This is a genomic window from Comamonas sp. E6, assembly GCF_001010305.1.
GTDB classification, from domain to species: Bacteria; Pseudomonadota; Gammaproteobacteria; order Burkholderiales; family Burkholderiaceae_C; genus Comamonas; species Comamonas thiooxydans.
This window is the reverse complement of record NZ_BBXH01000017.1, coordinates 1-53,424: the sequence shown is the minus strand read 5'-3', so window position 1 is coordinate 53,424 and position 53,424 is coordinate 1. Positions and strand designations below refer to the sequence as shown.

The following is a 53,424-nucleotide window of genomic DNA, read 5'->3' as shown; positions in this document are numbered from 1 at the left end:
TGGCATGCACGGCTGCAGACAGCGCACTCTCGCCCAGATGGCGTCCGATCCAGAAGGCATTGACCGAGGTATTGAGCGACTGCAGCACATAGCCGCCCCACAGAGGCAGGGAAAACCGCAGCAGGGCGCGGCCTATCGGTGCGTGAGTCAGTGGCTGGTGCATGGGGTGAAGGAGGCTGCAGAGCCCCAAGCGGCGGGCTGTGCAAGAAAAAACCCCGCGCGGCACAGGCCGGCGGGGTGGGCACCGGCGGGCCGGTGCGGGGAGAGCCAGGCTTAGAGCGCCTGCATTTCCTTGTTCAGCTGGGTGGGGTTCTGAGGAGCTGCGGCAGGCGCGGGAGCCGCTTCGGCCTTCTTGCCCAGATCGGCAGGGACGTCCACATAGGGCAGCTTCAGGGCCGAGCTGGTCATGCGGCGGATCTCGTTGGTATAGGCGGCATCCTCGTTGATCTTGCGGCCGTAGGAGGGCACGATCTGCTGGATCTGGGCCTTCCACCCGGCGCTGGTCATCTGCTCGGGGAAGGACTTCTTGAGCAGGTTCAGCATGATGTGGGGAGCGGTCGAGGCGCCGGGCGAGGCACCCAGCAGGGCGGCGATGCTGCCGTCTTCCGAGCCAACGATTTCGGTGCCGAACTGCAGCACGGCGCCTTTTTCAGGGTCGCGCTTGATGATCTGCACACGCTGGCCGGCGGTGACCAGCTTCCAGTCCTCGCGCTTGGCTTCGGGGAAGTACTGGGCCAGTACGGCCTGACGGTCTGCGTCGGTCAGCTCGGCCTGCTGCATCAGGTACTGGACCAGGTCCAGGTTGTGGATGCCCACGCGCAGCATGCCCATCAGATTGTCATGGGTGACCGAGGAGAACAGGTCCCACCAGGAGCCGTTCTTGAGGAACTTGGTGGTGGCCAGTGCAAAGGGGCCAAACAGCACCACGGGCTTGCCGTCGAGCTGGCGGGCGTCCAGATGGGGTACGGACATGGGAGGCGAGCCGGTGGAGGCAATGCCGTAGGCCTTGACGTCGTGGCGCTTGGCCAGCTCGGGGTTCTCGATGGCCAGGAACTGGCCGCCCACGGGGAAGCCGGCGTAGTTCTTGGATTCGGGGATGCCCGAGGCCTGCAGCAGCTTGAGTGCGGCACCGCCGGCACCGACGAAGACGAACTTGGCCTTGACGGTCTTTTCCTGGCCGCCCTTGGCCAGATCGGCCACGGTCACGTTCCAGGTCTTGTCGGTGTTCTGGCGCAGGGCCGTGACTTCGCTTTGCAGGTGCAGCTGGAAGTTGGGGCTCTTCTGGAGCGAGGCCATCAGCTGCTCGGTCCAGACGCCATGGTTCACGTCGGTGCCCAGGGGCATATAGGTGGCGGCGATCTTCTGGGCCGGGTCACGGCCTTCGATCATCAGCGGGGCCCACTTCTTGATCTGTGCCTGGTCTTCGGAGTACTCCATGCCGTAGAACAGCGGGTTCTGGACCAGGGCCTGCTGGCGCTTCTTGAGGAAGGCGATGTTGTCGTCACCCCAGACGAAGCTCATATGGGGCGTGGCGTTCACGAAAGTCTCGGGCGACTGCAGGTGGCCGCGGCCGACCTGGTGGGCCCAGAACTGGCGCGTCACCTCGAACTGCTCGGCAATGCTCACGGCACGCTTGGTTTCCACGCTGCCGTCGGGCAGCTGGGGCGTGTAGTTGAGCTCGGCAAAGCCGGAGTGGCCGGTGCCGGCGTTGTTCCAGCCGTTGGAGCTTTCCAGGGCCACGCCGTCCAGGCGTTCGAAGACCTCGATCTTCCAGTCGGGCTGCAGTTCCTGCAGGTAGGTGGCCAGCGTCGTGCTCATCACGCCGGCGCCTACCATCACCACATCGACGGGCTGCTCGTTCTCGGCCTTGGGCACGGAGCGAGGGAATATTGGCCAAAACAAAAATAACAGCGCGGCCAGGACCAGGGCCGCAACGGCTCCCAGTCCTGCTTTGATCGACTTTTTCATGACTTTTTCTAGACTTGACTATCAAAAAAGCCTGCGGGCAGGCGGCAGGCTTTTTGCGAAGATACGGGGCAAGTCCTATAAAAGACATGAGACTCCCCGACCTGGGGATTGTCCTAGGGAAGTCAAAATCTGACGCTAATCAATTCGTATTAGGACGCTTTGTGCTAGGCGTGAGGCGCGTCTGTGGATGCCTTGATGAGGCAGTCTGTCGGGCACAGGCAACAAAAAAACCGCCTTGAGGCGGTTTTGATGTTTTTGCTGACAGCGCACCCGTTACAAACGGCAGACGACCGAAGTCATCCGTGCTTGAGGGAGGCTGGTATTAAGCAGCCAGAGCCAGGGTCTTGACCTTGGCGGACAGGCGGCTCTTGTCGCGAGCTGCCTTGTTCTTGTGGAAGATGCCCTTGTCAGCGATCGCGTCGATCACGGACTGAGCCTTGGCAAACAGTTCGGCTGCCTTGGTCTTGTCGCCGGCCACAACAGCCTTCTCGACATTCTTGACAGCAGTACGGTACTTGGAACGCAGCGAAGTGTTCGCAGCGTTCAGCTTGACGTTCTGGCGGGCGCGCTTGCGGCCAGAAGCCAGGCGGGGGTTCTTTTTGGCTTTAGTTGCCATGATTTATTTCCTTGTGTGTCTGAGGATGATGTCAGCAAAACCCTGGATTGTATCACCCCCTGTGCGGCTTTGCCGCTTCCCCCTTTAAGGGGGACGACATCCTCGCGGCGGGGCGGCCCTTGCTCGATGTCTCTGTGTTGGGCCGTGTCTGGTTTGAGATCGCTGGATTGCTACAGAGTGAAAAGCGCCGCAAATCAGCCTGCAGCGCTTGGCATGAACGCATACACTTCGCTGCGTGTCACTGTTCAAAGCCGCCTCCACCGTATCCCTGATGACGCTGGCCTCCCGTGTTTCGGGGCTGGTTCGCGATCTGCTCATGGCCTCCATGTTTGGAGCCAATGCCCTCACAGACGCGTTCAATGTCGCCTTCAGAATTCCCAACCTGTTCCGGCGCCTGTTCGCCGAAGGGGCTTTTAGCCAGGCCTTTGTGCCGGTGCTGGCCGCGAGCAAGACCCGGGATGGCGAGGAGGCCACGCGCCACCTGATCAGCCATGTCGCGACCATGCTGTTCTGGGCTCTGCTGGTGGTCTGCGTCTTGGGCGTGATCGGCGCACCGCTGCTGGTCTGGCTGCTGGCCAGCGGCATGCGCCAGTCACCCGACGGCTATCACGCAGCCGTGGTGATGACGCGCTGGATGTTCCCCTATATCGGCTTTATGTCGCTGGTGGCTCTGTCGGCAGGCATTCTCAATACCTGGAAGAAGTTCGCGGTGTCGGCAGCCACGCCCGTGCTGCTCAATATCAGCATGATTGTGGCGGCTCTGCTGGGAGCCCCCTGGTTCGAGAAGCAGGGCATAGAACCCATCTATGCCATGGCTGGCGGCGTGATGCTGGGCGGCGTGCTGCAACTGGCGGTGCAGATTCCTGCGTTGCGCTCCATGGGGCTGATGCCACGCATCGGCTTCTCGTACGCAGCCATTCGCGCAGCCTGGGACGAGGCGGGTGTGCGTCGCATCCTGGCACTGATGGGGCCGGCGCTGCTGGGGGTAGGGGTGGCCCAGGTCTCATTGATGATCAACACCCAAATAGCTTCCTATATGGCGCCCGGAAGCGTGACCTGGTTGTTCTATGCCGACCGTCTGATGGAGTTTCCCACGGCCTTGCTGGGCGTGGCTCTGGGAGTGGTGCTGACGCCGCAGCTGGCTTCAGCCAAGGCGGCAGGTGATGGCGAGCGCTATTCCAATATGCTGGACTGGGGTCTGCGCCTGGTCGTGCTGCTGGCCGTGCCCTGCGCCGTGGGCCTGCTGACCTTTGCCACGCCGCTGGTGGCCACGCTATTCCATCGCGGTGCCTTGCATGACAGCGATGTGGGGCAGATTGCCCTGGCGCTGATGGGCTACGGCGCCGGCCTGCTGGGCCTGGTGGCCATCAAGGTGCTGGCGCCCGGCTACTACGCCAGCCAGGACATCCGCACACCGGTGAAGATTGCGATCGTGGTGCTGGTGATTACGCAGTTGCTCAACCTGGTGCTGGTGCCCTGGCTCAAGCACACCGGGCTGGCCCTGTCCATCGGTCTGGCTGCACTGGTCAACGCGAGCTGGCTGCTCACGGGCTTGTTGCGTCGCGGTACCTACAAGCCCAGGCCGGGCTGGTTGAAGTTCATCATGCAGGTGATTGCGGCCAGTGCCTTGCTGGCGGTGCTGCTGCTCTGGGGCAGTCAGCACTTCGACTGGGTGGGCTTGCGCAGCAATGGCTTGCTGCGCGCAGGTCTGCTGGCTGCCATGATGGTTGGTGCCGCCGTGCTTTACTTTGGCGTGCTGATGCTGTCGGGCCTGAATCTGCGTCAATTGCTGCGTCGTTAAAGCTTGAGCTGCTCATGGAAAAGTGAGCGGTCAGTGCAGGTTTTACAGGCGTATCAAGGGGATTTCGCTTGCATGACCTGCCAAGGCGGCTTACAAATCAGCCTATGAGCTGGACGATAGACGAGTACCCCACGGCCCTGCAGTATTTTGCGTCTTTGGTGCAGAGTGATGAAAACTTTGCCTTGATGGAAGCCGCCATCAGCATTGCTCAGGATGCCGAACCTGATCTTGACCTGCAGGCCGTGCTGGCCGAGCTGGACAGGCTGCAAGTGCGTTTGGTGCAGCGTCTGGCCGGCGAGGAGGACGGTTTGCGCAAGCTCGGTGCGCTCAACAAGTTCTTCTATGGCGAGCTGGGCTTTGCCGGCAACCTCAACAACTATTACGACCCTGCCAACAGCTATATCCACCATGTGCTGCAGACAAGGCGCGGCATTCCCATCAGCGTGGCACTGGTCTGGCTGGAGCTGGCTGCCGGCATCGGTCTGACGGTGGAGGGCATAGGCTTTCCAGGGCATTTTCTGGTCAAGGTCATGCTGCCGCAGGGGCAGGTGGTGCAGGATCCGTTGACAGGCGACTCCTACTCCGCAAGTGCCTTGGCGGAGCGCCTGCAGCCGTTTCTCGATCAGGCCGGCATTTCACCCGATGATGCGCCGCCGCTGGGGCTGTATCTGCAGGCCGCTCATCCGCGAGATGTCGTGGCGCGCATGCTGCGCAATCTGCAGGAGATTCATCAGGTCCAGAAAGACTGGCCCATGCTGGTGGCCGTGCTCAATCGCCTGATCCTGCTGCAGCCTGGCCGCGAGGAGCTGTTCCGGGACCGCGGCATGGCGTATGCCCAATGGGGAGTGATTGAAAGAGCGCTATCGGATCTGGAGCGTTATGCGCCTGCCGCACAAGGGCAGGAGGCCGATTACATCGCCAAAACCATTGCCCGGCTGCGCCGCGCGGGTTGAGCGCCTTGGTGGCAAGCAGCTTGCTTACACCAGTTGTGCGGCTTCCAGCTCTTTCTTGAGATAGGCATAGAACAGCGGCGCTGCCACCAGGCCTGCTGGGCCGAAGACGGACTCGGCCACAAACATCACGGCCAGCAGCTCCCATACGCCCATATGCGTGCGTGTTCCCACCACCTTGGCGTTGATCACGTATTCAGCCTTGTGAATCAGGATCAGGAAGCCCAGGCAGGCAGCAGCAGCTATGGGCGATACGGACAGGCCGACCAGCGTCAGCACGGCATTGCACAGCAAGTTGCCGACGATGGGGATCAGCCCGGCGATAAAAGTCAGCGTGATCAGCGCGGGGGTGTAAGGCAGTTGCAGCTTCCAGATCGGCAATATGGCCAACAGGAAGATGGACGTCAGCAGCGTGTTGAAGGCCGCAATCCAGAACTGGGCGGCCACGATCTGCTTGAAGGCCAGGGCAAAGTGACCGATGCGCTGCTGCAGGGCCTGCACCAGCGGCGGGTGACGCGTGGCGATGGGGCGAACGGCTGCCAGCGCGCCGATGATCAGGCCCACATAGGCATAGAGCAAGCCAGTGAGCCAGGCCCTGCCTGCAGTGGCCAGCACACCGGCCTTGGCGGCCAGATAGCCGGCCAGCTTGCTTTGAATTTCCTGGGCACCGTCAGGCAGCTGATCGGCAATGTCCGAGGGCAGTTTCTCTCGCAGCTCCAGCACCGTGGCCGCCAGATAGTCCAGTAGTTCCTTGTACTGGGCGGGGGCTTCGGTGATATAGGTCCGGGTCTGGGAGAGGGCGCCGCTGAGCAGGGCCAGTGGCGCCAGAATCACGATGGTGGTGGCAACCACCTGGGCCCAGCGTGGCAGCTGGTTGCTGGCAAAGGCGCGAGGGTTGGCGCGTGACAGCAGGCGCGAAAGCGAGCGGGTAAGCATGAAGCCTACGCACACACACAGCAGGCCGGGGAGTATTCCCTGATGCATGACGAGCAGCAATGCTGCTCCCATCAATATGTAACTGGCCAGTATGACCTTGGGCGAAGGGCCCGGTTGCGTAGTGATGGGGGCGGGCAAATGCTGCGTCATTCAGGCTCGGGGTAGAGGGGCTGTGATGAAGACCTGCTCAGCGAACTTCAACGGGCTTGCCGGAGCCGATTTCCGTGATGGCGCCGATGCTGTAGACCTTCTCGCCCAGCTCGGCCAGTGTGGCTGCCGTGGCTTCTGCGTCTTCAGCGGCCACCACGACCACCATGCCGATACCGTTGTTGAACGTGCGGTTCATCTCGATATCGTCAATGCCGGCAGTCTTTTGCAGCCAGGCGAACAGCTCGGTCTGGGGCCAGCTGCCGGCCTTCAGATGGGCCGCGGTGCCTTCGGGCAGCACGCGGGGAATGTTCTCCAGCAGGCCGCCGCCGGTGATGTGGGCCAGGGCCTTGATGGGGTGCTTGTCCAGTGCGGCCAGCACATTCTTCACATACAGACGGGTGGGCTCCATGATGGCGGCCTTGAAGGGCTTGCCGTCCAGGGTCTCGGGCACGCTGCCCTGGGCTTCGGCGCGCTCGATGCACTTGCGTACCAGCGAGAAACCGTTGGAGTGCACGCCGTGGGAAGCCAGGCCCAGCACCACATCGCCGGGCTTGACGTTCTGACCGCTGAGGATCTTGGACTTTTCGACCGCGCCGACGGCAAAGCCGGCCAGATCGTATTCGCCATCGGGGTACATGCCGGGCATCTCGGCGGTTTCACCGCCGATCAGCGCGCAGCCGGACAGCTCGCAACCCTTGGCAATACCGCCCACCACGGCAGCTGCCGTGTCCACATGCAGCTTGCCGCAGGCGAAGTAGTCGAGGAAGAACAGAGGCTCGGCACCCTGCACCAGCACATCGTTCACGCTCATGGCCACCAGGTCGATGCCCACGGTGTCGTGCATATTCCACTCGAAGGCCAGCTTGAGCTTGGTGCCCACGCCGTCGGTGCCGGACACCAGAACGGGTTCCTTGTAGCGCTTGGGCACTTCGAACAGGGCGCCGAAGCCGCCGATGCCGGCCATCACGCCTTCGCGCATGGTTTTCTTGGCCAGGGGCTTGATGCGTTCGACCAGGGCGTCGCCTGCGTCGATGTCAACACCGGCGTCTTTGTAGGAAATGGGGGTAGAGGAGGATGCGGAAGAGCTCATCGATGGATCCGGTGCGGGGGCGCCCTGCTGGGCGGAAACCCCGGGATTCTACGGCGCTTGCCCGTGCAGCGGGGGCGCCCGGACATGCGTCAAAGGGTTTTGCTGGAGCATTCATGGCCTGACTACAACAACGGCAGTAGGCAAAATCAGCCCGAAGCCGCTCGGGGGCTGCGAGTGCAGACTAAAATTGGTGCTTTTGTTACCGAGTGATCACGCTAGGGCATATTGCAGGGCCTGATCTAAGTGCGCGTCCGGGCCTTTGTTTCTTCCACCATTGATGCTGATGAATCTCCTGCCAGATTTCGCCGCATGGGCTGTTGAGTGCCCAGGAAAGGGGGCGCTGCGCGTATGTCGCAGATGAAGCAGCTGGCTCTGGATATCAGCATGGCGCCCGGCCCGACGCTCGCGCGTTTCTTTGTCGGCCCCAATGCTGCGTTGATCGATCACCTGCGTCACTGGGTGGGCGATGGCCAGCTGCAGCAGTCGCGCACGCCGGTGCCCACCTATCTCTGGGGAGAGGCCGGGTCCGGCAAGAGTCATTTGCTCAAGGCGGTGCGTGAAGCCCTGCGCGAGCAAGGAGCCATGGTGGGCTGGATGGATGCATCCACGCCGTTCCCGCCCGAGTTCGACGAACGCTGGGCCGCCGTGCTCATGGACGATGTGGACATCTACACCCCGTTCCAGCAGGCGCGTGCCTTCAACTGGTTTGTGAATGCCACCAGCCCTGCCACCGGCCTGCCGCGCTGGGTGCTGGCTGCAGGCCAGCTGCCAGTCGCCGATCTCAAGATGCGCGAGGACTTGCGCACCCGCCTTGGCTGGGGTCATGTCTATCAGCTGCATCTGCTCGACGAGTCGGCACGGCGTGCCGTGCTGCGTCAGGAAGCCGATGCCCGTGGCGTGTTTCTGAGCGACGAAGTGATGGATTACATGCTCAGGCGCTTTTCGCGCGATCTGGGCTCGCTGATGCAGCTGCTGGACATGCTGGACGGTTTTGCCCTGCGCAACAAGCGCGCCATCACCATCCCGCTGCTCAAGACCATGCTGGAAACCGAGTGAGGCCTCTGCTCACGCTTTCTGCTTTGGCCATGCCACAGCACTTTTTGTTGGATTTGCATGTCGACTTCTGAATTGGCTATCAAGCCCAGGCTGGCCCTGTTTGACCTGGACCATACGCTGCTGCCGCTGGACTCCGACCATGGCTGGGGCGAGTTCTCCATTGCCATCGGCTGGTGCGACCGCGAGGAGTTCGGGCGCCAGAACGACGCCTTTTTTGACGACTATCTGGCCGGCCGTCTCAACATTCCCGACTATGTGCGCTTTGCCACGGCTGCCGTGGTCCAGCGCGGCGAGGCTGCAGCCACGGCTGCGCACCAGCGCTTCATGGACGAGGTGATTCGCCCGGCGATCAAGCCTGCCGCCCTGGCCCTGGTGCAGCAGCACCTGGATGCGGGCGACACCGTGGTCATCACCTCGGCCACCAACGAGTTTGTGACGCGCCCCATTGCCCAGGCCTTCGGCGTGCAGCATCTGCTGGCGACCGAGCTGGTGCGTGATGGCAGCGGCTGGTTCACGGGCGAGATTGACGGTATTCCCAATATGCGCGAGGGCAAGGTCGTGCGCATGACCGAATGGCTGACCCAGCGCGGCCTGCGCTGGGAGGATGTGGAAGCGACCTTCTACAGCGACTCCATGAACGATGTGCCCCTGCTTGAAAAAGTGGATCACCCGGTGGCCACCAACCCCGATGCGCGCTTGCGTGCCCTGGCCGAGGAACGCGGCTGGCGCATCGTGGACCTATTTAGCGAAGCACCATGATCAAGACCATTATTGACAAGCTGCTGGGCAAGGCGCCCGCAGCCCCCCGCTCGCGCAAGCCCAAGTTCGGCAAGCGTGAGGAAGTGCCGGTTCAGGTGCATGGCATAGACCCGAATCTGGTGGACCGTCGCGCCATCGATGTGGTGCAGACCCTCAAGCGCTCGGGCTACGAGGCCTATATCGTCGGCGGCGCCGTGCGCGACCTGCTGCTGGGCCTGCGTCCCAAGGACTTCGACGTGGCCACCGATGCCACGCCCGAGCAAGTCAAGAACCTGTTTCGCCGCGCCTTCATCATCGGCAAGCGTTTTCGCATCGTGCATGTGGTCTATGGCCGCGGCCGGGAAAACGAAGTCATCGAGGTTTCCACCTTCCGGGCCTTTCTGGACAACAGTGCGGCCGAGCAGGTCAGCGGCAATGAACGTACCAGCAAGAATCAGCTCGCAGGACTGAAGCATGCCGTGGATGCCAGCGGCCGCGTGCTGCGTGACAACGTCTGGGGCCCGCAGGACCAGGATGCCACGCGCCGCGACTTCACCATCAACGCCATGTACTACGACCCCGAGACACAGATCGTGGTCGACTATCACGGCGGCATTGCGGATGCCAAGAAGAAGGTGCTGCGCATGATCGGCGATCCGGCCACGCGCTACCGCGAAGACCCGGTGCGCATCATTCGTGCCGTGCGCTTTGCCGCCAAGCTCAGTGGCAAGGGCTTCAAGCTCGAAGCCAAGACCGCCAAGCCCCTGGTCGAGTGCGAGCCGCTGCTGCAGGAAGTACCGCAAAGCCGCTTGTTCGACGAAATGCTCAAGCTGCTGCAGACTGGTCACGCGCTGGCCTCGGTGGCTCAGCTCAAGGAACTGGGCCTCTCGCGCGGCATCTATCCGCTGCTGGACGTGGTCATGGAGCGTGCCGACCATCCCTTCGTGCAGGCCGCACTGATGGATACCGACCGCCGTGTGGCCGAAGGCAAGCCCGTGGCGCCCAGCTTCTTGCTGGCCTGCGTGCTGTGGCAGGACGTCAAGCAGGGCTGGGAAAAGCGTCTGGCCAAGAGCTATCACCCATTCCCTGCGCTGCAGGAGTCGATCGACGAGGTGTTCGATCAGCGTATCGGCGATGTCTCGGGTCGGGGCAAGCTGGCTGCCGATATGCGCGAGATCTGGGTCATGCAGCCGCGCTTTGACAAGCGCACCGGAGCCACTCCGCACTCCATGGTGGCGCAGCCGCGCTTCCGAGCCGGTTTTGACTTCATGCGCCTGCGTGCCGATATCGGCGAGGTCGAGGAAAGTCTGGCCAGCTGGTGGCAGGAGTTCCAGCAGGCCGACGATGCCCAGCGAGATGACCTGATTGCCCAGGCTCGCGACGAGCAGCGCGCCCGCCAGCGTGCCCAGCAACAGACGGCGCCCAAGGTGCACCGAGTGGCCAAGAAGAAAGCCGAAGGCGATCAGGAGAGCCCGCTGGATCAGGTGGCTGCAGAAGGCGATGCAGCCGCTCCCAAAAAGCGCCGCCGCCGTCGCCGCAAACCATCCGCTGGCGCTGCTCCTGTAGCCGGTGGTAATGAATAAACCGGCCGCGTTGGCGGCCGACACGGTTGCGGTCGGTCTTGGGGCAAACCTCGGCGATGCACGCCGGACCCTGTCCTGGGCCGTGGCGGCGATGGCCGGGCTGGCCCGGACCGAGCTGCTGGCCGTGTCCTCGCTCTACAGCAGCAAACCCATTGATTCTTCCGGGCCTGACTATCTGAATGCGGTGGCGTTGCTGCGCACCGGGCAGGAGCCGCTGGATCTGCTGCATGCGCTGCAGGCGATCGAGCTGCAGGCCGGACGCGAGCGTCCCTACCGCAATGCACCGCGCACGCTGGATCTGGATATCGAGCTATGGGGTGACCGGCACTCGGATGCTACCGAGCTGACCCTTCCCCACCCGCGCATGTGGCAGCGTGCCTTTGTGCTGCTGCCGCTGGCCGAAATTGCGCCTGGCTGCGTGAGTGCCGAACAGCTGCAGGCAGTGGCAGATCAGGGCATAGAGCGCAGCCTGGCCCGGGGCTGGTGGATAGAGCAGTCAGCGTAGTTCAGATTTGATAGCTTCTCACGCCTGCCTGGCAAGCGATTGAGGCTGAAACTACCTAAAAAAGCCCCGGAGCCGTCAGGCTACCGGGGCTTTTTTATCAGTGCCAGGACTCGTCAGTCGACCTTGGCGCCGGAGGCCTTGACGATGGGCTGGTATTTGGCGCGCTCGGAGGCCATGAACTTGTCGAATTCGGCGGGCGTGGAGCCCACGGGTTCGGCCATCAGTGCGTTGAAGCGGGTCTTGGTTTCCGGTGCTTGCAGGGCATCATTGAAGGCCTTGCTCAGCTTGTCCAGCACGGGCTTGGGGGTGCCGGCCGGGGCAACCAGTCCCCACCAGGTGTCGATGGCAAAACCGGGGTAGCTCTTGGACAGCGCGGGCACGCCGGGCAGCAGCGGCGAGGCATTGAGAGAAGTCACAGCCAGTGCCACCAGCTTGCCGCTCTTGATATTGGGCGCGGCCGCCGCCAGGTTGTCGATATTGAAGTCCACCTCGCCAGACAGCAGGGCCAGCTGGGCGGGGTTGGCGCCACGGTAGGGTACGTGCAGGGCGAAGATGCCGGCCTTTTGCTTGAGCATCTCGCCGGCCAGATGGCCTGCGGAGCCATTGCCGCCGCTGCCGTAGTTGAGCTTGCCGGGATGGCCCTTGGCGTAGGTGATCAGATCGGCCACGCTATGGATCTTGAGTTGCTCGGCCTTGGCAGCATTCATCACCAGCACATTGGGCACGCGCACCATCTGGGTGATGCCGGCAAAGTCCTTGCCCGCGTCATAAGGCATCTTGGTATAGAGCCAGGGGTTGACGGCATGCGTGGCCGTGGCGGCCAGGCCTATGGTCAGGCCGTCGGGCTTGGCCTTGGCAATGGCGTCGGCGCCAATGTTGCCACCGGCACCGGCCTTGTTGTCGATGATGACGACGCCCAGAGAATCACGTACCCGCTCTGCCAGCGCGCGGGAGGTGATGTCCAGCGGACCACCGGGCGCATAGGGCACGATCAGACGGATGGGTTCTTGGGCCTGGGAGAGGGGAGAGGCCAAGGCAGCAACGGCCGCCATGACCGAGAGAAGGCTGTTTCTACGGTTCATAGAGCTCTATTGTGCAAAAAATTGCAGCAGCTCCGGAGCTGGCGGTTACTTGTGCAAGAAAATTGCGCGTAAACCCTTATGCGGCACAGAATGCATCGGGGTTTGCGCAAAACAGCGTTCTTACTTGTCCGCTTCGGAGGTAAAGGCGTCGGCGTAGAACTCTTCGGCAGGCAGCGCGCGTTCGCTGGTATAAGCGGCGCGGGCCGAGTCCACGACGATGGGAGCACCGCAGGCATAGACCTGGTAGCCGGACAGGTCGGCAAAGTCGTCCAGTACGGCCTGGTGGACAAAACCGGTACGGCCCGTCCAGGCGTCCTCGGCCAGGGCATCGGAGATCACGGGCACATACCTGAATTGGGGCATGGCGGCCGTGTGTTCGGCAATCCAGCTGGCGTCATACAGGTCGGTGGGGCGGCGGCCACCCCAGTACAGCGTGACGGGGCGGTTGATGCCCTTGTGGCGCATATGCTCGATCAGTGCCTTGATAGGGGCAAAGCCCGTGCCCGAGGCGAGCAGGATGATGGGCTTGTCCGAGTCCTCGCGCAGGAAGAAGCTGCCGAACGGGCCCTCCACACGCAGGATTTCCTTTTCCTTCATGCCGCCGAAGACATGGTCGGTGAACTTGCCGCCTTCCATGTGACGGATATGCAGCTCGATGCCGGGTGCCGTCTCCTGCACGTGGGGCGCGGTGGCCATGGAGTAGGCTCGGCGGGCACCGTCGCGCAGGATGAACTCCACATACTGACCTGCGTGGTAGCGGAACTTCTCGCTGGCCGGCAGCTGCAGGCGCACCTGCATCACGTCATGCGATTTCTTCTCGAGAGCGGCCACGCGCACGGGCATCTTCTTGATGGGGAAGGAGCTGGCGTCCGTGACCTGGCGCGACTCCAGCACCACATCGCTGTGGGGCGTGGCGCAGCAGGTCAGCACATAGCCGCCGGCTTCCTCTTCGGCTGTCAGAGCCTTGTCCGAGTGCGTGCCGTGGCTGACTTCGCCGCTGAGCTTCTTGCACTTGCAGGAGCCGCAAGCACCGTCCTTGCAGCCATAGGGCAGGCCGACGCCGGTGCGAATGGCCGCGGCCAGAATGGTTTCAGCGCCCTGAGTGGCAAAAGCACGTCCGCTGGGCTGGACGGTAATTTCAAACGAAGCGTGGGCAATCTCGGTCATGACGTTTTGGTTATCCTTGAAGGCGTATCCGGCAGCCTTTTTGTCGGCGCTGCTGCTGTCGCAGCAACGCCAGTGGCTCCTTAGATCTTGTACGCAGCAGGTCCCGATTTTGCCTTCAAACCAAAGCCCATTGGGCGCGCTGCCAGCGCGCTTTCGTCGTGAACGCTTATTGATCGTCGGCCACGGCGATGTGGGTCAGCGCGTGGCCCGATTGCTGGTCGCTTCAGGCCGTGGCAGGCACGGAATTCAGGTACTGGCCGTGAGCCGCAGCCCAGGTCGGGCCGAGCAACTGCATGCCCAGGCTGTGAGGCCCTTGTGGGGGGATCTGGATGATCCGGCCAGCCTGCGCAGGCTGGCAGGCATTGCGACGCGGGTGCTGCACCTGGCGCCGCCTCAGGCACCGGCCGCCGGGGATGAATGCTCGTGGCTCGACTCCCGCACCACGGCTCTCATGCGGGCACTGCGCCTGCGCAGTCTGCCGCGCAGCCTGGTCTATGCATCGACCTCGGGCGTTTATGGCGACTGCGAGGGGCAGTGGGTGGCCGAAACCCGGTCCGTCGCGCCGACGACTGCCAGAGCGCAGCGCCGTGTGAATGCCGAACTCGCCGTGCGCTTTGCCGGTCGCTCGGGCCTGCGGGCCAGCATCTTGCGCATTCCCGGCATCTACGCACCTGATCGTGAGGGCGGTACGCCCCGCGCCCGGCTGCAGCGAGGCACGGCCGTGCTGAAGCCCGAGGACGATGTCTATACCAACCATATTCATGCCGACGATCTGGCGCGTGCCTGCCTGCTTGCGCTGTGGCGCGGCAAGCCGCAGCGCATCTATCATGCCAGCGACGACACGCAGCTGAAGATGGGGGATTACTTCGATCTGGCGGCCGATCTCTACGGCCTGGCCCGCCCGCCGCGCATTTCGCGCGAGCAGGCACAGGCAGAATTGCCGGCGAGTCTGCTGAGTTTCATGAGCGAGTCGCGGCGGCTGTCGAATCAGCGGCTCAAGCGCGAATTGCGGCTCAGGCTGCGCTACCCCACGGTGACCGAGGGCCTGCAAAGCTAGGCAGGGCAAAGAGCACGACCCTCAAAAATTGGCGCGGCCAGGCATTGGGCAGCAAGCAAGCGCCAAGTGCCGCCGCGCAGCGAAACTGTCGCCCCTTGGGGGAAGGCGCACAGCGCCTCAGGGGGATTACGGTATCGGATGCACGCCGCCTCGGTTGTCATAGCAGCGGAATACATTGCAGTTGACGATCTTGGCGGGCGGCTGCGATGGCGTGGGATGTGCCGGCGGGTAGCGGTTGGGATAGCCGTAGCCCCACTGCGGGCGGTTGATGGCATTGGGCTGCAGCGCCCGGCTTTGCTGCAGTTGCTGGTAGGCGGCTGCGCCCAGGCAGTTCATCTCCATCTGGGCCTGGGCCGCCTGGCTGCGCTCTCCCCAGGTGGCCGGGTCGGGGCTGGCTTCGGCCAGTATGGCGTTGTAGCGCTCGCGGGCCTGACGGCAGGCGGCCGTGTTTTCCAGATTGGCTACGGCCCGGGCCTGGGCTCTCTCGGCGGCCTCGCGTTCCTTGCGCTCCTGCTCTTCACGCTGGCGGCGCTGGGCTTCGTCGCGCGCCATCTGGGCCTTGCTGCGTTCCCGTGCCTGGCTGGCATTGGCACGCTCGGACGCAATTTCCTCAGCGCTTTGCGCCGCCTGAATCTGCGTGCTCATTTCGCCCGAGATGCAGCGGCCATTGGTATAGGTCACCTCGCCGGTCTTTGCATCGACACAGCGCATGACCTGAGCCTGGGCCGTGCCTGCGATCAGCGCCCAACCCAGCAGCAAGCCCAGCGGCAGCTTGCGCATGATGACAGTGGGAGATAGGGGCTCTGGCATGACCGCTCCTTCAAAGGCGTTTGAGTGCCTGCAAATTATGAAGTGGCGGCAGGAAAAGCAGAAGCGGTGCCGTGCCACAGTGCCCGGTCAGCGCCAGTCACCGCGAGGAGGAAAGCCTTGCTGCTGGCCTTCGCGCTGGCGTTGCTGCTGGCGCTGATCGCGCTCACGTTCGCGGTCTTGCTGTTGGCGGTCGCGGGCCTGTTGCTGGCGATCGCGTTCGGCCTGCATGCGGTCACGCTCGCGCTGTTGCGATTGCTGTTGCTGCTCGCGCTCCTGCTGGCGGCGCATCTGGTCCTGATCGCGGCGATTCTGGGATTGCTGGCGATCCCATTCGCGGCGCTGCTGGTCCCGGTCGCGCTGCTGCTGAGCGCGGTCGCGCTCCATCTGGCGTTGCCATTGTTCGCGATCGCGCATGTTCTGGGCGCGATCACGTTCCAGCTCGCGCTGGCGCTCCCATTGACGACGCTCACGCTCGCGCCAGGCCCAGTCATTGCGGTCCTGACCCTGGTACACAGGGTAGGCGGGATAGGCCGGATAAGCGGGCTGCGGGCTGTAGATGGTGGTGGAGCCATAGCTGCCACCGTAGCCGCCGCCATAGCCGGAGTCGTACTCGCCGGGAACCGCGCAGGCAGTGCACAGCACGGCCAAAGCCCCCATGCTGGCCCAGCGCGTGGAGGTGGACATCAATGCCTGCAGGGATGGTTTCATGGCGTGTCTGGTGAGGTGTGGGTGGGCGCAATGCCCTGTGCTCTTAACGTCCGGCAATTGTTCCGGGTTGACTTCGCTACGCTGTATGCTCATCAAATGAGAGCTAGTTTCGCTTTGTGGACGAGCGTTAAGGGTGGTTTTTTCTTGATTTTTCAGACTGACGCCATAGTGACCCTTTTATCAAAAGCGCAGCCAAAGCGTCGCTAGAATGACTTCGTCTTGTGGTGAATCCAGGTTCGCCGCAAAGCAGCGTTCTCAGGGCGGGGTGCAATTCCCCACCGGCGGTATCTGTGGCAATGCCTTGCATTGACTGCAGCAGCCCGCGAGCGCCTGCAGTCTCGCCAGAGCCAGCAGGGTCAGCAGATCTGGTGAGATGCCAGAGCCGACGGTCATAGTCCGGATGAAAGAGATCGCGCAGCATCGGTCCGTGATGCAGCTATCGCTGCCGCATGGGCGGGTGTATCAGCGCACGCCCTGATTCATTGGAATTTTCTGGAAATACCACCATGAATCAGACCCCTATCTCCATGAACTTTGCCACTCACGCGACTTCCGAAGGTACGCCCTGGAAGTCCGTCGCCAGCCGCAGCCGCATTGCCATCATCAGCGCCAGCTGGCACACCGAAGTGGTCTATCAGGCCCGCGATGCCGCCCAGGCCGAACTTCTGGCACAGGGCGTGCAGGCCGGCAATATCACGCATTTCAGCGTGCCCGGCGCCTTTGAAATCCCGCTGCTGGCCAAGAAGCTGGCGCAAAGCGGTCGTTTCGATGCAGTAATCGCCACGGCACTGATCGTCAACGGCGGCATCTATCGCCATGAATTCGTGACCACGGCCGTGATCGACGGCCTGATGCGCGTGCAGATGGACTCCGAAGTGCCCGTGTTCTCCGCCGTGCTGACGCCGCGCGATTTTCACGAGCATGGTGATCATGTGGAGTTCTTCCGCCAGCACTTCGTGAAGAAGGGCGTGGAAGTGGCCCATGCCTGCCTGAGCACGCTGGACCAGCATGCCAAGGTGGATGCTCTGCTGCAGGCCAAGGCTGCCTGAGCAGCGGGCCTTGATGAAAAACGCCCCAGTCTGGGGCGTTTTTCTTTGGCGCTGCTGCCATTTCGCGAGCAAGGGCTTGCGGCGGTTTTTTCCAGCACAGCCCGGGGCGCTTGCCGATCCCTGAAAACACTGATTGTTGTGCCGGTGTAGCACTCGCTGCACCTATGTGATTGCCTCATTGCCAATTGCCTGTCGCGGGGCATAAGGTTGCGTCTTGTCTCAACCGAGTGGAGTGCGCAATGAAGAATTTTGGCAAGTTGTGTATCGCGACAGTCGTAGCAGGTATGGCAGGGGGCGTGATGGCCCAGGAGCAGATCATCAAGATCGGCCATATCGGCCCGACCTCCGGCCCTCAGGCTCACTTCGGCAAGGACGATGAAAACGGCGTGCGCATGGCCATCGAGGACCTGAACGCCAAGGGCATGGAAATCGGAGGCAAGAAGGTCAAGTTCGTGCTGGTGGCCGAGGACGATGTGGCCGATCCCAAGCAGGGCACGGCGGCTTCGCAAAAACTGTGCGATGACAAGGTGGCCGGTGCGGTGGCCTTTGTGAACTCCGGCGTGGCGATTCCTTCTTCCAAGGTGTTCCAGGACTGCGGCATTCCCATGATCACGGGCGCTGCGACCAATCCCGATCTGACTAAACCCGGCTGGAACACCACCTACCGCGTGATTGCCAACGACAACGCCCTGGGCGCGGCGCTGGCTAGCTATGCGGCCAAGAATCTCAAGCTCAAGAATGTGGCCGTGATCGACGACCGCACGGCCTATGGCCAGGGCCTGGCCAATGTGTTCAAGAAGGATGCCGCAAAGCATGGCATCAAGATCGTGGCCAACGAGTTCACCAACGACAAGGCCACGGACTTCATGGCCATTCTGACCTCCATCAAGGCCAAGAAACCCGATGCCATCTTCTACGGCGGCATGTATGGTCAGGCCGGCCCCATGCTGCGTCAGATGGCCCAGCTGGGCATGAACGACGTCAAGATGTTTGGCGGTGACGGCATTTGCGTGACCGAGCTGGCCAAGGTGGCTGCCGGAGCCAAGCCGCTGGAGAACGTGGTCTGCGCCGATGGCGGAGCCTCCATTGCCAAGATGCCTGGCGGCACGGAGTGGAAGAAGCGCTATGACGCCAAGTATCCGGGCCAGTTCCAGGTCTACAGCCCCTACTTCTATGACGGCACCATGCTGCTGGCCGACGCCATGAAGCGTGCCAATTCATGGGACCCCAAGGTCTATATCCCCTTCCTGCAGAAGTCCGACTATTCGGGTGTGACCTCCAAGATCCAGTTCGAGAAGAATGGCGAGATGAAGAACCCCAGCTATACGCTGAGCCGCTATGTGAACGGCAACAAGACGCCTATCGACCTGAACTGATTGCCTTGAGTGCACCAGGCCATGTGGTGTGGCCTGTTTTGCAAAGCCTGCGGATGCCTCGCATTTGCAGGCTTTTTTGCTTTCGGTCTTTGGGGGCAGGCATGGATGGCTGCTGGCTGGGGCGTTGCATGCGAAAGGATTGCGCTAGTTCTGCATGCCCTCTAGCTGCGCAAAATACTGGCGCAGCACCTCGATGGCCTCGCGCACCTTGGCGGGCAGGCTGTCGCGGCTGGCGGTGACGGCCCAGATATCCAGCATGCCCATATCCCAATCAGGCAGCAGGCGCACCAGGCTGCCCGTCTCCAGACTTGCCGCCACGTCATGGGCCGAGAGCAATGCAAGTCCCAGGCCTGCTTCACAGAACTGCTGCACCGCGCTGCGATGGTTGCTTACCATGAGCGGCCGCACCTGCAGCCGGTACTCCTGCGCCGTGCCCTGCTGGCGCCATAGAAAATCGGCCTGGGCGTCGTCGCTGCGGCTCATTTCCAGCCAGGGCAGCTGTGCCAGCTCGCTAGGGTGTCGAGGCGTGCTGCCGTGTGCCTTGATCCAATGCGGCGAGGCGCAGAGCACGGTGGCGCTGCGTCCCAGGTGGCGGGCCACCCAACTGGAGTCCTGCAGATTGCCGAAGCGCAGCGCCAGATCCACGCGCGCCTGGATCAGATCTATGGGTGCATCATCCATGAGCAGACGCAACCGCAGCTCAGGATGCATGGCCAGCCACTGGCCCAGCGCCGGGGCCGCATGCTGGGTAAAGCCGGCCGGAGCAGCCAGACGCAGCTCGCCGCTGGGCCGCTGATGCTCGGCGGCCAGTTCGGCGCGTGCCCGGCTGGCGGCCTCGCACATGGCAGCGCACTGGATGTAGAAGCGCTGGCCGGCATCGGTCAGCGTCAGCTGGCGCGTGGAGCGGTGCAGCAGCGTCAGGCCAGCATCGTGTTCCAGCTGACGGATATGCTGGCTGACGGCCGAGGGCGTCATGTCGAGCTGGCGGGCGGCTGCGCTCATGCTGCCGCGCTCCACCACGGCGGCAAAAATGGCCATGCGTCTGAAATCTTCCATGGGGCTATTTTGAAGTGCTGCTTCAAGGTCATGGTGGCTGAAAGGGGTTTTTCTCGCAATTAATGGCGATTAATCTTTAGCCCTGTTGAAGATATAAGGAGTTTTCCAATGAAAGTCGCATTGATTGGCGCCACGGGTTTTGTCGGTGCCGGGTTGCTGGATGAGTTGCTGCGTCGCGGTCACGAAGTCGTGGCCCTGGTACGCAAGCCCGAGGCCGCTGCCGCGCGCGAACATGTGCAGTTCGTCAAGGCCGATGTGCTCAAGGCCGACGAGGTGCAGCGCGCCGTGACCGGCTGCGATGCGGTGGTCAGCGCCTATAACGCAGGCTGGAGCAATCCCAATATCTATGACGATTTCATGCAGGGCTCGCGTGCCATCGTGCAAGGAGTCAAGGCCGCGGGCATCAAGCGTTATCTGGTCGTGGGCGGAGCCGGCAGCCTGTATGTGAATGGCCAGCAACTGGTGGATTCGCCCGATTTTCCGGCCTTCATCAAGCCCGGCGCTTCGGCGGCGCGCGACATGTTTGCCGAGCTGCAAAAGGAAGCCGCCCTGGACTGGACCATGCTGAGCCCGGCCGTGGGTTTCCATGGCGGCTCCGATGCGCAGTCCAGAGGCCGTACCGGTCACTATCGCACGGGCAAGGACGAACCTTTGGTGCAGGCCGACGGCCAGCCCGGCGATATTTCGGTTCAGGACCTGGCCGTGGCGTTGATCGATGCCCTGGACAGGAACGAACACGTCAAGGCTCGTTTCACCGTCGCGTATTGACCAAGCCCTGTCGTCGCCCGGTCCGACCCCATTGATTGATGGGGCAAGGCCGGGCCGTCTGTCTGCTGTCATGCTGCAAGCGCACAATTTCGGGTTTTGCGGCGCCAGACGCCAGCACGCCTTATTGCATGACAGAAACCTTGACTGCCCCTATCGAATCGACCCGATCTCCCACCCAGGCCTGGCTCAGCGTGATTGCGCTGGCGCTGGGTGCTTTTGTCTTCAACACCAGCGAGTTTGTGCCGGTCGGTCTGCTCAGCAGCATTGGCGCCAGCTTTGACATGCAGGTGGAGCAGGTCGGGCTGATGCTCACCATCTATGCCTGGGTGGTGGCGCTGGCTTCGCTGCCCTTCATGCTGCTCACGCGCAAGGTGGAGCGGCGCAAGCTGCTGATGGGTGTGTTTGCGGTGTTTGTGCTCAGCCATCTGGTATCGGGCGTGGCCTGGAGCTATGCATCCCTGGTCATCAGCCGTATCGGCATTGCGCTGTCGCATGCGGTGTTCTGGTCCATCACGGCCTCTCTGGCCGTGCGGGTGGCGCCTCCGGGCAAGAAGGCCATGGCGCTGAGCCTGCTGGCCACGGGTACTTCCGTGGCCATGGTGCTGGGTATTCCGCTGGGCCGCATCGTGGGTGAATGGCTGGGCTGGCGCATGACGTTTCTGGCCATTGGCGCGGTGGCAGCGGCGGTGATGCTGGTGCTGGGCAAGCTGTTGCCTCTGCTGCCCAGCGAGAACGCAGGCTCCCTGTCCAGTGTGCCCATGCTGTTCAGGCGCCCGGCCCTGGTCGGCATCTATGTGCTGCTGGTGGTGGTGATTACCGGCCAGTTCACGGCGTATAGCTATATCGAGCCCTTTGTGCAGGACATTGCCGGCCACGCCGGCGATGTGACCACGGCCGTGCTGCTGCTGTATGGCGGCATGGGCATTGTGGGCAGCGTGCTGTTCGGCTGGTTCGGTCTGCGCTTTCCGCGCGGCTTTCTGCTGGCGTCCATCGGCGTGCTGGCGCTGAGCCTGTTGCTGCTGGTCATGAGCAGCACGCATGTCTGGAGCCTGTATCTGCAAAGCTCGGTCTGGGGCATTGCCATGATCTGCTTTGCGCTGTCCATGCAGTCCAAGGTGCTGAATCTGGCGCCCGATGCCACCGATGTGGCCATGTCCATGTTCTCGGGCATTTTCAATATCGGCATTGGCGGCGGCGCACTGCTGGGCAGCATCGTCAGCCAGCAATGGAGCATGACGCATATAGGCCTGGTGGGCGGCCTGCTGATTGCCATGGGCGGCGCGCTCTGGTTGTTCATGATGCTCAAGCTGGCCGACAGCTTCCGTTTGAAGTCCTAGTTTTGTATACAAAACTGGCCTGACTCTTGCATGGGTGGTTTGTCTCAAACTTTTTAGAGAGGAAACCATCCATGAAAGCGTTTGCCGCTACCTTCACCACCATCGCCCTGGCTGTGGCCAGCCTGTCGGCTCAGGCCCAGAGTTCCGTGCAGCTCACCGGCACCATCGATAGCTATGCGGGCTCCATGAAGCTGGCAGGGCAAGAACGCGTGGCCTCGGTCGGCTCCGGCGGTCTGACCACTTCCTGGTGGGGTGTGAAAGGCGTGGAGGATCTGGGCGGCGGTCTCAAGGCCGACTTCAATATCACGAGTTTTTTTCGTGCCGACACCGGTACTCCTGGTCGCTTTGATGCCGACCCCTTTTTCTCGCGTGATGCCAATGTGGGTCTGGCTGGCAGCTTTGGTCGTGTGAGCCTGGGTCGTGGCATGGCACCGAACTTTCTGCCCACTGTGCTGACCAATCCGTTTGGCGACTCCTTCACGGTCTCGCCGCTGGTGCTGCATGCCAATATGACGACTGCGGCCTGGGGCGCGGACAGCCTGACCACGGCATCCAACACCGGCTGGAGCAATCAGATCCTGTATTCCACACCCAGCTTCGGCGGCCTCAAGGCCAATGTGCATTACCAATTCGGCGAGCAGAGCAGCAGCGGCAACAAGGGCAAGAAGAATGTGGGCCTGAACCTGATGTACTCGGGCGGCCCGCTGAGCCTGACCGCGTTCTACGAGCGTGCGCAGATCAGCAACCCGGTATCGCTGGCGGTGATGCCGACCAAGAGCAACTGGATGGTGGGCGGCAGCTATGACTTCAGCGTGGCCAAGCTCTATGCCACTTACGGCCAGGCCAAGATCAACGCCCAGGATCGTGAGAACACCACCTACTCGCTGGGTCTGGACATTCCAGTCAGCGGAACGCCTGGAACCTTCAAGGCAGCGGCGGCGCGTACCAAGTCGGAAGTGGGCAATGTCAGCGGCACACGCACCACCGTCAGCCTGGGCTACGACCATTTCCTGTCCAAGCGCACCGACGTCTATGCCGTGGCCATGTATGACCGCGTGAGCATGGACATTCCCAACAAGTCCGGCACCAGCGCCCTGGTGGGCATCCGTCATCGTTTCTGAGAACAGGCCTTGTGCTGCACCAGTTTCATGCATGGGCACCTGGCTTGTGCATGAGACAAGGCAAAGAAAAAGCCCTCGCCGGTATGTGCCGGCGAGGGCTTTTTTCATGCGCAGCAGACGCTTATTCGTCCATCTTCAGATTCTGCTTTTGCACCACGTTCTTGTAGACGGCCAGCTCTTCGGCCATCTGCTTGGCAAAGGCTTCGGGGGTGTCGGCCATGATGATGGAGCCGCTTTCCTCGATGCGCTTTTTCACGTTGGGGTCCTGCACGGCCTTGCGCACGGCGGCATTGATCTTGGCCACCACCTCCTTGGGCAGGTTCTTGGGGCCGACGATGCCGTAGTACGCCATGCGGTTGACCTGGGGCAGGCCGATTTCCTTGAAGGTCGGCACATCAGGCAGGGCGGCAACGCGCTGGGGGGCGGCGACGACCAGAGCCGTGAGGCGCTTTTCCTTCACAAAGGGCAGGGTGGAGGGCAGGTTGTCGAAAATCAGCGGCACCTGGCCGGCCACGGTGTCGTTCAGCGCAGGGCCGGAGCCACGGTAGGGCACGTGGGTCATCTCGGTCTTGGTTTCCAGCTTGAACATTTCCATCATCAGATGGGTGATGGAGCCCAGACCGGGCGAAGCGTAGGAGTACTTGGCAGGATTGTTCTTGATCTCGGTCAGGAAGTTTTTGTAGTCCTTGCCGGCAAACTTGGGATTGGCCGCAATGATGTTGGGCGTGGCCGCAATGTTCACGATGGGCGTGAAGTCGGTGGCGACGTTGTAGGGAATCTTGGGGTTGATGGCCGGGTTGGTCGCCGTGGTGGACACGGTGGCAATGCCGAGGTTGTAGCCATCGGGCGCGGCGCGGGCGGTTTCGGAGGCACCGATGCTGCCGCCGCCGCCGCCCTTGTTTTCCACCACCACGGACTGGCCCAGTTCGCGGCTCAGCGGCTCGGCAATGATGCGGGCGATCAGGTCGGTCGTGCCGCCGGCGGCAAAGGGAACCAGCAGGCGGATGGGCTTGTTGGGATAGGCGCTTTGTGCCTGTGCAGCGCCGCAAAAAGCCATGGCAGCCAGAACGGTGGCTGTGAACTTGAACATCAATGTCTCCTTGGAAAGTGTGATTGGCAGTGCATCTCTGGTGAAGTTGCCTGCAGTTTTCGGGGCTTGGGCCCTCTTTTGTTGTCAGGAGTTTGCTTTGGCCATGAAGGCCTCAAACCACTCCTTGCTCATGCAACGCAGCAATGGCGTTGTCATCAAGTCCGAATTCGCGCAGCACCTCATCGGTGTGCTGGCCGAGGGCTGGCGGGGCGTTGCGGTAAGTCACCGGCGTGGCCGACAGACGTATGGGGTTGGCGACGGTGGCGATACGGCCAATGCCGTCACTGGCGTTGCGCGGCAAGCTTTGCTGAATGCCGCGTGCCTTGACCTGGGGGTCTTCAAAGGCCTGGGCAATGGTGTTGATGGGGCCGCATGGCACGGCTTTGTCTTCGAGCAGCGCAATCCAGTCAGCCGTGCTGCGCTGAAGCATCTGTGGCTTCATCAACTCCAGCAGTGCCGCACGGTTCTGTACACGGGCGGTATTGGTGGCAAAGCGTGCATCCAGGGCCCAGCCGTCCTGGCCGATGGCTGCGCAAAAGCGCGCGAACTGACCGTCATTGCCTATGGCCAGCAGCACATTGCCGTCCAATGTCGGAAAGTCCTGATACGGCGCCAAGCTGGGGTGGATATTGCCGGCGCGGCTCGGCGCCTGGCCGGTGGCCAGAAAGCCTGCAGCCTGGTTGGCCAGCACGGCCATGCCCACGTCCAGCAGCGCCATATCGATGTACTGGCCCTGGCCGGTGCCGTTTCTCGCATTGTCGCGGGCGTTGAGCGCGGCCAGGATGGCATTGCTGGCATAGAGCCCCGTGAACACGTCGATCACGGCCACGCCAACCTTGAGAGGGCCTCCACCGGGTTCGCCATCTGCATGGCCGGTGATGCTCATCAGGCCGCACATGGCTTGCACCATGAGGTCATAGCCGGCGCGCTCGGCATAAGGGCCGTCCTGACCGAAACCCGTGATGGAGCAGTACACCAGGCGCGGGTTCAGCGCCTTGAGGCTCTCATAGTCCAGACCGTATTGAGCGAGCCCCCCGGTCTTGAAGTTCTCCACCACCACATCGGCCTCTTGCGCCATGCGCTGCAGCAGGGCCCGGCCCTCGGGGTGTGCCATGTCCACGGTGAGGCTGCGCTTGTTGCGGTTGCAGGCCGTGAAGTAGCTGGCTTCGCGCGTGTCGTTGCCCGCATCGTCCTTGAGAAACGGAGGACCCCAGTGGCGCGTATCGTCGCCGGCAACCGGGCGCTCCACCTTGACCACGTCGGCCCCCAGATCGGCCAGCATCTGAGTGGCCCAGGGGCCCGCCAGCACGCGCGACAGATCCAGCACCTTGATGCCTGCCAGTGCGCCCGTGGAAGTGCTTGTCGATGCGTTCATGTCGGATGACCCCGTAAAGCGAAACAATGAAATAAATAGCTGCTTACGCTTTATTTGTCTGGGTTTTGAGATGAAAACTATCCAAAACACAGACAAATCAAGCGGCACCAGCTAACAAATGAATAGCGGTAGTTGGCATTGCCCCGAGGTAAGGGCAGCCAGCAAGAGCCGCCTCGCGGCGAAGCTGCCGTCCCCCTCCCGAAGAGAGAGGGGGAAGCGGCGTAGCCGCTCAGGGGGAGCTATCAGTTCGCAAACGCCGCAATGCCGGTCTGGGCGCGACCCAGAATCAGTGCATGCACATCGTGCGTGCCTTCGTAGGTGTTCACCACTTCCAGGTTCACCAGGTGGCGGGCCACACCGAACTCGTCGCTGATGCCGTTGCCGCCCAGCATGTCGCGCGCCATGCGGGCGATGTCCAGCGACTTGCCGCAGTTGTTGCGCTTGACCAGAGAGGTGATCTCGATCACGTTCTGGTGCTCGTCCTTCATGCGGCCCACGCGCAGTGCGGCTTGCAGGCCCAGCGTGATTTCGGTCTGCATATCGGCCAGCTTCTTCTGGATCAGCTGGTTGGCAGCCAGGGGGCGGCCGAACTGCTTGCGGTCCAGCGTGTACTGGCGGGCGGTGTGCCAGCAGTCTTCTGCCGCACCCAGCGCACCCCAGGCAATGCCGAAGCGGGCGCTGTTCAGGCAGGTGAACGGGCCCTTGAGGCCGCGCACGTCGGGGAAGGCGTTTTCTTCGGGGCAGAACACATCGTCCATCACGATTTCACCAGTGATGGAGGCGCGCAGGCCCACCTTGCCGTGGATGGCGGGGGCGGACAGACCCTTCATGCCCTTTTCCAGCACAAAGCCGCGGATCTGGCCCACGGTGCCGTCCTCGGAGACTTCCTTGGCCCAGACCACGAACACGTCGGCCACGGGGCTGTTGGTGATCCACATCTTGTTGCCCTTGAGGCGATAGCCGCCGTCGACCTTGTAGGCGCGTGTGGCCATGGAGCCGGGGTCGGAGCCGTGGTCGGGCTCGGTCAGGCCGAAGCAGCCGATGAACTCGCCCGAAGCCAGCTTGGGCAGGTATTTCATCTTCTGCGCTTCGGTGCCGAACTCGTTGATGGGCACCATCACCAGCGACGATTGCACGGAGGCCATGGAACGATAGCCCGAATCAACACGCTCGATCTCGCGCGCCACCAGGCCGTAGCTCACATAGTTCAGACCCGCGCCACCGTATTGCGTGGGGATGGTGGGGCCCAGCAGGCCCAGCTCGCCCATCTCGCGGAAGATGCTGACGTCCACGGACTCGTTGCGGAACATGGCTTGCACGCGAGGCTTGAGCTTGTCCTGGCAGTACTCGCGCGCTGCGTCGCGGATCATGCGCTCGTCTTCGGTCAGTTGCTGGTCGAGTTGGAAGCAGTCGTCCCACTGGTAGCCATTGGCCATGTTCATCTCCTGAATGCAAGGTGTCGGATTGCAGGCGCATTTCCGCCTGAGTGCTTGCACACATATTAGGTTTGCAGAACAAGGGCTGGCAAACGATGAATAATCATCTATGGATGAGTAAAACGCATGTATAAAAGAATTATTCAGGGTTTCCCCGTTGTTTTTAGATTGATTGATGCGTTCTAAGCACAAGAGATATGCGCAGAGTTCTCCCTTCCACCCAGGCCCTGGCCTGCTTTGAATCGGCTGCCCGCCATGTCAGCTACACCAAGGCTGCGCAGGAGCTGTCGCTGACGCAAAGTGCTGTCTCGCGCCAGATCATTGCGCTGGAGGATTTTGTGGGCGTGGCGCTGTTCAAGCGCACGCGCCACGGCGTGCTGCTCACCGATGCGGGACTGCATTACGCCAAGCAGGTGGGACGCTGGCTGCAGGGGCTGGAGCGCGACACGCTGGATCTGATGAGCCATCAGGGCGAGGGCGGCCCCATCAATCTGGCGGCCGTGCCCACCTTTGCCACGCGCTGGCTGCTGCCGCGCCTGCCGCAACTGGCACAGCAGCACCCCGACATCACAGTGCATATCGATGTGCAGACCCGGCCTTTCCTGTTTGCCGACACGGTGTTCGATGCCGCTCTCTACGCGGGCACGCCCGAGCAGGTGGCACGCTGGCCCGGCGTGCAGGCGCAGTGGCTGATGGACGAGGAAGTCGTGCCCGTGTGCAGCCCGCAACTGCTGGCCACGGCCCAGCAGCGTGATCCAGGCCGTGCCTGGCTGCCGGTCGGCCCCGAGGTGATTGCGCGCCTGCCGCTGCTGCAGCAAAGCACGCGTCCCCAGGGCTGGCGCCAGTGGTTTGAGGCCATGCATGTCGATGCACCGCGCGCGCTCGACGGCATGCGGCTTGAGCTGTTTTCCATGCTGGCCGTGGCTGCCAGCCAGGGTCTGGGCGTAGCCCTGATCCCGCCCATGCTGATCGAGCAGGAGATTGCGCGCGGCGATCTCATCGTCGCCTGTCCCCAGCCGCTGCGCGGCAACCGCGCCTATTACCTGGTCACGCCCGAGCTGGCGGCCGAGGCGCAAGCTTCACCGGCGCTGCGGGTGTTCAGCCAGTGGTTGCAGCACAAGGCGCAGGAGGCTACAGGTCGCAAGCCAGAGCGCCAGCCTTGAAATACAGCTTTGACCGCATAGCCGCCGGGCTTTGGGCCTTCGATGCAGGTATCTAGGCAAGAATGATTGCTTGCCCGGCCAGCAAAGCGCTGGCTGCTATGAATTCTTGCAGTGGAGAGTCGAATCATGTCATTCAGCCAAAGCCTGTGGAACGCCAACCAGGCACTGTTTCAAAGTACCCTGGAGCTGCCCTTCAACCAGGAGTTGGCGTCCGGCACGCTGAGCCGGGAGCGCTTTTGCCACTACATGATTCAGGATGCGCACTACCTCGTCGCCTATGGCCGAGCGCTGGCCGTGACGGCGGCCAAATCCGATAACGCCGAAGGCGTGGTGCAGTTTGCCAATGCCGCCAATGAGGCCGTGGTGGTGGAGCGCGCCCTGCATGGCGGCTTCATGCGTGACTTCGGCATCACGCCCGAGCAGTTTGTCGCCACGCCGCTCACGCCGGCCTGCCATCACTACACCAGCTATCTGCTGGCCACGGCATGGAGCGCCACTTACCCGGTGGCCGTGGCCGCGCTGCTGCCCTGCTTCTGGATCTATGCCGAGGTGGGGCGCGACATTCATGCGCGCTCGGCCAAGGACAATCCGTATCAGGCCTGGGTGGACACCTATGCCAGCGAGGAATTCCACGCGGCCGTGCGCGGCGTCTGCGCCACGGTGGATCGCCTGGCCGAGGAGGCCACCGAGGCCACGCGCGCGGCCATGCATGCGGCCTATAAGGATGCGGCCCGGCTGGAATGGATGTTCTGGGACAGTGCCTACCGCCTGGGAGACTGGCAAGGGCCGCTGCGCTGAGTGACTGAGTTTTAGTGCATGAACGGGGTACTGATTAAAAAATAATCAGCACCCCATTTTTTCTAATGTGACAAGGGGTTAAGTCGCTTATTCAAGTGCTTGCTCCGGCTTGTCCACAAGCTTGTAGTGATTTAGTGGGGAAAACTGGGCTACAGCCCAATTTTGGTAGGCGTGAGCTGCTATGAAATGCGGAGTTTGTAGGCTTTAAGAGCCGTATAGTGTGATTTGCTTAAAAATTAAGCAGACATTGAAAAGTCTTTGCAGAACAATGGCTTGATGCGCTTATCCCGCTGAGTGGCGGGCTTTGTCCACAAGCTTGTAGCGGGCGAATGGGGATATCCCGATACGATGCCCGGTAAACATCGAGGGAGAGGGAATTGAAGAAGTCGACATACCGGGCCATTGTTCTTGCCTCCTCGGCAATTCCTTTGGCGGGCCTGTGCCTGGACGCCTTTTTCCCGCTGATCCCCGCGAGTCTGAAGTCGGTGCATGACAGCATGGTGCAATTCGGCGGCATCAAGCGCTATCCGCCCGGAGTATTGCTGGCCATGGCGGTGGTGGTTGTGACTACGCTGGCTTCTTTTTACGGGCAACTGCGCTTCAGGAGCTGGGCGCCGAGTCTGGCTGTGAGCTCGACGCTAGCCGGCTTGCTGTTGTCCTGCTTTACGGGGCCGATTTTGCAATCGGGTGTGGGTGATGCTGCTGCTGGTGCGGGCGCCATGTTGAGCGGGATGGCGCTGATCCTGCCCTATGCCAGTGCCGAAGTGCGGGCTCTTTTCTGGCCACAGGCCGCCGCAGCGACTGTCGATACGGCTGGCCATCAGGCGGCTGCGATTGGGCCAGTTTGAGTCATGGGTTTAATGTTTTCCGGCATCGACTAGGTGATCAATCAGCGCCCGCACCTTGAGCGGCAGGTGGCGCGAGGGCATATACAGTGCATAGGCGGTGCGCGGCGCGTAATTGCCCGTCAGCTGCCAGTCGGGCAGCACTTGGACCAGCGCACCGCTGCTCAGCACGGCCTGGGCCGCAAAGTCTGCCACCAGGCCTATGCCCTGATGCTGCAATGCCAAGTTAATGATGCCGGTGCTGCTGTCCATGGACAAAGGAGAGTGAACGGCGACTTCGGTCACGACAGCCTCTGGGCTGCGAATTGGGCCGTGCACCCATTGCAGCCGACTCTGAAAGTCGCCATAGCCCAGCGTGATGCATGCCACGCCATGCTCGCGTCCCAGCTCCTGTGGATGTTCGGGCGGCTTGATCAGACCCCTGAGGTAGGCCGGCGAGGCCACGGCGATGTAGCGCACCTGGCGCAGCTCGCGCGCCACCATATGCGGTGGTAGCTGTTCGGGCCGGGTCAGGCGGATGGCCAGATCCAGACCTTGCTGCGCCAGATCCTGCATCTGGTCGCTGAGGCTGACGGCGGCCTCAAGCTCGGGCCATTGGCGGCGCAGCGCAGGCAGCTGTGCACTGAGCCAGATTTCCCCAAAGATGGTTGGAGCCGTCAGTCGCACCGTGCCGCGCGGCACGCCGCTGTAATGGCCGGCAATGGCGTGGATATCGCTGGCCGTCTGTGCCAGCTGGCTGCAGGCTGCATAGACCTCGGCTCCGAGCTCGGTCAGGGACAGCGAGCGGGTCGTGCGATGCAGCAGCTGCACGCCCCAATGGGCTTCGAGCCGGCCCACGCTGCGGCTGACGGCCGAGGTGGTCAGATCCAGTTGCCGCGCGGCGGCGGCAAAGCTGCGCAGCTCTACCACCTTGGCGAAAACCAGCATTTCAGGAAGCAGGCCGGGCTCTGTGCTCATGGTTCAGCTTGATTGTTGATCTGTGGGTAATAGTAAGTGGAATAGAGCTGTATTGATGCTTGGAGGTGATTGACGGACCATGCCATCATGACTTCCCAGACATCTTCCTCTTTACAAGTGCTGGCTTCCAAGCCGGCTTTGGCAACCACCTCGCCGCCCAAGGCAGCAGCCGGCGGTAGCTGGCGCATGGTGCTGGCCATGGCGCTTTCCGGAACCATCGGCCTGCTGGTGGTGGAGAGCGGCCTGCCCGTGCTGTGGGTGGTGTGGTTGCGTTGTTTGCTTGGCGGACTCGGGCTGGCGGCCTGGGTGCTTTGGTCGGGCCAGTGGTCCAGGCCGACCTGGCGCGAGAGCGGCTGGCTGCTGCTGGGGGCTGTGGCGCTCATCGTCAATTGGCTGTGCCTGTTTCGTGCCTATGAATACAGCGGCATTGCCATTGCCACGGTGGTCTATCACGTACAGCCCTTCTTGCTGTTGCTGCTGGCGGCTCTGCTGCAGGGCGAGCCTCTGCCGCTCAATCGGCTGCCCTGGCTGGTATTGGCGCTGGTAGGCGTGGGCTTGAGCAGCGGCCTGGTCGGGCTGACTGACCAGCAGGCGTCGCAAGGGCAATCCTTGGGCATTGTGCTGGCACTGCTGGCAGCCAGTCTTTATGCCCTGGCCACCTTGGCCACCCAGCGGCTCAGGCGGCTTGCGCCGGCGCAGATCGCCATGCTGCAGATGCTGCTTGGTGCACTGAGCTTGCTGCCCTGGGTGTGGGAGCTGCGCGCCCAGGCACTCTTCAGTCCCAAGGTCTGGGCTGCGGTGCTGGTGCTGGGCCTGGTGCACACGGCCTGGATGTACACACTGATGTACACGGCATTTCAAAGACTGCAGGCGCAGGCGATCGCCGGCTTGTCCTTTATCTACCCCGTCATGGCTTTGCTGGTGGATCTGCTCTGGTTTGGTGTCAAGCCGCAGCCGGCGCAGTGGCTGGGGATGGCGCTGATTCTGGGGGCGCTTGCAGCTTACCGGCGTAGCGAGCGCAAGCCTAATCAAAAATAGCTGCTAGCGGTTATGCATTAAGCGCCAGCAGCTATTGTTTTAAATCCAGGGGGTAATGGCCAGCACCAGTGGCATCAGCACAGCCGTGGCCACGCCGTTCAAGCCCATGGCCAGAGCGGAGAACGCAGCGGCCGTGGGGTTGAGCTGAATGGCGCGTGCCGTGCCAATCGCATGGGCCGTAAGTCCGATGGCAAAGCCTTGAACCGCTGGATCCTTGAGACGCAGGACGCGGCACAGCAGCGGTGCCATCATGGTGCCGCTGATGCCGGTAATGGCCACGGCCACGGCGGCCAGCGAGGGTGTTCCTCCAAAACGCTCGGCCATGGGCAGGGCGATGGGAATGGTGGCCGACTTGGGGGCCACGGCGATCAGCGTAGCTTGCGAGCCGCCAAAGGCCCAGGCAATGCCCAGCGCCGAAAACAGAGCGACCAGACAGCCCACCAGCAGCGCCACGCTGATGGGCAACCACAGCTGACGGATGCGCTCGCGCTGGGCGTAGAGCGGGATGGCCAGTGCCACGGTGGCCGGGCCTATCATCAGACCCAGCAGGGATACGCCGCTGCGATAGGTTTCATAAGGCGTGCCTGTGAGCAACAGAATCGCGACGATGACGACCACGCCGGTAAACACCGGAATCAGCATGGGGCGGTTGCCGCTTTTCCTGTAGATGGCCATGGCCGCCAGATAGACCAGCATGGTCAGCACCAGCCAGGGCAGGGGCGAGCCTTGGGCCAGGCTCAGCCAGGCGGTGTGCAGGCGTTCAAGCAGGGGTGTGCTCATGCGCTGGGCTCCTGCTTTGCTGCGGACTCGTCATCCGGCTTGCGAGTGCGTTGGCGCTGCAGGCAGAAGCGGAAGGTGAGGGCGGTGGCGGTGAATGTGATGGCAGCTCCGGCAATGCAGGCCAGCACAAACGGCAGCCATTCCCGGCGCAGGTGGTCGAATTCCAGCATCACGCCTGCAATGACGGGGATGAAAAGCAGCATCATGTTCTGCAACAGAACCTGAGCAGTATCTTCCAGTGTCTTGGGTAGGCGTTTGTAAAACAGAAGGCCCAGCAGCAAAAGCAGGATGCCGATCAGCGCGCCGGGCAGGGGCAGGCCCGTGACGCGGGCCAGGAACTCCCCCAGTAGCTGAAAGGCGAAAAGTACAGCAAGCGCATACAGCATAAAGGTGGTCAGCTCCTGAATAATGAGCTGGCAGCCTGTTGTCAGGCTGCCAGGTCTGTGAGGGTGGGGTATGGCTTGGGTGAATAAAGGTAAAGCAGGCGGGTAACTATTGCGTGTCGCGGATGACAGGTTTATCTTGGCTCTCAGGCGCTTCGGAGCCGAAGCGGCCAGTCATCGCACGAGCTTAGGAGAAGTCACCATGCAAACCGCAGTCTATCGCGCACCTGTGTATGAACCTACGGTCGATGAATTGGAAACGCTCAAGAAGCTGGAGCTGGGCGAGGATGTCTCTCTGTGGTCGGCCGCCAAGGAGTATCTCTCCAAGCGCCTGCTGGAGCGGGGGCTGGTGGAGCAGGATGCAGAAAAGCACTGGCATATCACCGAGTTGGGGCGTATGGTGATTCGGCGCCAGCTCTGAATGGGGCAAAGGGTTAACCCTTGTATTGCAATTGCCTGATTTGGAGGCAACCTACCTTTCAGCCCGCAAGTACAAGGGCTTGTGTGCTGTTATCACCAGGATTTCACTGAATATCCACAGTCATGTCCACATGATCTGTGGAAAAAAAGCGCTGTCATGGACAGCGCTTTTTTGTGGCTTGACTCAAGCCTGGGTTGCTCGGATTGACAGCAATGGATCTCGTTGACAGTACAAGTGCAGCGGTGTTCAAAAGGCATTTTTCAGAGAGAAATACCCCTGGTGATCTGCTATGTGCCATAGGCTTGAAGCGAATGGATGTTTGCCAGATGGACGATGCTGTCGGTGCCAGGCATGGCATTGCAAGGCATGGATCCGCACCAGATTGCGCAAAGTTATGCACAGTGGCGGTGCAACTTCGAAAAGATGAGCGAGCAAGAGAGATCCTGCCTTATCCCGGCAAGGGAAAGGCATGGGGCGGTGGCGTAATTGATGCGCCGGCTTTTCACGTGGAGAACCGAAGGCTGGATGGCAGTGAAGCAGCCTTCTCGGCTTGGGTATGTAGTGCCGGGTTGGACCGGAACACCCTGCTGCGGGGATTTCAACTCCCTGCACTCACTCTGGAGGGATGCGGATTGTATTCGAAATTCAGGCGCAAAAAATTGTCGTGGCGTTCCTTTGGAAAAAAACGCGTTGCGCCCATGATGTCGACATGGGGTCGAAGCTGGATCGATTTGTCTGCAGGTACTTCGCTTGATGTCGTTATCAGTGTTGAGTGACTGCATATTTGCAGAGCACAAATCAACAAGGGCGGGTTGAAGCCCGCCCTTGTTAGGTGAGTTGCTGTCAGCACCAAAGGAGTGCTGCCGTCCTGTTATGCCTTTGACCAGTCTATTCGCTTGTAGGCACGAAGAACAGGTACTCACCTGGCCCCATCTGCGGGGTAATCACATAGCCTTCGCACTGCCTGTCCTTGCATTTCACAGGGATAGCGCGGGGCCATATCGTTGCTGCAGTCGGATAGCCAGGCAGGTACTGCGGCACATGCCAGACGCCATAGTCGCCCACTGGCTCTGCTTGCTGCGAGCCTGCTGCACCTTGCTCGCCACTTCCGAAGATCTGGCGTTGAATGCTCAACGGTTCATTGATGGCCCTGGAGTCGGGTGCAGCCAAAGACGAAGCGCAACACAGTGCAATCGCTAAAAGAGCTAGAGTCTTGCCCATAGCGGCCTCCTAGATTAGGAATCACGCCCACTAATTGTCGTACAGCTGTGCTGTACGTGGGTCATCCATCACAGATGTTACAAGCGAGGGGCGAGTGACTTCAGGTGTCAAACTTGACTGAACCTCTGTGGGAGCTGAAGCGGGAGTGGGGCTACCTTGTGCCGAAGCATCCGGCCCGTAGTTGTTCCGGCGCTCATCTGCAGTCATGGATTGCGGGCATTTCGAACCCGTGATCTCCAGTGCCACGCGAGCGGCGGGATCCATGCAGTCCATTGCCAGCGAGGCTGCCTTCATGCCCTTGTTCCAGAGCTCACGGCTCATTTTCAGGCGTTTGCAATGCTCGTCCGTCCAGGTTGTGCCGAAGCTCACGCCAAAGCCAGGGCCGTTGGCACTGCCGCTGCTGCTGCCCATGCAGGTGTCATTGCTGGTCGTGAGATTGGGGCCGTTCACGCTGGGAACGTTCTTCATGGTGTAAGTACCTGTGTACTCCACAATGTTCTTGGACGTCCCGGACACAGTGCTGTTCAGGTTCTGGGTGGTCGTGCCGTTCGTTGTGATGTTTTGATCGGAGGTTGAAGTGGATCTGCTGTCCATCGTGGATACAGATCGACTTTCCGCCGGGGCAACGACCGGATTGACAATGGTGACCGACTGATTCTGTTGCGCCCCCACGGAAGAGGAGCTAGAGGAGCTTTGCGCGCTGCTGTCGGCACTTTGCGCATAACTGCACAAAGGAACGCAAAGACTTAACAGAGCTATTGAGAATTTCATGCTTTGCTCCTACGTTGCCCGAGCCCGGCCAGGCAGCCAGACCCGGGACAAACACAACTATCTTGGGACAGCTGCCTTAGTTGGCATTGGCAGTAGAGCCTGCACCAGCAGTACCGGAGGTGCCACCACCGTTGGAGAAGTAGCCGGCGTTACCCCAGGAACCGGCATTCTGATGGACGGTACCCACAGAGCCTGCGTTCGATGTGGTATTGGTCAGCGAGCCCCAAGGTGAGGAAACGGCTCCCGATGTGGCGTTGTAGCCAGAGGTGGTGCCAGCATTGTTGTTGATGTAAGCCAAGCCGCCGCCAGGGCCGGCGCCAGTTGCAGCAACATTCGCGGTCTGAGAAGAGGCGCCGCCGAAGGCCGTGCCACTGACGGGTCCTGCGTTATAGCCGGCAGCAGCAGTCGAGCCCGCATTGGCATTGGTAGCCGCTACGCCGCCTGCAACACCGTTGCCGGTGGTTGCGGAAAGGCTCTTCACATTACCGAAAGTAGTTGCGCTACCGCCGACAGCTGCCCCACCGATGCCAAAACCGCCTGCGCCGATAGCGCCGCCAGCAGCGTTTGCATTCGACGTCGCACCGGAGGTTGCACTATTCATGCTCAGCGCACTTCCGTTGCCCGAGCTGGCCGCACCCGACAGCGTGGCAGACGATGCGCTCGACGTCGTGTTTGTGGCTGCAATGCTTGAGCTGCTCACAGCAGCAGATGCAACACCAGCCAACGCAATAACCGCCATGGCAATCAGAGACTTTTTCATGATCATTCCTTTGAATAGCGAGTTCCCAGACAACTGAGAGTGTGTGAGCGAGAGACCGATGCTGGTTCGCAAAGGCCAGTGTTAACCGTCAACAAGTTCTGGAGTGCTTTGTTACGTTCCAAAACTGCTTTCGGTGAGGGCAGTTTCAGAAAACGACGGAGAAACAGTAATACCCCATTCAAAGATATTTTTTGAAGAATTTAAAATGATGAAAAAAATGATTGATTTTTTGTGGCTTGTGGATGATGTGCTATTGAAAGAATAGTGCTTGTTGGAAAATTCTTACAATGCTAAAAAATGTAATCTATATTTCTTTTTATTTTATATGTCCATTGTTTCAAAAATAAAGGGTTTACATCTATTTTTGTGATGAGATTGAGTTAATACCTTGTATTCAAGTATTAATTTGTAAAAATTTAAACCTTATTTTTCTTTATTTGTTTTTTGTGGATTTTCAATGGGATGAATTCTATTTTTTCGCGAGATTCCCAAGAAATCGACTCATCAAATGGAGTGTCACATGTATCTATCCGACGCATTTATGAGCTCACGGTTTGATGATGCAGGCAGTGCAGAAGTCACATCTACTGTCTTTGGGCGCATGTGGCCGTCCGACATGAAGGGTCAGCAGAACCAGCCGGTGCGAGTCTTTCTGGTTGACGAAGACAGCCATGTCAGGAATGTGATCTCGCAGGAGCTCATGCGTGACCCGCGCACTCTTCTGGTTGGGCAGGCCTCCAGTTACAGAGAGGCTCGTAAGAACATCTTTTTGCAAGAGTTCGATGTGCTCCTCATTGACCTGTCTCTTGGTGAAGGCCAAGGAACCGAGTTGCTGGAATCGATCCAGCTAAAGAGGCCTGACGTGCTGAGCATTGCAATTTCTGCAAGTGAAAACGACGACGCGGCCATGAATGCTCTTAAAAGAGGCGCTGTTGGGTACCTAGTGAAGAACTCATGGTTTGGAAGCTACTCGCAAGCTGTGCTGGAAGTTGCGAATGGTGGAGCCGCTATATCTCCAGTAGTGGCGAAGAAAATCATTCCAAAAATATTCAAGGCCAATTTTCATGAGGAAAGTATCTTCAAACACAAGAGCTTTGAGTCTCTGACTGAAAGAGAGGTGGAAATATTAAAATTGATAGCCCAAGGAAAAAGCTCTCTCGAGGTTGCGTCCTACTTGCAAATAAGCCCTTTGACTGTGTCAACGCATATAAAAAATATTTACGGAAAAATGCAAGTAAGAACCAGGGCGCAAGCCGTCAGATGTGCAATATTGATGGGAATTATTTGAATACTGTTGTTAACTGTGTTCTAGGTCTTAAATGTAAAAATACTCTGTCTGAAATCTCATATTGAAATGATATTTGAGTCTGAAATATTTTTTGCAGGTTTCTTGATAGAGAAATTTCTTTCATGAGGTGGAAGGAGCTTTTACCTGGTCATTTTCAAGCATGTGGTCCTTGTTGGACAAAGCTTGCGTGCTGCTTTCACATGGCTGCGATCCAGCAGCTTTGACGCTTCATCGATGTCATGGATGGGTCGGCCGCGAAGTTGCGCATGTCGCACATAGGAATGGCGCGGATTCGTTTGCCAGCCTCTTCATTGCGGGTGACAAGAATGAGGTTGCCCTGTTGCAATAGCTGTTCGAGACATTCAACGAGTGGGCGGGACGGGAGATCGTGAGGCTGCCTCCTTATGAAGTAAATCTGAGCTGGCCACTGCACTCTATTCGGCGGCACTAGGAGGGGGAGTCAATGAATGGGGATACCACTCCGAAATGACCGATGCTGCATGCGCATGTGCTGATCGCCAGAGGTCGCTCTGGCTGGAGCCAGGATGGTCTGGTAGTTCGATGTGTCTATCAGCTGCCCGAATAGCGAACCAAATGCCATGGTCCCAGTCTTGGTCTCGTCGCTGCTTCTTGAGGGCAGGTGCAGTAATCACGATCACTCTCTTATTGCCCGCTCTTGCATAGCCGATCTCAACCAGCGTTCCAAAAGCCTCCAGGTCTTCGAGATAGGCGACAACAACGTCGGCCCGTGAGATGCCTTGAAGAGCTCCGCGATAGGCTGCGCTTTGTGGGTTGGAGGGAGAGTAAGAATTCGCGCCATGCATGTATCCATGGCTGCCATTTCTCGCTTTCCACGGACCTGAATACATGAACCTCGTACGAGTTCCGTGAAATAGCATTTCTTCCGGCGGCGCGATCAGCACATCGGTATCTGAATTCTCGATCCCTAGATCACCAAGTGCCTTGGATCTGGATACGTCGAAGATTCGCCAACAGGAAAACTCTCTGCCCGGGTTCTCATTGTCTAAAGCTGTCCCCATTTTTCCCGCCATGTAGACGACAGGTAGAACCAGGTTCGCTTGGCGAATTGCTTTGCTCGCCTGCAGCCAGCTTTCGACATCCGTTTCAAACCAGCCAATGGCTCTGTTGCTCATCGGTGTGGGATGAGGAAACTTGTCCTTGCGCAACAGCTTGTAGAGCATCGATCTTGATAACCCAGTCCGTGTCAGAACCTCATCCATAGGGATGACATTCTTCGTGAAGCGTGACGTGCTATCCGTAGACATATGGTTTCTTGAGCTCGTGTGCTGGGTGGATGAGCTAGCGTTAATTAATGCAATAAGTATTAAGTTCTGATAGCTATGTCCAATGTAGGAGTGGCTCTGACATTGTTGTCGAATACGAACGATTTGTATTCCGTGCGTATTTTGATTTACTTTTACCCTTCAGAGGGACATGACGTTCCCGCCGCGCCTGCCTGCTTCGTGGGTGCAAATTACGAGCTGGTCGGCATATCGCGAACCTGCGCTAATGCACGGGATACACGGTATTTGGGTGATTTTTTTGTATGCGGGAAATTACGAGGCGTGGGGGATGCCAGGTCGACTGACGCCTTGTTGGCTGGGGCTTGAGGTCCGCGCCTCTGCCCAAAGCAAGAGCTGCTATCTCGCCATGCAAGCGGGAGGACACAGGCATGCTTTCGGATGTCGTCGCATGGTTTTTGCGCTAATCGTTTTTTTGAGATGCGCCAAATCGCAAATTGCGAGGGGACCATTGCGGCAAAGAAAAAAGCCGTTAAGTCTTTGAAACTTAACGGCTTTTTGTATATGGTGCCCGGGGCCGGAATCGAACCGGCACGCCTTGCGGCGGGGGATTTTGAGTCCCGTGAAGAAATGAGGATTCATGCGGCCTGCAGGCCGATGTGTTCCGGTTTTTTTGGTGTACTTATTTATAGGTAGAGAAGACAAAACCGGAACACTTTTAGCCCACTGGTTTCAGCCTCCGGACACCGCCGTAATGGCGTTCTGTCAGGCGCTCATCGCTGTGCTGCAGCAGCTTCGATGCCTCTTCCAGGCTACCCGCTTTTTGGGCGGCGCGCTTGCGCATGTCCCGCAGGTAGAGCTGCTTGATTGCATCGGCCAGCTCATCCTCGCCGCGCTCGCTGGCTTTCTCTGCGGCCGTGCTCCGGGCTTTGTCCCATCCATAGCGAAGCGCCTGGGGTGACACTGGCTGCCCGTCTGCAGTGGAAAGCAGCATCAGGTGATCAGCTCCTAGAGCCTTGCGCCTACGCACCAAGTCAGGCAGAACTGCGGAAAGGTTCAAGTCCCACTCAGCCTCCTTGCCGGTCTTACTGGCCTCCAGCGTCAGCAGGTTCCCGCGCGGCATCAGGACCGTGATGCAGTCAGTCAGGCGCATGCCCGTGGCGGATCCGAGGTCCATGCAGTCCTTGATGTGCTGGGCTGCCTCTGCATAGATCGCCGCAAACACATCGTCCCGAACCTTGATCTTCCGCGCCTTCTCCTTGTTCTTCCACTTGCTGCGCTCCATCCCGGCCGCTGGCCATGGCAAAGAGGTGAGGCCTTCGCCGCGCGCCCAGTTCCAGATGACCGAGAGCAAGGCCATCTCCCGATTGCCTTGGGTCTTCGCCGTGCGCTTCGTCAGGTAGCCCTTGATTACCGGTAGGCTCACCTGGTCCCAGGTCGCCTCGGCAAAGACCGGGCGCATCATCCTGAGGTTCTTGGCATAGCCCTTTTTGGTTTCTTCGCTCCTGTACGTTGGCAGGACTTTCGATTCCCAGCCGGAGAAAGCCTCCTCGAGCGTGCCAGCTATGCGCGCACTGTGGGTGCCGTTCTCAGTGATTTCTTTCCATTGGGCGATTGCTTTATCGAAGTCGGTGCCAAGGGGAATTTCCCCGTTTCCTTCTGTCGATGCGTCATAGAAGTAATACACCACGACCTTGCCGCTTTTACGGCGGCGCGTCCTGGTGCGCAGTCGTGGATAGGCTCCAGTCATCTGACAGCTCCTAAGTTAATCCCGCGCGAAGGCGTGAAAACCACTCCAGTCAGCCACGCCCTGGCATGAGCGCGAGAGACAAGAATACGCCTACCCAGGCGTTTATGAGGGATTCCCTCTTTCTTCAAAAACGCTTCTTGCTGGTCCAACTTTCCAGCTGACGCCATTCGCTTAATTTCTTGCGGCAACAGGAATTCACCAGTTTGATCCATGGCGACCTCCATTAAAAATGGCCCTTGCGGGCCGGCGGTTGGGTTTCAAAGGTTCGAGCAGAAGGCGTGCAGCCTGGTTGTAGGCATCCCAAAGCAACAATCCGTCGGTGCACCGTTCCTGCTGCCCGCCGGATAACCCGGCAGCGCAGCAGGTCGGGCATTTGAAGTGGTGGGCGATGTAGGCCTCGTCTTCTGGAAGGCCCACGGTGCTGGCGCTGGTCATCGCGGTTTCCCGGTGCGCTTGACGTCGATCAGCGTGATCAGTGCGATTTTCCATTTCATGGCGTAGCCCCGATCTGGCGTATGCGGCCCAGATAGACCAGGTTGCGCCAATAGGGCAGCTTGCTCCGACCGGGTGCATAGAACTCATAGCGATGGCCGTCGCGGACCCAGATGCAATGCCATCGCCGTGTTGATGTGCGTATGAAACGGATTTGGGTACCCACTGGGTTGAGCAGCCAGGCCACCAGTGCAGAGACGATGCAATTGCTAGGAAATCTCATGCTGGTCATAGCGGCTTCTCGATGCGCTTGAAGTCGATCACCCAGACCCAGGGGTTTGCGGCCCAATCACCGCCGGTGGACTTCCACACCTCGGCAAACCAATCGCGCGGGTCTTCACCATCGGCCATGTTGGGGAACGGGCATCCTTCTGCCATGGCATCCCCTCGGCTGATGGACTGCAGGCGCTCCACGCGCACGCTGGAGATTTCCAGCCAGATGCGGGCCGCCCACTTGGGCATGTGGATTGAAGGTTTCCAGCGGGCGACGATGTCGTCATCCATCGTCATGAATTCAGGTGGTGCACCACCGTCTGCCGCGTACTTGCAATAGGCGGGTGTTTTGAATTTCGAGGGGAGTTCGTCTGCCTTGGAGAAATAGTGATCCTCCCACTCCTTTGCGCTCATCAATGGCCCTTGCCATGTCTCGCGCACATAGATGCGGTCGCCTGGCTTGCCAAATGGGAACTTTGCAGTGTGATAGATGCCCTGGGTGAGGTTGCCTGCCCACCATGTCCACTCGCCAGCAGCGACAAACGCATCCGGCGAATCAACCGAGCAGTGCAAGCGATCTTCTGGTGGCTGCGGCTTTATCACGCGCCGCGTTTGCGTCTTCTGGCCGCTGAGGATGGCGCGCACCAAGGGCGCCTTGAACATCAAGCCGGTTTCTTTCATGTGGTTGCTCCAATCGTGTGCTGACCCAGTTCGCGCTTGAGCTTTTCAAGGAGGGACGGGTGCATGAAGATGCCCATGGGTGTTTGGTAGGCCACGGGTGTGCGCTCTTCGATCCGAACAGGCCGCCATGAGCGGCGGCGCTTCTTTGTCGGGTGCTTCTTGACTTCCCAGTGGTGCGAAACACGCTCGGCCAGAGGGTGAGAGAAAACGGGGATCCCGTTGAATGTCAGAGACTGCTGCATTGCGGCGCTCCAAAAAAGGAACCCCGCACGGTGGCGGGGCTGGTTGTCAGGTCTGTGGGAACTCGTCCCAGGTGCGGCCATCGAGCAGGCGGCCCGCGGCTTTCTTGCCGACGCGGGCCGCGCACGCGCCGTCTGGCCAGTCGTAGAACTCGGGATTCGCGGGACCGTGCGGGCCGTCAATCGGGAAGGTCAGCTTCACGGTGTCGCCATCCTTTTCGCCAGGCATCCAGTCGCCCCACTGCTTGAAAAGAATGTCCGTGCCGGCGTCCTGGCACTGATCGCGCAGGGAGCGCGCCCAGTCGGGGTGCATGGGGCGCGAGCCAGGCCCGGACTCGCCACCGACGATCACCCAGTCCAGCAAGGCCACACTTCCACGGCGAAGTGCTGCTGCGCATTTGATGGGGTCGGCCATATCCCGCCATGTCCCTTTGCAGACTTGCGCCTCAGCCAAATCGCACGCTTGCTCCAAGTTCACCGGGCCAAGTAGTGGCTCCATGCTCAGGAAGCGCACCTTGGCAGGAACGGCCAGCAGCTTGGGAATGTCGCGGTCTGCCTCTTCCTGATTCACCACCGTGGCCCCGATCCAGACATTGGGCAGCGGCATCATGTCCAGCAGGCTCAGGTCTGGGTCATTGCCGTGGGCCATCTCGTCAAGCATGGGATTCACATTGCCTATGCGCTTGGTCAGCAGCAGCCAGTCAAGGTGCGGCGTTTTCAGAATCAGGCCGAACAGGTCAATGCGCCAGCTCGTGTTTACCGCGTTGTCGAACACATCGGCCAGAGACGCGCAGAACACGCGCTGACGGCGGCCGTGCTCTGCAAAGAAGGCTTCATGGTTGGCATTCCAGGCCAGAGGCTTTTTCCAGTTGCCGGCGCTGGTCAGGCGGCGCGGCGCACCCGGCCCCCAGTTGATCGCCTGACCACCGGCATAGCGCGCATTGCGCGTTTCGGCATAGCAGTGGTCGCAGCCCGGGTCCACCTTCTGGCAGCCTTCCCAGGGGTTAAACGTGTGGTCTGTCCACTCGATCTTGGTGTTTTCGGCCATCTGGCCCTCCAGAAATGAAGAACCCCGCTCAGTGGCGGGGCTCGGGGTTGCGGTTTTGCTGCTTCTCTTGGCGAGCGCGGCGAATCTCTCGTTTAGATGGTCGGGCCATTTGGCTTCTCCTGGTAACTGAATTCCGTGCCGTCCTGGTTCCACATGGGGACGTAACGGCATTGGTCGCAGCGGTGAAAGTCGTAGTACCCGTTTCCATCCGCGCGATATGTCCCCTGCTTGCAGTGCGAGCACTGCAGGCCGATGCGTGAGCGATACAGCGCATCTTTGGCCGCGATAAGGCTTTCTTGGGCAGCAATGATTTCGCCGTCCGTCAGGTGTTGGGGGCCGTCCCCTGGTGGCAGTGGCGCCGCGGCGAGCATGTGCATGTAGATACGCCGGTTGTTTGAGTCCCAGCGATCTGGCGCATTCGGATGGAGTTTCCGACTCCGGACAGTAGCGAGCTGGGCTTCTGTCGGCTCAACAGGCACCAGCTTCCAGCCCTGCACCACGGTCCGCCTGACTGGATCGGGCAGGGCGAGGGAGTAGTCCGGCGGGATAACGTCTTTGACCGTCTTGCAGGCGGGGCAGACATGGCGGTATCCCTTGCCTGGCGGGATGTAGAGTCCAGTCGGCGGTTCGTGCTCCGGATGGATGCACGTCTTGTCTGAGGGCAAGTCGAAGAACATCAAGCTGCTCCTTCCTTGGCTGCTGCCCGAACGATGCCAGGGCCTTTGCGCAGCTCTTTGATGATCTTGTCCCGCTTTTTTGCCGACATGCCGATCAGTTCCTGGTAGGCGGCAAGGACAGAGGCCATCATCAGCAGGTCAGAGCGCGTCGGTGTCGCGTATCTGGCGCGCCATTCGATCTCGCCCAAGCGCTCGCTAGGAGTAGGCCAGCACATGCCATCAAAGCTGCGGTAGAAATTCGCCTTCTCAGCCATCACTCACCCCCTTGCGCTGCCTGGGCGGCGCGCTGTGATGCCTTGCGGGATACGCAAAGCGGTGTTCCCGGCACATGCACCCCGCCAGCGCCGCGTACTTGGCGCCCCTGAACATCACGCGCAAACTGCACGCACTCAGCCTGACTTGGGAATTCGTCAATCTTGGAGACGAAGCCGCCATAGCTCGACGCCACCCAAAGGAGCACCCATATCGTTGCTTCGCTCATTGACCTTCCCCCTTTGCTGCCGCGATAGCGGCGCGGTTGGCGCGCTCGAAACCTTGCGTAATGCGGCCTTTGTGCATGACTACCTTGTCGCCGGGGTTCAGCCTGACGGTCAACATATCGACTTGCGTATTGCTGCCGCATCCGCTGTGCTCCATGAGCACTTCTTGCTCCGCATCCCTCGCGTCTGCCTGCGCGGGAAGTCCGGTAGCAGTAGCCAGCAGGGCGCGCACCTTTCCAAAAATTGCGCTCCAGGCTTCATTCATTTGAGCCAGAGTGATTTCCGGGTAGTTGCCACTGGATTCAAGGACGGCTTTGTGTGTGTAGTCGGCCACAAGCTGCATCACTGCTTGCGTTTCCTTCTCCGCGCCCACAGGCTCTGGCTGCACCACTGGCGCGGCTGCCTGGGTGGCTGCAAGCGCCAGAAGTGCGCGATATCGATCTTTCGCACGCTGTTTTGGCAAATCATCACCGTGACGTGCGCGGAGGCGATCCTCTCCGGCCATCAACACTTCAATCATTTGTTCGGTCGGCTCTGCAGGCATCGACCATGCCACGGCTGCGGGCGCTGGAACATTTTCTGGATGGCTGGCGCTGGCCGATGTTCCAACGCCCTCAGAAGCCATGCTGGGCTTCATTCCGACTGGAACATCATCTGGAACAAAAGCGGAATTTCCGCGCAAGAATGTTCCAGCCAGGCCATGGCGCTTGAGATAGTCCAGTGCCCGATCAGCGAGATCGTTGCTTGGTGACGCTTTGCGGAGAGTGTGGACTAGCTGGCGCACCAGCATGGCCAGTTCGTCCACTTTGCCGCCGGCAGCAGTTTGCGAAATTTCGCAAGTTTCGGGTTGATTCATTGCATGCTCCATGAAATGCAGGAACCGGATGTGCAGCGGCCGGAGGTGACGCCGCTGGTCAGGACGGTGAAATTCAGCCGGCTTTTGCAGCGCGGGCACTCAAGGTGCCCGGTCACTTTCTCGGCCGGGGCGAAGGTGGGCGGTGCGCAGTAGGTGCGCTTGACCTGGGCCAGGGCTGCCCGGATGTGTGGCGCCTGGGCGCTGAAGGCTGCGGTGGTCACGGTGTTGGCACCTCGTCCCAGGTGCGGCCATCTAGTTGTCGGCCGGCGGCCTTCTTACCGACGAGGTGGTAGCGGCCTTGGCCTTCGACCATGGCGAACTCCTTGATCGGCGCAAACCCGTTTTCAGCGCGCGCAGCGCCGTGCTGGCTCGGTGCGATCCACTCGCCCCACTGTTTGAACAGGAAAGGCAGGCCAACAGCCTGGCACTGATCACGCAGTGAGCGCGCCCAGTCGGGATCCATAGGTCTGGCGCCGGGACCGCTCTCACCGCCGACGATCACCCAGTGCAATTTGCCAAGTGGTTCCGGGTAACCGCAACACTCAGGTGGGTCGGGGGGCTGCATCCAACCATCGCCAGGATGACCGGGCACTAGCGCTCCGCAGCACTTCCAAAGAGATTGGCGCAGGTCCACGTGCTCCAGCAGAGGTTCCATCGACAGAAAGCGCACTGCTGCGTCCACGGCTATGAGTTTCGGGATATCGCGGTCGGCTTCTTCCTGGTTCACGACCGTGGCGCCAATCCATACATGCGGGTAGAGCTTCGCAAAGTCGAACGGCACGGGAAGCATGTTGCCCACGTTGCCAATGCGCTTGGTGAGCAGTAGCCAGTCCAAATTTGGCGTGGCCTCAATCAGCTTGAACAGGTCTTCGCGCCACTGAGGATCCACCGCGTTGTCGAATACATCGGCCAGGGAGGCGCAGAAGACCCGCTGTCGACGGCCGTGCTCAGCAAAAAATGCCGCGTGATTGGCATTCCAGGCCAGCGGCTTACGCCAATTGCTGGCGCTGGTGCGCACCCGTTCGCCCTTCGGGCCCCATATAACCTTGTGCATGCGCTTGTCCATCAGGTGCTCGGCATAGCAGTTGTCACAGCCTGGGGATACCTTCGTGCATCCGATGAAGGGGTTGAAGGTGTGGTCAGTCCATTCGATCTTGCTGTTTTCAGCCATGCTGTTCTCCAAAAAGGGAAGCCCGCGGCGGCGGGCTGGGGTGTTGGTTAGGTGACTGATGCCTGTTGCTTCACGTTGTCGTAGGCCTTGATCCCCCACGCGATGGCATAGCAGTTCCATAGGAAATGGAATTTGAATTCCTTGCAGTTCCACTCCCAGCAGTCATCCATCTGAAAGCCAGGCACGTCATCACATCGAAAGTCGCGGGCAGCGTCGTAGGCTCGTACTTCGCCATCATCGGCAGTCGATAGAACTTCATCGTTCAGAGCGCTCCAAAGCGCGGCCTTGTCGTCGCTGAATTGGTCGCGCTCCGCCTGGGTGCTGTATTCAGCATCGGGTTCACTGCACTCAACCCAGCTATCAAATGCCTCTTTGACATGCTCCCGAAAGCTATCGGCACTGAACTCCATGACATCCCTTGGTGCCGGTGCGAGCAGCTTCTCGTCCCAATAACCAGGGTTGATTGCCAGTTGATCCGCGCGGCCTGTTTTGTTGTAGTGCTCTTGATCGGTGCGAAAGAACGCGAACATGTCCTGCAAGCGTCGGAATACGAAAGTTCCCATGTCACCATCAATGCACAGCGTGCCTGGCCAAGTGATGATGTCGAACCAGTAGGCGCGGCTGTTCGGATCTTTGAACCGCAAATGACGGTTCACACCGTCGTCGCGCACGACTTCCATCTGGTGCGCTTGCGCATCCTTGAGGAAGCGATCCTCGGTGCATGCAATTTCTCGGGGCATTCGTGTCTCCAGAAAGCAAAAAGCCCGCTCAGTGGCGGGCTGTGATGGGTAGACAAGCGCGCTGGCCGGCGCTCAAGAAACGGTCTTCTTGATTTCTTGGAGCTGCACCTCGAGCCAGCCCGCCTTGACGGCCAGCTCTTTGCACTGCTGTGCAGCTTCTTGCAGGATGTAGGGCTTGCTGCGCACAGCAGTGCGCTTGGCGGTTCGCAGCCACGCAGTTTCATCAAAGGGCTCCGGCGGCTTGCCGCCTGCCTTCTGCGCCATCTGGCAGAGCCGCTCGTGCGCCTGCTTTGCCTCGTCCAGCAATCCGGGCTTGATGCCAGAGACGCGCCAGCCCTTGTGCACGGACACTGCATCCGCCTTGGCAGCCAGGCGGCGCTGGCGCTCGAGCTCCATTCCTTGAGCTCGCATGGCGGCCATGCGGGAGCTGGTGATGGGGTCGCCGTTGTGATTCACGAAAGTCAGACTCATGGGAGCCTCCAAAGCAAAAGCCCGCTGGTAGGTGGGCCGTTGATTCATTGATGTGGGCGCGCGGCCCGGTTCATGCAAATCTATGAATAGGTGATCAGTTGCTGGCGCTGGTAGCCAGCGAGGCGGGCAGGTCGCCCATGCGGGTGCGACCCTCACCGCCCAGTGCTTCGATCAGGTCGGGAATCAGGCGCGAGAGCTCACCGGTGGCAATCGTCACATCGGTATCAAAGCCGCTGTCATCCTGGCTGTTGCCGTCCATGACCGTATCGAGCAGCACGATGTTCTTGATCTGCAGGCCTTCGGTCAGCACAAAGCTCACACGGTCGTCCCAGGTCATCGCCAGCTTGGTGGGCAGCTTGCCGTGCTCGATGTGCTGGCGCACCTCATCAATATCCAGCGGGTGGCGGGCGTAGCGCACGACAGCTTTTGATTCGTCCGCGGCTTTGAGCTCCGTCTCACGGTCGGCGGTGAAGCCGGCGGGCGGCTCCTGCGTCATCAGCCAATGCGCCATGGCGGCCTGTGGGCTGGTCTGTGTGTCCAGCAGTGCAAGGGCGAAGCCGGGCAGGCCTTCGACCAGCAGCGTTACCACCTCGTCGGCGCGGCCCTGGGCGCTGGTATCGAGCACCAGCGTGCGCGCCTGGGGATCGACCCAGACCCACATGCTGCCCTGCTTGGTGAAGGCCATGGGCAGCAGGTCCAGCTTGGACTCGTCCTTGAGCTCCTTCTTCTCCTTCTTGCCGGGCTTGCGGCCTTCGGTCTTTTCGATGTGCTCGGCCTTCTCGTTGACCTTGCGATTGAGCACGCTGGCCGGCAGCACCTTGGCCTCTGTCATGAAGCGCATGACCCATTGACCGGCAACGGATTCGACCAGGGCGCCATGAGCCTCTCCGCGCGGCGGCACCCAGCCCACGGAGCGCTCCTGCGTGGCGCCGCACTCCTCAAACACCGTCTTTTGCAGCGCATCCTCCAGCGCCTGCAGATCGCCTTGCCAGCTCTCGGCAATGCGGTAAATGATCATGTTCTTGAACATCAGGACTCCAGAAAAGAGAAAGCCACCGGTGCGGTGGCGAATTGGGTGGTGGTGGGCGCTTCAGTCACGGCAGCTCTTTCAGGCATTGCACAGTCTTGTCGTCCAGCCACTCGGCATGCATGCCCGGACAGGCGAACTCATCGCGCAGGTTCCGGACGATGGTCTGCGGCTCATCCGTCTGAGCATCCGGCACGGCAAGCCAGGCCAGACCCATGCAGATGGCAGCGATCAAGATCAGGGCTTCAAGTAGCTTTGTCATCGTTTCACTCCATAGCGCTTATGGGGCAAGCGCGAGCAGCTATCAAAAATGATGGATCAGACGGGCCATGCTTCGGGCGTGAGGGTCATCACCACGACCGCGCCGACCAGGCAGAAGAGGCCGAGGCCTGTGAGCGCCCATTGCGCCGCGATCAGCAGCTTTGTCGTCGGGGTGGTAGCGGGAGCGGAATGCATGGAGTCTCCTTTGGGCAAAGAAAAAGCCCGCTGCAAACGCTCGCGGGCCTGGATAAAGAGCCGGTGACCTTTCGGGTCACGCCTAGGGAGGAAGGATTGGAGGGAGGAGGGAAGCCCCAGGCCCGGCTGAAAAAGGGTAGATGACGCAGCGGGTCGCCAGATGAGGGTCCAGCTATACAAATGCGCAAGGGTTAAAGAAATGTCGCGCCATCTGGTGTGACCACTGTCGCCACGACGCAAGCGCCGCGTTCCTAATTGCCGCCAGCCCAGGCCCATTCCTGAACTGACGTACCTGCTCGAGTGGTCACGCCGGATGGCCCTGGTATCGCCCAGGGGTGGCGAGTGTTTTGAGTGGTGGGCCGGGTCGTCCGGCCTATTCATCTCGCATGTGTTCTCCTTCGCAGCGCGCGGCTGCCTGGTTGGGATGCTTTCGCTGGCATCGATTCAGCAGTGCTCTGGTCTCACGCGTTGCACTTCTTTCCGCGTGCAGCCCCCTCTCGGCGTGAACATGCAGGAGCGAACCCACATGTCCGGACTGCTTGCCCCGTGTACCGACTCGCTCGGCTTGGGGACGGGTTTAACCCGCGCTAGACGCTGTTGATCACTGCGGCCGGCCATTTCCTCGTTGGCTTTTTAAAGACCCGTGGCACGCGGCTCGATCGCTTGGCACCCGGCGCCAGCAACACGGTGATTGCGGCGTTGGATGAATTGTAAATACGTTTACAAGAAAAGATCAAATGATTTGTAGATGAATTTACAAATCCGGGAATTTTTGCGCCGATTTATTTAGCTTGCCGCGATGGTCGTGGCAACGTTATGATCAAACCATGTATAAAAACACAGTATCTGAAGGCATGCGTGAGCGCCGAACTCGGGTCCGAGTTCAGCGCGCTCATGAGTCGGCGGATGATGTGGAGAGGCGTGTGCGCGAGTTGACGCAACAGGGTGTGAGGACCCTGGTTTTCCCAAGTGAGGAGTTGCTTAGGGTTTGGCGGACACGTCTTGCAGCACTTGCATGATGGCGGTGCTGGCTGCATTGAATGCCCTGGCGCGACTGAGTTTGTCTGCCTGAGGGATCATGTCAAAGAGTGCCGCAAGCTCGATGGCAGCTGGGGACAGCTCTGATGGTGCGTTGATTGTGGACTCGGGCTCCATTGAGCCTTCGCCTGTGAGTAGCCAGCGCGGATTGACTTTTAGAAAGGCCGCTACGGCGTCATGTGATTCGGTGCGGAGCTTTTGATCTCGCCCTTTGGCATTGGTCAGGATCATGCCAATGTTCTGCACGGAGGTGCTTGCGGCCCGTGCAACATCTTTGCGCTCAATCTCGCGTCCAAGCGTTTCTGCGCGCTTCCGCATTGCGAGTAATAGGCGTTCACCGTAGAGCATGCCCAACCTTAACGTTTTGTTTGTAAATTGATTTGCGTTCTTTCTTGTAAACATGTTTACAATGAAGAATGAACAAAGCACACGCAATCAACCTGCTAGGCGGTACGCCAAAAAAAGCTGCTGTTGCGATGGGGTATCGCGCAGTCCAAACCATCTACCAATGGCCTGATCAGCTTCCGCAAGCAACCGCTGATCGCGTGAGGGGCGTGGTCGATCGCATTTCCAAAGAGAAAAAGCGACGTGGTGCCGGCAAGTCATCCGCCCCTGCAAAGGAGGTGAGCCATGGCTAGGTTTTGGCCTTTATGGCGTCGTCCATCCATTCCCTTTGAGGCTCTGATTGTTCCTGTTGGCTCAGCGGTTGTTCTCCGACCTGCATCCCCTTTGACTGCAGAGCAGCTCAAGGAGATTAGGGAGCGCCTGAGTCTTGAGTCAGTGCGCACAGGGGTCAATTTCATGGTGCTGCCGGATGCGGAGTGGCAGGCGGTCGCTATCGGAGTGCCTGAATGACGGCAGCGATACCTCCGAGCAAGCCGGCCACTGCCGCAATGAGTCCCGCGATCGCGCCCAGCAGCCCTAGCGGCTGCTCGCGCCAGTGTCTTGCGAACCATAGCGCGACGCGTCGCAACGGAGGGCGAGACCAGTGCCCCATCGGGAACATGCGCTCCCCCGGTATGTACTCGCCTTCCCAATGCTTCGCTTTCCAGCGTTGCCACCAATTCATGTCCGCCCTCCCTGGCGCTGGTTGTGTAGGAGCTCCCAGCATAGCCCAGGGTGTGGCGGCCAACTTTTCCTCTCTTCTGGCCTGTTTTCGTTTTCATGCAGCCAGTGTCCAACCTCTGCCGCATCAGCGGTAGGCGAATCTCACGAGGCATTCGCTATGCGTAGAACCATTAAGCAAACCCATCGCGCGCTGTTCCTGGCTCTCCAGGCTGACGCCAAAGAGTATCCCGGCGGTATCCGTGCGCTGGCTGAAATTGCCGGCCTGAATGGCAACACCCTTGCCAACGGCATCAACCCCGATCACGAGGCTGCGCCGCCTTCATTTGGTGTGGTGGTTGAAATCATCGTGCTGGCGCAGGCCCGCCGCTCGGTGTTTGCCTTGGCTCATCTGGTTGGTCAGGTGCCCATGGACTTCCAGATGGACGACCGCAGCCCATCTGACTCCATTCGCCTGTTTATGGAGCTGGTCAGCACTGCCAGCAAGTCCCTGGCAGAAGGCTCTCCCCGAGCTCAAGACGGTCACTTTTGCGCAGACGACCGCCGCGCTCTTGAGCCTCTTCTGCTGGCGCTGATGAAGTGCACGGCCGAGCTGCTGCAGTCCATCCGAGGAGGCGCTCAATGAACACCATCACCACCTCCGCGGCCCTGACCATGAGCAGCCGCGATATTGCGGAACTGACGGGCAAGCGCCATGCCGACGTGATGCGCGACATCCGCAGCATGATGGACGCGCTGCAGCAAAACGCAGAATTGCGTTCTGTTTGTTTTTCAAGCACTTACGTGGGCGAGAACGAGCAGAGCTATCCCCAATACGAGCTGGACAAGGACACGAGCCTGACTCTGCTGCTGGGCTACGACCCGGTGGCACGCATGAAGGTGGTCAAGCGCTGGCAGGAACTGGAGGCTCTGCAGCCTGCGCCAGCACAGCTGACGCGCATGGACATTCTCAAGCTGGCGATGGAGTCCGAGCAGGCTCGCATTCAGGCTGAAACACAGCTGGCGCTGGCAGCACCAAAAGCTGAGTACGTGGACCGCTACGTGGCGGCCAATGGCTCTCTGGGGTTCCGGCAAGTTGCCAAGCTTCTGAACGCTAAGGAGCCGGAATTCCGCGCCTTCCTGGAGGACAGCAAGATCCTCTACCGCCTGGCTGGTGTGCTGACCCCGTACCAGAACCACATTGAGGCGGGCCGCTTTTCCATCAAGACCGGCGTCAACCAAGTCAACGAGCACGCCTTTGCGCATGCGCGCTTCACCCCCAAGGGCGTTCAGTGGATTGCGGGCCTTTGGAGCCAGCACCAGGTGCGCCTGAAGCAGAGCGGAGAGGTGACAGCATGAGCGCCATCAGCACCTATCTGGATCGCCCAATCGCATTTCAGCGTGTCTTTGTGGCTCTTGGCGCAGGCATCACCGGCGCTTTGCTGCTGAGCCAGGCCGTCTACTGGTCGCGCCGTAGTGGCGATGACTCCGGCTGGTTCTTCAAGACCCAGATCGAATGGGAGGAAGAAACAGGCCTGACACGCCGCGAACAGGAGGGGGCCCGCAGCCGCCTGCAGTCAATGGGCCTGCTGCGCGAAGAGCGCCGAGGAATCCCCGCCAAGCTGTTCTACCGCGTTGACTTCGATGCCTTGCAATCAAGCTTGGATGAATGCGCCAAACAAGATTGCACAAAACCGCCAATCAAGGATGAGCAAAGCGAGCAAGCAGGTACGCACAAAACCGCCAAACAGGATCGCGCAAAACGTACAAACAGGGCTGCGCAAAACCGCCAATCTAAATTAAGTAAGACTACAACAGAGACTACTTCAGAGACTACGGCAGAGAGTAGTGCAGCCCCGGCTGAAGCCAAGGCTGAGCCGATGAGGGTGGAGGCTGGTGACGGGACGATCTACGAGATTCCCGCAGAGCTGCGCTACCCCGGTCCCAACACCAAGAGCCACAAGGCGTGGGTGGCCTACGCCATTGCCTACGAGAAGCGCTACGGCAGCTGGCCCCTCTGGAATGCCACGGTAGGCGGCCAGTTCATGAACTTCATCGACCGCGTGGGAGCCGAACTCGCTCCCCGTGTGGCCGTGCACTACGTTCGCCGCGTCAACGAGGAATTCGTTGTGAAGCAGATGCACCCGGTCAAGCTGCTGCAGTCGGATGCCGAGAAGTGGGCGACCCAGCACCACACCGGCGCCAGCATGACCAGCACCCGTGCCAAGCAAGCCGACCAGCTGGATGCAAACGCCAGCGTGGCAGACGAGGCAATGGCCATCCTTCGCGCCCAGCGCTCTGCGCAGCAAGGAGGCTTTGATGCTGAATGACGCAGAACTGTCTCGCCTGTGCTCGCAACTGGCCCTGACCTCTGAGGCAATGGGGCATGCGCTGTCTCCTGCCGCTGCAGCGATGATGGCCGATGACCTGAGCATTTACCCGCTGCAAGCTCTGGAGCGTGCACTGAAGCGCGTGCGCGCCCAGCACACGGGCAAGCTCGGAACCAAGGTGGTTCTGGATCAGCTCGAAG

The 53,424-nt window shown here is 60.5% G+C and carries 61 protein-coding genes, 1 pseudogene and 1 riboswitch (1 of these 63 only partly in view); of the genes and pseudogenes, 24 read left to right on the top strand and 38 right to left on the bottom strand.

Annotated elements, in window-relative coordinates; genetic code table 11:
- The 3 genes from CSE6_RS15805 to rpsT all read right to left on the bottom strand — a co-directional run.
- A protein-coding gene (locus CSE6_RS15805; RefSeq protein ID WP_059440942.1) for an MATE family efflux transporter crosses the window boundary here: on the bottom strand, window positions 1-163 show its start. The gene continues 1,214 nt to the left of window position 1, outside the view; 163 of the gene's 1,377 nt are visible here — the first part of the coding sequence; the start codon lies at window positions 161-163; its stop codon lies off the left edge, out of view.
- Window positions 164-273: 110 nt separating this feature from the next.
- Complete coding sequence (mqo, locus tag CSE6_RS15800; protein ID WP_059440941.1) at window positions 274-1,968, bottom strand: malate dehydrogenase (quinone); 1,695 nt, start codon at window positions 1,966-1,968, stop codon at window positions 274-276.
- A gap of 322 nt (window positions 1,969-2,290) precedes the next feature.
- Window positions 2,291-2,584 (bottom strand): 30S ribosomal protein S20, encoded by a 294-nt coding sequence (gene rpsT / locus CSE6_RS15795; RefSeq protein WP_003052598.1) that lies wholly within the window; start codon window positions 2,582-2,584, stop codon window positions 2,291-2,293.
- A gap of 235 nt (window positions 2,585-2,819) precedes the next feature.
- On the opposite strand from rpsT, the gene murJ reads away from it, so the two are divergent.
- Both murJ and CSE6_RS15780 read left to right on the top strand, forming a co-directional pair.
- A complete protein-coding gene (murJ, locus tag CSE6_RS15785; RefSeq protein WP_059440940.1) occupies window positions 2,820-4,385 on the top strand; it encodes a murein biosynthesis integral membrane protein MurJ in 1,566 nt (521 codons plus the stop codon).
- Window positions 4,386-4,489: 104 nt separating this feature from the next.
- Window positions 4,490-5,338 (top strand): SirB1 family protein, encoded by an 849-nt coding sequence (locus tag CSE6_RS15780; RefSeq protein WP_003070846.1) that lies wholly within the window; start codon window positions 4,490-4,492, stop codon window positions 5,336-5,338.
- 24 nt (window positions 5,339-5,362) lie between these two features.
- Here CSE6_RS15780 and CSE6_RS15775 read toward each other — a convergent pair whose 3' ends face one another.
- Entirely contained in the window at window positions 5,363-6,421 is a 1,059-nt protein-coding gene (locus CSE6_RS15775) for an AI-2E family transporter (protein WP_034353554.1), read from the bottom strand.
- Between the two features lie 37 nt (window positions 6,422-6,458).
- The gene (gene purM / locus CSE6_RS15770) at window positions 6,459-7,511 is read right to left on the bottom strand and encodes a phosphoribosylformylglycinamidine cyclo-ligase (protein WP_034380447.1); all 1,053 of its coding nucleotides are present in this window, start codon (window positions 7,509-7,511) and stop codon (window positions 6,459-6,461) included.
- 357 nt (window positions 7,512-7,868) lie between these two features.
- Here purM and hda point away from each other — a divergent pair, with 357 nt between their 5' ends.
- From hda to folK, 4 genes are read left to right on the top strand one after another with little or no spacing between them, the layout of a single operon-like run.
- Complete coding sequence (hda, locus tag CSE6_RS15765) at window positions 7,869-8,567, top strand: DnaA regulatory inactivator Hda (protein ID WP_003070849.1); 699 nt, start codon at window positions 7,869-7,871, stop codon at window positions 8,565-8,567.
- 57 nt (window positions 8,568-8,624) lie between these two features.
- Window positions 8,625-9,326, top strand: coding sequence for an HAD family phosphatase (locus CSE6_RS15760; protein WP_012839452.1), 702 nt, complete (start codon window positions 8,625-8,627; stop codon window positions 9,324-9,326).
- Window positions 9,323-10,888, top strand: coding sequence for a polynucleotide adenylyltransferase PcnB (gene pcnB, locus CSE6_RS15755; protein ID WP_034409548.1), 1,566 nt, complete (start codon window positions 9,323-9,325; stop codon window positions 10,886-10,888). Before CSE6_RS15760 ends, pcnB begins: the two co-directional genes overlap by 4 nt.
- Complete coding sequence (gene folK, locus CSE6_RS15750) at window positions 10,881-11,393, top strand: 2-amino-4-hydroxy-6-hydroxymethyldihydropteridine diphosphokinase (RefSeq protein ID WP_034409546.1); 513 nt, start codon at window positions 10,881-10,883, stop codon at window positions 11,391-11,393. Before pcnB ends, folK begins: the two co-directional genes overlap by 8 nt.
- A gap of 113 nt (window positions 11,394-11,506) precedes the next feature.
- Here the strand turns inward: folK and CSE6_RS15745 are convergent, their stop codons facing one another.
- Both CSE6_RS15745 and CSE6_RS15740 read right to left on the bottom strand, forming a co-directional pair.
- A complete protein-coding gene (locus tag CSE6_RS15745; protein ID WP_059440939.1) occupies window positions 11,507-12,475 on the bottom strand; it encodes a tripartite tricarboxylate transporter substrate binding protein in 969 nt (322 codons plus the stop codon).
- A gap of 120 nt (window positions 12,476-12,595) precedes the next feature.
- A complete protein-coding gene (locus CSE6_RS15740; protein WP_012839448.1) occupies window positions 12,596-13,642 on the bottom strand; it encodes a CDP-6-deoxy-delta-3,4-glucoseen reductase in 1,047 nt (348 codons plus the stop codon).
- 109 nt (window positions 13,643-13,751) lie between these two features.
- On the opposite strand from CSE6_RS15740, the gene CSE6_RS15735 reads away from it, so the two are divergent.
- On the top strand, window positions 13,752-14,699 hold the full coding sequence (locus tag CSE6_RS15735) for an SDR family oxidoreductase (protein ID WP_034409545.1): 948 nt from the start codon (window positions 13,752-13,754) through the stop codon (window positions 14,697-14,699).
- Window positions 14,700-14,825: 126 nt separating this feature from the next.
- Here CSE6_RS15735 and CSE6_RS15730 read toward each other — a convergent pair whose 3' ends face one another.
- Window positions 14,826-15,509 carry a DUF4124 domain-containing protein gene (locus CSE6_RS15730; protein ID WP_034380436.1) on the bottom strand — a complete coding sequence of 228 codons (684 nt, stop codon included), beginning with the start codon at window positions 15,507-15,509 and terminating at the stop codon, window positions 14,826-14,828.
- Window positions 15,510-15,596: 87 nt separating this feature from the next.
- Window positions 15,597-16,217: a hypothetical protein gene (locus CSE6_RS15725; protein WP_034353526.1), complete on the bottom strand. Its 621-nt coding sequence runs from the start codon at window positions 16,215-16,217 to the stop codon at window positions 15,597-15,599.
- Between the two features lie 247 nt (window positions 16,218-16,464).
- Window positions 16,465-16,633, top strand: a riboswitch (FMN riboswitch).
- A 90-nt stretch (window positions 16,634-16,723) separates the two neighbouring features.
- Between CSE6_RS15725 and CSE6_RS15720 the strand changes: the two genes are divergently transcribed.
- Complete coding sequence (locus CSE6_RS15720; protein ID WP_034409542.1) at window positions 16,724-17,266, top strand: 6,7-dimethyl-8-ribityllumazine synthase; 543 nt, start codon at window positions 16,724-16,726, stop codon at window positions 17,264-17,266.
- 239 nt (window positions 17,267-17,505) lie between these two features.
- Window positions 17,506-18,642: a branched-chain amino acid ABC transporter substrate-binding protein gene (locus tag CSE6_RS15715; protein WP_034353520.1), complete on the top strand. Its 1,137-nt coding sequence runs from the start codon at window positions 17,506-17,508 to the stop codon at window positions 18,640-18,642.
- Window positions 18,643-18,786: 144 nt separating this feature from the next.
- On the opposite strand, the gene CSE6_RS15710 is transcribed toward CSE6_RS15715, so the two are convergent.
- Window positions 18,787-19,698, bottom strand: a complete 912-nt coding sequence (locus tag CSE6_RS15710; RefSeq protein ID WP_034409539.1) for a LysR family transcriptional regulator — start codon at window positions 19,696-19,698, stop codon at window positions 18,787-18,789.
- Window positions 19,699-19,806: 108 nt separating this feature from the next.
- Here CSE6_RS15710 and CSE6_RS15705 point away from each other — a divergent pair, with 108 nt between their 5' ends.
- The 3 genes from CSE6_RS15705 to CSE6_RS15695 all read left to right on the top strand — a co-directional run bounded on the left by CSE6_RS15705 (window position 19,807) and on the right by CSE6_RS15695 (window position 22,924).
- Window positions 19,807-20,466: an NAD(P)-dependent oxidoreductase gene (locus tag CSE6_RS15705; RefSeq protein WP_034353514.1), complete on the top strand. Its 660-nt coding sequence runs from the start codon at window positions 19,807-19,809 to the stop codon at window positions 20,464-20,466.
- 128 nt (window positions 20,467-20,594) lie between these two features.
- A complete protein-coding gene (locus CSE6_RS15700) occupies window positions 20,595-21,803 on the top strand; it encodes a sugar transporter (RefSeq protein WP_059440938.1) in 1,209 nt (402 codons plus the stop codon).
- A 71-nt stretch (window positions 21,804-21,874) separates the two neighbouring features.
- A complete protein-coding gene (locus tag CSE6_RS15695) occupies window positions 21,875-22,924 on the top strand; it encodes a porin (RefSeq protein ID WP_034380428.1) in 1,050 nt (349 codons plus the stop codon).
- Between the two features lie 121 nt (window positions 22,925-23,045).
- On the opposite strand, the gene CSE6_RS15690 is transcribed toward CSE6_RS15695, so the two are convergent.
- From CSE6_RS15690 to CSE6_RS15680, 3 genes are all read right to left on the bottom strand, one after another.
- Window positions 23,046-24,014 (bottom strand): tripartite tricarboxylate transporter substrate binding protein BugE, encoded by a 969-nt coding sequence (locus CSE6_RS15690; protein WP_034380426.1) that lies wholly within the window; start codon window positions 24,012-24,014, stop codon window positions 23,046-23,048.
- Between the two features lie 112 nt (window positions 24,015-24,126).
- Window positions 24,127-25,389, bottom strand: coding sequence for a CaiB/BaiF CoA-transferase family protein (locus tag CSE6_RS15685; RefSeq protein ID WP_059440937.1), 1,263 nt, complete (start codon window positions 25,387-25,389; stop codon window positions 24,127-24,129).
- A 242-nt stretch (window positions 25,390-25,631) separates the two neighbouring features.
- Window positions 25,632-26,825 carry an acyl-CoA dehydrogenase gene (locus CSE6_RS15680; protein ID WP_012839439.1) on the bottom strand — a complete coding sequence of 398 codons (1,194 nt, stop codon included), beginning with the start codon at window positions 26,823-26,825 and terminating at the stop codon, window positions 25,632-25,634.
- Window positions 26,826-27,022: 197 nt separating this feature from the next.
- On the opposite strand from CSE6_RS15680, the gene CSE6_RS15675 reads away from it, so the two are divergent.
- The 3 genes from CSE6_RS15675 to CSE6_RS15665 all read left to right on the top strand — a co-directional run bounded on the left by CSE6_RS15675 (window position 27,023) and on the right by CSE6_RS15665 (window position 29,634).
- Window positions 27,023-27,988 carry a LysR family transcriptional regulator gene (locus CSE6_RS15675; RefSeq protein ID WP_059440936.1) on the top strand — a complete coding sequence of 322 codons (966 nt, stop codon included), beginning with the start codon at window positions 27,023-27,025 and terminating at the stop codon, window positions 27,986-27,988.
- A 126-nt stretch (window positions 27,989-28,114) separates the two neighbouring features.
- Window positions 28,115-28,786 (top strand): thiaminase II, encoded by a 672-nt coding sequence (gene tenA, locus CSE6_RS15670; RefSeq protein ID WP_059440935.1) that lies wholly within the window; start codon window positions 28,115-28,117, stop codon window positions 28,784-28,786.
- Between the two features lie 377 nt (window positions 28,787-29,163).
- Window positions 29,164-29,634, top strand: coding sequence for a hypothetical protein (locus tag CSE6_RS15665; protein WP_059440934.1), 471 nt, complete (start codon window positions 29,164-29,166; stop codon window positions 29,632-29,634).
- Window positions 29,635-29,643: 9 nt separating this feature from the next.
- Here the strand turns inward: CSE6_RS15665 and CSE6_RS15660 are convergent, their stop codons facing one another.
- A complete protein-coding gene (locus CSE6_RS15660) occupies window positions 29,644-30,588 on the bottom strand; it encodes a LysR family transcriptional regulator (protein WP_059440933.1) in 945 nt (314 codons plus the stop codon).
- An 87-nt stretch (window positions 30,589-30,675) separates the two neighbouring features.
- Between CSE6_RS15660 and CSE6_RS15655 the strand changes: the two genes are divergently transcribed.
- Window positions 30,676-31,626: a DMT family transporter gene (locus CSE6_RS15655; protein WP_152668591.1), complete on the top strand. Its 951-nt coding sequence runs from the start codon at window positions 30,676-30,678 to the stop codon at window positions 31,624-31,626.
- A 39-nt stretch (window positions 31,627-31,665) separates the two neighbouring features.
- Here CSE6_RS15655 and CSE6_RS15650 read toward each other — a convergent pair whose 3' ends face one another.
- Window positions 31,666-32,406, bottom strand: coding sequence for an LrgB family protein (locus tag CSE6_RS15650; RefSeq protein WP_003069102.1), 741 nt, complete (start codon window positions 32,404-32,406; stop codon window positions 31,666-31,668).
- Window positions 32,403-32,792 carry a CidA/LrgA family protein gene (locus CSE6_RS15645; RefSeq protein ID WP_034353487.1) on the bottom strand — a complete coding sequence of 130 codons (390 nt, stop codon included), beginning with the start codon at window positions 32,790-32,792 and terminating at the stop codon, window positions 32,403-32,405. Before CSE6_RS15645 ends, CSE6_RS15650 begins: the two co-directional genes overlap by 4 nt.
- Before the next feature lie 199 nt (window positions 32,793-32,991).
- On the opposite strand from CSE6_RS15645, the gene CSE6_RS15640 reads away from it, so the two are divergent.
- Window positions 32,992-33,210 (top strand): hypothetical protein, encoded by a 219-nt coding sequence (locus tag CSE6_RS15640; protein WP_059440932.1) that lies wholly within the window; start codon window positions 32,992-32,994, stop codon window positions 33,208-33,210.
- A gap of 212 nt (window positions 33,211-33,422) precedes the next feature.
- On the top strand, window positions 33,423-33,986 hold the full coding sequence (locus tag CSE6_RS15635; protein WP_152668590.1) for a hypothetical protein: 564 nt from the start codon (window positions 33,423-33,425) through the stop codon (window positions 33,984-33,986).
- A 112-nt stretch (window positions 33,987-34,098) separates the two neighbouring features.
- On the opposite strand, the gene CSE6_RS15630 is transcribed toward CSE6_RS15635, so the two are convergent.
- From CSE6_RS15630 to CSE6_RS26115, 3 genes are all read right to left on the bottom strand, one after another.
- The gene (locus tag CSE6_RS15630; RefSeq protein WP_034349562.1) at window positions 34,099-34,431 is read right to left on the bottom strand and encodes a hypothetical protein; all 333 of its coding nucleotides are present in this window, start codon (window positions 34,429-34,431) and stop codon (window positions 34,099-34,101) included.
- A gap of 30 nt (window positions 34,432-34,461) precedes the next feature.
- A complete protein-coding gene (locus CSE6_RS26120) occupies window positions 34,462-35,025 on the bottom strand; it encodes a hypothetical protein (RefSeq protein WP_238585719.1) in 564 nt (187 codons plus the stop codon).
- A gap of 253 nt (window positions 35,026-35,278) precedes the next feature.
- On the bottom strand, window positions 35,279-35,902 hold the full coding sequence (locus tag CSE6_RS26115; RefSeq protein ID WP_231905900.1) for a hypothetical protein: 624 nt from the start codon (window positions 35,900-35,902) through the stop codon (window positions 35,279-35,281).
- Window positions 35,903-36,482: 580 nt separating this feature from the next.
- Here CSE6_RS26115 and CSE6_RS15610 point away from each other — a divergent pair.
- On the top strand, window positions 36,483-37,250 hold the full coding sequence (locus CSE6_RS15610; protein ID WP_034352905.1) for a response regulator transcription factor: 768 nt from the start codon (window positions 36,483-36,485) through the stop codon (window positions 37,248-37,250).
- A 434-nt stretch (window positions 37,251-37,684) separates the two neighbouring features.
- Here the strand turns inward: CSE6_RS15610 and CSE6_RS15605 are convergent, their stop codons facing one another.
- The 18 genes from CSE6_RS15605 to CSE6_RS15520 form a co-directional block, all read right to left on the bottom strand.
- On the bottom strand, window positions 37,685-38,536 hold the full coding sequence (locus CSE6_RS15605) for an AlpA family phage regulatory protein (RefSeq protein WP_059440931.1): 852 nt from the start codon (window positions 38,534-38,536) through the stop codon (window positions 37,685-37,687).
- A 694-nt stretch (window positions 38,537-39,230) separates the two neighbouring features.
- A complete protein-coding gene (locus tag CSE6_RS15600) occupies window positions 39,231-40,262 on the bottom strand; it encodes an integrase (protein WP_238585718.1) in 1,032 nt (343 codons plus the stop codon).
- On the bottom strand, window positions 40,259-40,474 hold the full coding sequence (locus tag CSE6_RS26110) for a phage protein (RefSeq protein WP_034380602.1): 216 nt from the start codon (window positions 40,472-40,474) through the stop codon (window positions 40,259-40,261). Before CSE6_RS26110 ends, CSE6_RS15600 begins: the two co-directional genes overlap by 4 nt.
- A 278-nt stretch (window positions 40,475-40,752) precedes the next feature.
- On the bottom strand, window positions 40,753-40,986 hold the full coding sequence (locus tag CSE6_RS15585) for a hypothetical protein (protein ID WP_059440929.1): 234 nt from the start codon (window positions 40,984-40,986) through the stop codon (window positions 40,753-40,755).
- A complete protein-coding gene (locus CSE6_RS15580; RefSeq protein WP_059440928.1) occupies window positions 40,983-41,648 on the bottom strand; it encodes a hypothetical protein in 666 nt (221 codons plus the stop codon). Before CSE6_RS15580 ends, CSE6_RS15585 begins: the two co-directional genes overlap by 4 nt.
- A complete protein-coding gene (locus tag CSE6_RS15575) occupies window positions 41,645-41,890 on the bottom strand; it encodes a hypothetical protein (RefSeq protein ID WP_059440927.1) in 246 nt (81 codons plus the stop codon). The genes CSE6_RS15580 and CSE6_RS15575 overlap by 4 nt, the downstream gene beginning before the upstream one ends.
- 46 nt (window positions 41,891-41,936) lie before the next feature.
- A complete protein-coding gene (locus CSE6_RS15570; RefSeq protein WP_059440926.1) occupies window positions 41,937-42,935 on the bottom strand; it encodes a phage Gp37/Gp68 family protein in 999 nt (332 codons plus the stop codon).
- A 92-nt stretch (window positions 42,936-43,027) separates the two neighbouring features.
- On the bottom strand, window positions 43,028-43,612 hold the full coding sequence (locus CSE6_RS15565) for a hypothetical protein (RefSeq protein WP_059440925.1): 585 nt from the start codon (window positions 43,610-43,612) through the stop codon (window positions 43,028-43,030).
- Entirely contained in the window at window positions 43,612-43,800 is a 189-nt protein-coding gene (locus CSE6_RS15560; protein ID WP_152668589.1) for a hypothetical protein, read from the bottom strand. The genes CSE6_RS15565 and CSE6_RS15560 overlap by 1 nt, the downstream gene beginning before the upstream one ends.
- Before the next feature lie 289 nt (window positions 43,801-44,089).
- Window positions 44,090-44,947 carry a hypothetical protein gene (locus tag CSE6_RS15555; RefSeq protein ID WP_059440922.1) on the bottom strand — a complete coding sequence of 286 codons (858 nt, stop codon included), beginning with the start codon at window positions 44,945-44,947 and terminating at the stop codon, window positions 44,090-44,092.
- Window positions 44,944-45,168, bottom strand: coding sequence for a hypothetical protein (locus tag CSE6_RS15550; RefSeq protein ID WP_059440921.1), 225 nt, complete (start codon window positions 45,166-45,168; stop codon window positions 44,944-44,946). The genes CSE6_RS15555 and CSE6_RS15550 overlap by 4 nt, the downstream gene beginning before the upstream one ends.
- Window positions 45,165-46,118, bottom strand: a complete 954-nt coding sequence (locus tag CSE6_RS15545; RefSeq protein WP_059440920.1) for a phage Gp37/Gp68 family protein — start codon at window positions 46,116-46,118, stop codon at window positions 45,165-45,167. Before CSE6_RS15545 ends, CSE6_RS15550 begins: the two co-directional genes overlap by 4 nt.
- A 47-nt stretch (window positions 46,119-46,165) precedes the next feature.
- Window positions 46,166-46,858 (bottom strand): hypothetical protein, encoded by a 693-nt coding sequence (locus CSE6_RS15540; protein ID WP_059440919.1) that lies wholly within the window; start codon window positions 46,856-46,858, stop codon window positions 46,166-46,168.
- 72 nt (window positions 46,859-46,930) lie between these two features.
- Window positions 46,931-47,329, bottom strand: coding sequence for a hypothetical protein (locus CSE6_RS15535; protein ID WP_059441002.1), 399 nt, complete (start codon window positions 47,327-47,329; stop codon window positions 46,931-46,933).
- 94 nt (window positions 47,330-47,423) lie between these two features.
- On the bottom strand, window positions 47,424-48,359 hold the full coding sequence (locus tag CSE6_RS15530; protein ID WP_059440918.1) for a recombination-associated protein RdgC: 936 nt from the start codon (window positions 48,357-48,359) through the stop codon (window positions 47,424-47,426).
- A gap of 64 nt (window positions 48,360-48,423) precedes the next feature.
- Window positions 48,424-48,618 (bottom strand): hypothetical protein, encoded by a 195-nt coding sequence (locus CSE6_RS15525; RefSeq protein ID WP_059440917.1) that lies wholly within the window; start codon window positions 48,616-48,618, stop codon window positions 48,424-48,426.
- 56 nt (window positions 48,619-48,674) lie between these two features.
- The gene (locus CSE6_RS26105; protein ID WP_176391604.1) at window positions 48,675-48,812 is read right to left on the bottom strand and encodes a hypothetical protein; all 138 of its coding nucleotides are present in this window, start codon (window positions 48,810-48,812) and stop codon (window positions 48,675-48,677) included.
- A 981-nt stretch (window positions 48,813-49,793) separates the two neighbouring features.
- On the bottom strand, window positions 49,794-50,252 hold the full coding sequence (locus CSE6_RS15520; RefSeq protein WP_238585717.1) for a hypothetical protein: 459 nt from the start codon (window positions 50,250-50,252) through the stop codon (window positions 49,794-49,796).
- Between the two features lie 14 nt (window positions 50,253-50,266).
- Here CSE6_RS15520 and CSE6_RS15515 point away from each other — a divergent pair, with 14 nt between their 5' ends.
- On the top strand, window positions 50,267-50,488 hold the full coding sequence (locus CSE6_RS15515; RefSeq protein WP_152668588.1) for a hypothetical protein: 222 nt from the start codon (window positions 50,267-50,269) through the stop codon (window positions 50,486-50,488).
- 197 nt (window positions 50,489-50,685) lie between these two features.
- Here the strand turns inward: CSE6_RS15515 and CSE6_RS15510 are convergent, their stop codons facing one another.
- Entirely contained in the window at window positions 50,686-50,919 is a 234-nt protein-coding gene (locus CSE6_RS15510; RefSeq protein ID WP_152668587.1) for a hypothetical protein, read from the bottom strand.
- Between the two features lie 156 nt (window positions 50,920-51,075).
- Here CSE6_RS15510 and CSE6_RS15505 point away from each other — a divergent pair, with 156 nt between their 5' ends.
- From CSE6_RS15505 to CSE6_RS15490, 4 genes and pseudogenes are all read left to right on the top strand, one after another.
- On the top strand, window positions 51,076-51,540 hold the full coding sequence (locus tag CSE6_RS15505; RefSeq protein ID WP_059440914.1) for a phage regulatory CII family protein: 465 nt from the start codon (window positions 51,076-51,078) through the stop codon (window positions 51,538-51,540).
- Window positions 51,537-52,253, top strand: a complete 717-nt coding sequence (locus tag CSE6_RS15500; RefSeq protein ID WP_059440913.1) for a phage antirepressor KilAC domain-containing protein — start codon at window positions 51,537-51,539, stop codon at window positions 52,251-52,253. The genes CSE6_RS15505 and CSE6_RS15500 overlap by 4 nt, the downstream gene beginning before the upstream one ends.
- A complete protein-coding gene (locus CSE6_RS15495; RefSeq protein ID WP_083994746.1) occupies window positions 52,250-53,224 on the top strand; it encodes a hypothetical protein in 975 nt (324 codons plus the stop codon). The genes CSE6_RS15500 and CSE6_RS15495 overlap by 4 nt, the downstream gene beginning before the upstream one ends.
- Window positions 53,214-53,424, top strand: a pseudogene (locus tag CSE6_RS15490) (hypothetical protein); the annotation flags it as partial. The gene CSE6_RS15495 and the pseudogene CSE6_RS15490, both read left to right, overlap by 11 nt.

What these genes read in the sequence shown, in the direction of transcription:
- mqo (WP_059440941.1), bottom strand. Translation starts at nt 1,968, where the DNA reads ATGAAAAAGTCGATCAAAGCAGGACTGGGAGCCGTTGCGGCCCTGGTC.
- rpsT (WP_003052598.1), bottom strand. Translation starts at nt 2,584, where the DNA reads ATGGCAACTAAAGCCAAAAAGAACCCCCGCCTGGCTTCTGGCCGCAAG.
- CSE6_RS15780 (WP_003070846.1), top strand. Translation starts at nt 4,490, where the DNA reads ATGAGCTGGACGATAGACGAGTACCCCACGGCCCTGCAGTATTTTGCG.
- CSE6_RS15775 (WP_034353554.1), bottom strand. Translation starts at nt 6,421, where the DNA reads ATGACGCAGCATTTGCCCGCCCCCATCACTACGCAACCGGGCCCTTCG.
- purM (WP_034380447.1), bottom strand. Translation starts at nt 7,511, where the DNA reads ATGAGCTCTTCCGCATCCTCCTCTACCCCCATTTCCTACAAAGACGCC.
- hda (WP_003070849.1), top strand. Translation starts at nt 7,869, where the DNA reads ATGAAGCAGCTGGCTCTGGATATCAGCATGGCGCCCGGCCCGACGCTC.
- CSE6_RS15760 (WP_012839452.1), top strand. Translation starts at nt 8,625, where the DNA reads ATGTCGACTTCTGAATTGGCTATCAAGCCCAGGCTGGCCCTGTTTGAC.
- pcnB (WP_034409548.1), top strand. Translation starts at nt 9,323, where the DNA reads ATGATCAAGACCATTATTGACAAGCTGCTGGGCAAGGCGCCCGCAGCC.
- folK (WP_034409546.1), top strand. Translation starts at nt 10,881, where the DNA reads ATGAATAAACCGGCCGCGTTGGCGGCCGACACGGTTGCGGTCGGTCTT.
- CSE6_RS15745 (WP_059440939.1), bottom strand. Translation starts at nt 12,475, where the DNA reads ATGAACCGTAGAAACAGCCTTCTCTCGGTCATGGCGGCCGTTGCTGCC.
- CSE6_RS15740 (WP_012839448.1), bottom strand. Translation starts at nt 13,642, where the DNA reads ATGACCGAGATTGCCCACGCTTCGTTTGAAATTACCGTCCAGCCCAGC.
- CSE6_RS15730 (WP_034380436.1), bottom strand. Translation starts at nt 15,509, where the DNA reads ATGCCAGAGCCCCTATCTCCCACTGTCATCATGCGCAAGCTGCCGCTG.
- CSE6_RS15725 (WP_034353526.1), bottom strand. Translation starts at nt 16,217, where the DNA reads ATGAAACCATCCCTGCAGGCATTGATGTCCACCTCCACGCGCTGGGCC.
- CSE6_RS15720 (WP_034409542.1), top strand. Translation starts at nt 16,724, where the DNA reads ATGAATCAGACCCCTATCTCCATGAACTTTGCCACTCACGCGACTTCC.
- CSE6_RS15715 (WP_034353520.1), top strand. Translation starts at nt 17,506, where the DNA reads ATGAAGAATTTTGGCAAGTTGTGTATCGCGACAGTCGTAGCAGGTATG.
- CSE6_RS15710 (WP_034409539.1), bottom strand. Translation starts at nt 19,698, where the DNA reads ATGGAAGATTTCAGACGCATGGCCATTTTTGCCGCCGTGGTGGAGCGC.
- CSE6_RS15705 (WP_034353514.1), top strand. Translation starts at nt 19,807, where the DNA reads ATGAAAGTCGCATTGATTGGCGCCACGGGTTTTGTCGGTGCCGGGTTG.
- CSE6_RS15700 (WP_059440938.1), top strand. Translation starts at nt 20,595, where the DNA reads ATGACAGAAACCTTGACTGCCCCTATCGAATCGACCCGATCTCCCACC.
- CSE6_RS15695 (WP_034380428.1), top strand. Translation starts at nt 21,875, where the DNA reads ATGAAAGCGTTTGCCGCTACCTTCACCACCATCGCCCTGGCTGTGGCC.
- CSE6_RS15690 (WP_034380426.1), bottom strand. Translation starts at nt 24,014, where the DNA reads ATGTTCAAGTTCACAGCCACCGTTCTGGCTGCCATGGCTTTTTGCGGC.
- CSE6_RS15685 (WP_059440937.1), bottom strand. Translation starts at nt 25,389, where the DNA reads ATGAACGCATCGACAAGCACTTCCACGGGCGCACTGGCAGGCATCAAG.
- CSE6_RS15680 (WP_012839439.1), bottom strand. Translation starts at nt 26,825, where the DNA reads ATGGCCAATGGCTACCAGTGGGACGACTGCTTCCAACTCGACCAGCAA.
- CSE6_RS15675 (WP_059440936.1), top strand. Translation starts at nt 27,023, where the DNA reads ATGCGCAGAGTTCTCCCTTCCACCCAGGCCCTGGCCTGCTTTGAATCG.
- tenA (WP_059440935.1), top strand. Translation starts at nt 28,115, where the DNA reads ATGTCATTCAGCCAAAGCCTGTGGAACGCCAACCAGGCACTGTTTCAA.
- CSE6_RS15660 (WP_059440933.1), bottom strand. Translation starts at nt 30,588, where the DNA reads ATGAGCACAGAGCCCGGCCTGCTTCCTGAAATGCTGGTTTTCGCCAAG.
- CSE6_RS15655 (WP_152668591.1), top strand. Translation starts at nt 30,676, where the DNA reads ATGACTTCCCAGACATCTTCCTCTTTACAAGTGCTGGCTTCCAAGCCG.
- CSE6_RS15650 (WP_003069102.1), bottom strand. Translation starts at nt 32,406, where the DNA reads ATGAGCACACCCCTGCTTGAACGCCTGCACACCGCCTGGCTGAGCCTG.
- CSE6_RS15645 (WP_034353487.1), bottom strand. Translation starts at nt 32,792, where the DNA reads ATGCTGTATGCGCTTGCTGTACTTTTCGCCTTTCAGCTACTGGGGGAG.
- CSE6_RS15640 (WP_059440932.1), top strand. Translation starts at nt 32,992, where the DNA reads ATGCAAACCGCAGTCTATCGCGCACCTGTGTATGAACCTACGGTCGAT.
- CSE6_RS15635 (WP_152668590.1), top strand. Translation starts at nt 33,423, where the DNA reads ATGGATCTCGTTGACAGTACAAGTGCAGCGGTGTTCAAAAGGCATTTT.
- CSE6_RS15630 (WP_034349562.1), bottom strand. Translation starts at nt 34,431, where the DNA reads ATGGGCAAGACTCTAGCTCTTTTAGCGATTGCACTGTGTTGCGCTTCG.
- CSE6_RS26120 (WP_238585719.1), bottom strand. Translation starts at nt 35,025, where the DNA reads ATGGACAGCAGATCCACTTCAACCTCCGATCAAAACATCACAACGAAC.
- CSE6_RS15610 (WP_034352905.1), top strand. Translation starts at nt 36,483, where the DNA reads ATGTATCTATCCGACGCATTTATGAGCTCACGGTTTGATGATGCAGGC.
- CSE6_RS15605 (WP_059440931.1), bottom strand. Translation starts at nt 38,536, where the DNA reads ATGTCTACGGATAGCACGTCACGCTTCACGAAGAATGTCATCCCTATG.
- CSE6_RS15600 (WP_238585718.1), bottom strand. Translation starts at nt 40,262, where the DNA reads ATGACTGGAGCCTATCCACGACTGCGCACCAGGACGCGCCGCCGTAAA.
- CSE6_RS26110 (WP_034380602.1), bottom strand. Translation starts at nt 40,474, where the DNA reads ATGGATCAAACTGGTGAATTCCTGTTGCCGCAAGAAATTAAGCGAATG.
- CSE6_RS15585 (WP_059440929.1), bottom strand. Translation starts at nt 40,986, where the DNA reads ATGACCAGCATGAGATTTCCTAGCAATTGCATCGTCTCTGCACTGGTG.
- CSE6_RS15580 (WP_059440928.1), bottom strand. Translation starts at nt 41,648, where the DNA reads ATGAAAGAAACCGGCTTGATGTTCAAGGCGCCCTTGGTGCGCGCCATC.
- CSE6_RS15575 (WP_059440927.1), bottom strand. Translation starts at nt 41,890, where the DNA reads ATGCAGCAGTCTCTGACATTCAACGGGATCCCCGTTTTCTCTCACCCT.
- CSE6_RS15570 (WP_059440926.1), bottom strand. Translation starts at nt 42,935, where the DNA reads ATGGCCGAAAACACCAAGATCGAGTGGACAGACCACACGTTTAACCCC.
- CSE6_RS15565 (WP_059440925.1), bottom strand. Translation starts at nt 43,612, where the DNA reads ATGTTCTTCGACTTGCCCTCAGACAAGACGTGCATCCATCCGGAGCAC.
- CSE6_RS15555 (WP_059440922.1), bottom strand. Translation starts at nt 44,947, where the DNA reads ATGAATCAACCCGAAACTTGCGAAATTTCGCAAACTGCTGCCGGCGGC.
- CSE6_RS15545 (WP_059440920.1), bottom strand. Translation starts at nt 46,118, where the DNA reads ATGGCTGAAAACAGCAAGATCGAATGGACTGACCACACCTTCAACCCC.
- CSE6_RS15540 (WP_059440919.1), bottom strand. Translation starts at nt 46,858, where the DNA reads ATGCCCCGAGAAATTGCATGCACCGAGGATCGCTTCCTCAAGGATGCG.
- CSE6_RS15535 (WP_059441002.1), bottom strand. Translation starts at nt 47,329, where the DNA reads ATGAGTCTGACTTTCGTGAATCACAACGGCGACCCCATCACCAGCTCC.
- CSE6_RS15530 (WP_059440918.1), bottom strand. Translation starts at nt 48,359, where the DNA reads ATGTTCAAGAACATGATCATTTACCGCATTGCCGAGAGCTGGCAAGGC.
- CSE6_RS15525 (WP_059440917.1), bottom strand. Translation starts at nt 48,618, where the DNA reads ATGACAAAGCTACTTGAAGCCCTGATCTTGATCGCTGCCATCTGCATG.
- CSE6_RS26105 (WP_176391604.1), bottom strand. Translation starts at nt 48,812, where the DNA reads ATGCATTCCGCTCCCGCTACCACCCCGACGACAAAGCTGCTGATCGCG.
- CSE6_RS15520 (WP_238585717.1), bottom strand. Translation starts at nt 50,252, where the DNA reads ATGTTTACAAGAAAGAACGCAAATCAATTTACAAACAAAACGTTAAGG.
- CSE6_RS15515 (WP_152668588.1), top strand. Translation starts at nt 50,267, where the DNA reads ATGAACAAAGCACACGCAATCAACCTGCTAGGCGGTACGCCAAAAAAA.
- CSE6_RS15510 (WP_152668587.1), bottom strand. Translation starts at nt 50,919, where the DNA reads ATGAATTGGTGGCAACGCTGGAAAGCGAAGCATTGGGAAGGCGAGTAC.
- CSE6_RS15505 (WP_059440914.1), top strand. Translation starts at nt 51,076, where the DNA reads ATGCGTAGAACCATTAAGCAAACCCATCGCGCGCTGTTCCTGGCTCTC.
- CSE6_RS15500 (WP_059440913.1), top strand. Translation starts at nt 51,537, where the DNA reads ATGAACACCATCACCACCTCCGCGGCCCTGACCATGAGCAGCCGCGAT.
- CSE6_RS15495 (WP_083994746.1), top strand. Translation starts at nt 52,250, where the DNA reads ATGAGCGCCATCAGCACCTATCTGGATCGCCCAATCGCATTTCAGCGT.